We start from the raw sequence: 57,671 nt of genomic DNA, 5'->3' as shown, positions 1-57,671 counted from the left end.
CTAACTGTAACGGCGTTACCATTAGCCCGTAGCCGAAAGAGAAGGTGGCCCTCTCTATGTCAGACCACCGTTGTTTTTGAGGGTATAAGCCACTACTTTCCCCGACCAGCCCCAAATTGGTCGGTTTACCCAGTCCAAAGCGCGCGTAAGTGTCTACGAGTGCTGAGGAGGGCATCGCTAACGCCAAACGTGAAACCCCGACGTTACTCGACTTCTGTAAAACCCCGGTAAGGGTCAATTCGTTGTAGCGCGCCACGTCCTTGATCTCATGACCATTGACGCGGTACGGCACGGTATTCAGTACGCTGTTCTCTTTCACCACACCACGCTGCAGCGCGGTCATCACCACCATCGGTTTCACGGTCGAGCCGGGCTCGAAGATGTCGGTAATGGCACGGTTGCGCATCACATCTTTCGGCGTGTTGGAGAGATTGTTCGGGTTGTAAGCCGGGCTGTTCGCCATCGCCAGCACTTCGCCGGTGTTCACATCCACCAGAACGGCAGTGCCTGACTCCGCCTTGTTGAAGGCTACGGCATTGTTCAATTCGCGGTAAACCAACGCCTGCAAACGCTCGTCGATACTGAGCGTCAGGTTGTGCGCCGCGCGGCTGTCCACGGAGGAGATATCTTCGATCACACGACCATAGCGATCTTTACGCACCGTACGCTCGCCTGGCGCACCGGTCAGCCACTTGTCGAAGCTCTTTTCGATGCCCTCAATGCCCTGGCCATCAATGTTGGTAAAGCCGATCAGATGCGCAGTGACCTGACCCGCTGGATAGTAGCGGCGCGACTCTTCACGCAGATAAATGCCGGGTAACTTGAGCTTTTTGACGTACTCGCCAATGGCCGGATTCACCTGGCGCGCCAGATAGATAAAGCGCCCTTTGGGATTGGCATTCACGCGCGCGGCGAGTTGATCGAGTGGGATAGATAAGGCATCTGAGAGGGCTTTCCAGCGGCTGTCGAGTGACACACCACCATGTTCCATCAGTTCTTTAGGGTCAGCCCAGATGGCATTCACCGGTACACTGACAGCCAATGGACGGCCAGCACGGTCGCTGATCATGCCACGTGCAGTAGGAACAGATTGCACCCGCAGCGAACGCAAATCCCCTTCTTTCACCAGTTTATCCGGGCTGATGACCTGTAACCACGCCACGCGTGACAGCAATCCGCCCAAAGCCAGTAAAATACAGCCGCACAGCAACGCAAAACGCCAGCTTATAAAGCTGGCCTTATCTTCCTGTTTTTTTAACTTCAGCGTTTTGCCTGCGCCGCTCATTGAGGTCTGCGATTCCTTATTTATCTCTGCACCACGATATTTTCCTGTGAAGGATCAACATGCTGCATCTGCAGCTTATCGGTTGCTATTCGCTCAACCCGGCTATGATCCCCGAGCGCATTCTCTTCCAAAATCAGGTTACGCCACTCGATATCGAGCGCATCACGTTCTAAAACCAACTGTTCGCGCTGCGCCGTTAACAGGCGCGTTTTGTGTGTGGTGGTGACCACTAACACCGAGGACACAAGCACCGCAATCAGTAGCAACACCGGGATCTTGCCGAATCGCAGCAGGTCACCGCCGATGACGCCAGGCAGGCTGTGTCGCTCGTTGCCAATCATGTCGCGGTCCTCTCAGCAATTCGCAGTACCGAACTGCGCGCGCGTGGGTTCTCGTTAACTTCCGCTTCGCCCGGAATCAGCTTGCCTAAGGTTTTCAGCTCACGTCCGCCCAGCGCTTTAAGCTGGCTTTCGGTCATTGGAATACCCGCTGGAACTTGCGGGCCACGGCTTTGATCGCGCATAAAGCGTTTGACCAATCGATCTTCCAGCGAGTGGAAGCTGATAACCGATAAACGACCGCCAGGTGCCAGCACCGACATTGCCCCTTTCAGCGCGGTGTCGATCTCTTCCAGTTCGCTGTTGATCCAGATACGAATCGCCTGGAAGGTGCGCGTGGCCGGATGCTTAAACTTGTCTTTCACTGGCATCGCAGCAGCGATCACAGTGGCTAATTCCTTGGTGCGCGTCATTGGCTGTTCACGATTGCGCTCGACGATGGCGCGTGCGATACGTTTACCAAACTTCTCTTCACCGTAGGTCTTGATGACGAAGGCGATATCGGCTTCCTCGGCGTTCATCAGCCACTCGGCCGCAGACTGGCCCCGTGTCGGGTCCATACGCATATCCAGTGGCCCATCACGCATAAACGAGAAACCGCGCTCTGCGTCATCCAACTGCGGTGATGACACGCCAAGATCGAGCAGTACGCCATCGATCTTGCCGGTGAGACCACGCGCTTCGACATACTCTGCCAGCGCCGAAAAGGGTCCGTGCACAATCGAAAAACGTGGATCCTGAATTTCAGCTGCGGCGGCTATGGCTTGCGGATCGCGATCGATCGCCAGTAACTGCCCTTTTTCGCCCAGTTGCGAAAGGATCAGACGTGAGTGACCGCCGCGCCCAAAAGTGCCGTCAATGTAAATGCCGTCTTCCCTGATATTGAGGCCGTTAACCGCCTCATCCAGCAGCACTGTGGTGTGTTTAAAATTATCCTGCATAGCTATAGCGACAAGTCCTGCAACCGCTCAGATAAAGGCTCCTGAGCCGACTGTTCTGCGTCAATATCGTCCTTAACTTGTTGATACCAGGTCTGTTCATCCCACAGCTCAAACTTATTGAACTGTCCAACCAGCATCACTTCTTTGGTCAGGCTCGCATGTTGCCGTAGCGTATTCGCCAGCAACAAACGACCTGCATTATCCATCTGGCATTCACTGGCATGTCCTAACAGCAGTCGCTGCACGCGACGTTCATTCGGATTCATGCTGGATAAGCGCGCCAGTTTTTTCTCGATGATTTCCCATTCGGGCAGGGTATAAAGCAACAGACATGGCTGGTGGAGGTCAATGGTGCACACCATTTGCCCCTGAGACTCCGCGACAAGCAATTCACGATAGCGTGTTGGTACCGCCAATCGGCCTTTGCCGTCGAGATTGACTAACGTTGCTCCTCGGAACATGTCAGTCCTACCCCCCAATCACCCGTTTTCACCACTTTATCCCACTTTTTACCACGAAACGAGTTTACGGAGCCTATGAAATCCTTGTCAAGCCGCAACGACAAGTGAATATCACTCTTTACAAGGGTGAGAATTATTTAATGGAGGGCAATTAAGGGGAATGATTGGCAAAATAAGAAATTAACCTGATGAATAATGGAATAAAAATTTTCACGATTTGAAAAATGGTGAAAAATAAAGCGTTTTAATCGCAAAAGATAATTATCCCGGGATATGCGACAGCGGCTGCATTTTAGGGGATTTCTGAAAGGAAGCCCAGCACCATCGCGCCGGCTCTGCTACGCGTCACTGCTGAAGATGTAAACAAATAAGAAAATTCAGCGCAGTTAATTCGTTAGGGAAAGTGGTGACTATTTACGCTTTTTTACCCCAGTCCTATGGCAGAAAAATATCTGGATGATTAATAAGTGCGGGCAGCGATCTGCCCGCGATTTCATTTCATACGTCGGCTTAATTGGCCACGACGGAATAAATTGCGGCGAATACGGGTTAATCCCGGCTTCGGTTTACGCGGTTCATCCAGCGAGGCCAAAACTAATTCCAGCACGCGCTCGGCGACATCGCGATGACGCTGCCCCACCGCCAGTACCGGGCACTCTAAAAAGTCCAGTAATTCGTGGTCGCCAAAGGTGGCGATAGCCAGATCAGTGGGCAGGCGACCATCACGCTTCAGGGTGATATCCATCACGCCCTGAAGCAGACCGAATGAAGTGGTAAACAACGCATCCGGCATCGGATGATCTTCGAGGTATTTCTCGAACAGAGTGGCAGCCGCAGCGCGATCAAAGCTGTTGCAGTAGAGGTAATCCACCGTACGTTCATCGTCTTTCCACGCATCGCGGAAGCCCATTTCACGCAGGAAACTGACTGAAAGCTCAGGCAAGGCCCCAAGGAACAGCACGTTTTTCACCGGAAGTTGACGCAATTCAGCCGCCAGTGCATGCGCATCGTCCTGATCGGCACCGACCACACTGGTGAAGTGTTCACGATCCAGCGCGCGGTCCAACGCGATAATCGGCAGCGGATCGTTGATCCAGCGCTGATAAAACGGGTGTTCTGGCGGCAGTGAGGTGGAAACGATGATCGCATCCACCTGGCGCTGTAGCAGATGTTCAATACAGCGCATTTCATTGTCAGGCTGATCTTCCGAGCAGGCAATCAGCAGCTGATAGCCACGTTGACGTGCCTGGCGCTCCAGATAATTGGCAATGCGCGTGTAACTGGTGTTCTCAAGATCCGGGATCACCAGACCAATTGAACGCGTACGCCCGGCGCGAAGGCCTGCCGCAACAGCATTGGGGTGATAATTATGTTCACGCACCACCGCCATCACTTTTTCGACGGTTTTGTCGCTGACACGATACTGCCGCGCTTTGCCATTAATAACGTAGCTGGCCGTGGTGCGCGACACGCCCGCCAGGCGCGCAATTTCATCCAGTTTCACGATGACACCTTAATTCTGATAAGCCAGGGCTGGGCAAATGTCCGCAGAGTAGCTATGGGTAAAACATTTGTAACATCTAACCGCAGAACACTACGCTGAGCAACCGCTTTTATCGGGCAGCACTCACAAGCGCATTAAATAAAAAAACCCGGCATTACGCCGGGTTAGCTTTGAAGCAGGATGATAACTCTGCGGAATTAACGCATCACACGATCGCCACGTGACACGCCCACAATCCCTGATCGCGCCACTTCAACGATCTCAGCAACATCGCGCACCGTGTTAAGGAAGGCGTCGAGTTTATCGCTGGTGCCTGCCAGCTGAACCGTGTACAGCGTTGGCGTCACATCGATAATCTGGCCACGGAAAATTTCCGCGCTGCGCTTCACTTCTTCACGGCCATACCCGCTTGCCTGAATCTTCACCAGCATGATTTCACGTTCAACGTAAGCACCCTGCCCTAACTCGCTGACACGTAACACGTCCACCAGCTTGTGCAGTTGCTTCTCAATCTGCTCCAGCACTTTTTCATCGCCGACCGTCTGAATGGTCATGCGTGACAGCGTTGGATCGTCGGTTGGCGCAACGGTCAGGCTTTCGATGTTGTAGCCGCGCTGTGAGAACAAGCCCACCACGCGAGACAATGCGCCGGATTCATTTTCCAGCAATACCGATAACACACGACGCATAATTAAGTCCTCTCCGTTTTGCTCAGCCACATCTCATCCATCGAACCACCGCGAATCTGCATCGGGTAAACGTGCTCGCTGCCGTCGATATTCACATCAACAAACACCAGACGCCCTTTCGCCAGGGTATCCAATGCCAGCTGCAGCTTCTCTTCCAGCTCAGCGGGGTGCGCGATGGAAATACCCACGTGTCCGTAGGCTTCGGCTAAACGCACAAAGTCAGGCAGAGATTGCATGTAGGATTGCGAGTGGCGGCCGGAATAAATCATATCCTGCCACTGTTTCACCATACCGAGGAAACCGTTGTTGAGGTTCAGTACCAGCACCGGCAAATCGTACTGCAGCGCAGTCGACAGTTCCTGGATGTTCATCTGAATACTGCCATCACCGGTCACGCAGATGACGGTTTCATCCGGCAGCGCCATTTTCACGCCCAGCGCAGCCGGTAAGCCGAAGCCCATGGTGCCAAGGCCACCGGAGTTGATCCAGCGACGCGGCTTATCAAACTGATAATAGAGCGCGGCGAACATCTGATGCTGACCGACGTCAGAGGTAACGTACGCATCCCCCTTAGTCAGACGCCAAATGGTTTCGATAACCGCCTGCGGTTTGATCTTGTCGCTGGTGCGATCAAATTCCAGACACTTACGGCTACGCCAGCCATCAATGGTCTGCCACCAGTCGCGAAGGCTATCCAGCTCTTGCTTCGCATCGCTTTGCGCCAGCAGTTCCAGCATCTGCGACAGCGTCTGCTTCGCATCACCCACAATGGGGATATCGGCGCTGACGGTTTTGGAAATCGAGGTCGGATCGACGTCGATATGCATGATGGTGGCGTTCGGGCAATATTTTGCCAGGTTGTTGGTGGTACGATCATCGAAGCGCACACCAATGCCGAAAATCAAATCAGCATTGTGCATGGTCATGTTGGCTTCGTAAGTACCGTGCATGCCCAGCATGCCTACGCTCTGGCGATGCGTGCCAGGGAACACGCCGAGTCCCATCAGTGACATGGTGACCGGAATATTCAGCTGTTCAGCTAACTGCAGCAGCTCCGCCTCACAGCCTGACATAATCGCACCGCCACCGGCATAAATCACCGGCTTATGCGCGGCCAGCAGCGTTTGCAGTGCACGCTTAATCTGTCCTTTATGTCCCTGAATCGTCGGGTTATAAGAGCGCATGCTGACCGACTCAGGATAGACGTACGGCAGTTTGTTCGCTGGGTTAAGAATGTCTTTTGGCAGGTCGATCACCACCGGGCCTGGGCGGCCGCTTGCTGCCAGCCAGAAGGCTTTTTTCAGCACGGTTGGGATCTCTTCGGCGTTTCTCACCAGGAAGCTGTGTTTGACCACCGGACGGGAAATCCCGACCATGTCGCACTCCTGGAACGCATCGTAGCCGATCAGTGAAGACGGCACCTGACCCGACAGAATCACCATCGGAATCGAATCCATGTAGGCCGTCGCAATACCGGTAATGGCATTGGTTGCGCCTGGACCTGAGGTGACCAGCACCACGCCGACTTCGCCGGTCGCGCGTGCCAGACCATCAGCCATATGCACTGCGCCTTGCTCGTGACGCACTAATACGTGGTCAATACCACCGACCGTTTGCAGCGCATCGTAAATGTCGAGCACTGCTCCGCCCGGATAGCCGAATACCTGCTTAACGCCCTGATCGATTAACGAACGGACGACCATTTCGGCTCCTGACAACATCTCCATTTTCTGCCTCCAGGCTTGAGGAACCGGATCCCGTGACGCGCATTGCCCCTGCGCCACTGGCACCCAGCCCCGTATTCGCCAGTTAAGATCAAAACCTTATGTTTATGCTCAGATGACAGAATTCATTTCTGCCTTCCAGGTACAGGGAATCTACTTGAGTTGATTCTTTTAAGAGTAGGTCGATTACCATAACCGCAGAAAACCCGGCCTGCAAACGACAGGACGCTGCGACAGGCTTATTTCGGCACAAAAGGCACTGACACGTGATAATCGCTCGCGAGGATTAAACTAATGCCATCCCACAACCACAGATGAAAATGCTGGTTTCATGATTATTTGCAGCGTGTTCTAAGAAATATGATTTTCATATTGCCTGGCCGGTTAGCCCACAATTTTTCCTGAATATTACTTTCTGGCGTGATTAACTTCAAAATCCGCTTCTTGCATGACATTGTGCTAAGCAACCCGCCAAATCTTGTTTTTATGATTGTACCGAAAACCCAGATAAACCCATTAAATTCAATGCATTAAAATTAATTCGCTTTTTTGAAAAATTTTTTAGGCTGTTTAAGCCATTATGCATGCCGCTAATTAATGCCAAAGCTCTGTATAGCGGGATATTCGCAGCAGATCACCCTTAACCGACAAAAGAAATACCCTTTCACTTAGGGTTGACTTCCCGCAGCAATCCCAGTATCAATATGTGCAGCACAAAATTTACGAGGTTTGATTCATGTTTCATTCTTTCCGCCTACTCGGTCTACTACTAAACGCATTCAGTTTGCGCGGTAGACTTGTGGGTGGAATCAATCACTGATTCGAACCTGAAGAAGTTTAAAGAACCCGCGCCGATGCGCGGGTTTTTTTATGCTCGTTACACCGGCGAAGTTGAGTTAAAGCAAAAGGAAGATGACCATGAGCCAGCAAGTTATTATTTTCGATACCACTCTGCGCGACGGCGAGCAGGCATTACAGGCCAGCCTGAGTGTTAAAGAAAAACTGCAGATCGCCCTGGCGCTGGAGCGTATGGGCGTGGATGTAATGGAAGTCGGTTTCCCTATCTCTTCGCCTGGCGATTTCGAATCGGTGCAGACCATCGCGCGCTCGGTGAAAAACAGCCGCGTTGCCGCCCTGGCTCGTTGTGTGGATAAGGATATTGATGCCGCCTACGAGGCCTTGCGTGTGGCTGAAGCATTCCGCATTCATACTTTCCTCGCCACTTCGCCAATGCATATCGCCACCAAATTGCGCAGTACGTTGCCTGATGTGATTGACCGCGCGGTAGCCTCGATTAAACGTGCCCGCAACTACACCGATGACGTTGAGTTCTCTTGCGAAGACGGCGGTCGTACACCGATTGACGATCTGTGCCGCGTGGTAGAAGCCGCGATTAACGCCGGCGCGACCACCATCAACATCCCGGATACGGTCGGCTACACCTTACCGCACGAGTACGCCAACATCTTCAGCCAGTTGCGCGAACGCGTACCGAATATCGATAAAGCCATTTTGTCCGTTCACACCCATGATGATTTAGGCATGGCAACCGGCAATGCCGTAGCAGCGGTGTTAGCGGGTGCGCGTCAGGTTGAAGGCACCATCAATGGCCTGGGTGAACGTGCCGGTAACTGTGCACTGGAAGAAATGATCATGACGATTAAAACCCGTCAGCAGATCATGAACCTGCACACCAATATTCATCATCAGGAAATCTACCGCACCAGCCAGTTGATCAGCCAAATCTGCAACATGCCGATTCCGGCCAACAAAGCGATCGTCGGCACCGGTGCTTTCGCCCACTCTTCCGGTATCCATCAGGATGGCGTGTTGAAGAACCGCGAGAACTACGAAATCCTGACCCCGGAATCCATCGGCCTGCATAAAATCCAGTTAAACCTGACCTCACGTTCAGGCCGCGCTGCGGTAAAACATCGCATGGAAGAGATGGGCTACAAAGACTCCGACTACAACGTTGATGCTTTGTACGATGCCTTCCTGAAACTGGCCGATAAGAAAGGCCAGGTATTTGATTACGACCTGGAAGCGCTGGCCTTCATCAACAAACAGAATGAAGAGCCAGAGTATTTCCAACTGAACGAATTCAATGTGCAGACCGGTTCCAGCGTGACTGCTACCGCGTCTGTGCAGTTGGGCTGTGGCGAAGAGACCAAAGCCGATGCCGCGACCGGTAACGGCCCGGTGGATGCCGTGTATCAGGCCATCAACCGCATCACCGGCTTTGAAGCCGAGCTGGTGAACTACAAGTTGACGGCGAAAGGCCACGGCGAGAATGCGCTGGGCCAGGTTGATATCGTGGTGAACTACAACGGTCGTAAATTCCATGGCGTTGGCCTGGCGACCGATATCGTCGAATCTTCTGCCAAGGCTATGGTGAACGCCCTGAACAACATCTGGCGCGCCAAACAGGTAGAAAAAGAATTGCAGCGTAAATTTAAAGATCAGAAGGAAACGGTGTAACTATGACTCAGTCTTATCATATTGCGGTAATGCCAGGCGACGGAATCGGCCCGGAAGTGATGGCGCAGGCCATCAAAGTTCTCGATGCAATTCGCGCACGCTTCGACATGCGTATCACCACCAGCGAATATGATGTTGGCGGTATCGCCATCGATCGTCACGGTGAACCGCTGCCGCCTGCTACTGTGGCCGGTGCTGAGCAAGCCAATGCGATTCTGTTCGGCTCTGTTGGTGGTCCAAAATGGGAACACCTGCCGCCGGCGGGTCAGCCTGAGCGTGGTGCACTGTTGCCGCTGCGTAAACACTTTAAGCTGTTCAGCAATCTGCGCCCCGCTTCCTTATATAAAGGTCTGGAAGCGTTTTGCCCACTGCGCAGCGACATCGCCGCACGCGGTTTCGACATCCTGTGCGTGCGTGAATTAACCGGCGGTATCTATTTCGGTCAGCCAAAAGGTCGCGAAGGTAGCGGTCCGCATGAGCGTGCATTTGATACCGAGGTGTATCACCGTTTCGAGATCGAGCGTATTGCGCGCAACGCCTTTGAAGCCGCACGCAAGCGTCGTAACAAAGTGACGTCAGTGGATAAAGCTAACGTGCTGGCAACCTCTGTGATGTGGCGTGAGATCGTCAACGAAGTGGCAAAAGATTATCCGGATGTGCAACTGAGCCACATGTACATCGATAACGCCACCATGCAGCTGATTAAAGATCCATCACAGTTTGACGTGCTGCTCTGTTCTAACCTGTTCGGTGACATCCTGTCAGACGAATGTGCAATGATCACCGGTTCCATGGGCATGCTGCCTTCTGCCAGCATTAACGAAGAGGGTTTCGGTTTGTATGAGCCTGCGGGCGGTTCTGCGCCAGATATCGCCGGTCAGAACATTGCCAACCCGATTGCACAGATTCTCTCGTTGTCTCTGCTGTTGCGCTTTAGCCTGAATGCAGGTGAAGCCGCAGACAGTATCGAGCGTGCGGTCAGCCGTGCGCTCGAAGCGGGCCATCGTACCCGCGATTTAGCCGGTAACGGCCCAGCTGTGAGCACAGATGAAATGGGCAGCATCATTGCCGGTTTTATCGCTGAGGAAAAATAATAAAATGAAAAGCTTATACCAGAAGTTATTTGATGCACATGTCGTCCACGAAGCACCTAACGAAACCCCGTTACTGTACATCGATCGCCATCTGATCCATGAAGTGACGTCACCGCAGGCCTTCGATGGCCTGCGCGCGCACGGCCGCAAAGTACGCCAGCCGTCGAAGACGTTCGCCACCATGGATCACAACGTTTCTACCCAGACCAAAGACATTAACGCGTCGGGTGAGATGGCGCGTATTCAGATGCAGGAGCTGATCAAGAACTGTGCTGAGTTCGGCATTCAGCTGTATGACCTGAATCACCCGTTCCAGGGCATCGTGCACGTTATCGGACCTGAACAAGGGATGACACTGCCGGGCATGACCATCGTCTGCGGCGATTCCCATACCGCCACCCACGGCGCATTCGGCTCGCTGGCATTCGGTATCGGTACCTCCGAAGTTGAACACGTGTTTGCTACCCAGACCCTGAAGCAGGGCCGTGCCAAAACCATGAAGATTGAAGTGCTGGGTGAAGCGGCACCAGGCATTACGGCCAAAGATATCGTGTTGGCGATTATCGGTAAAACCGGCAGCGCCGGCGGTACCGGTCACGTTGTCGAATTCTGTGGCCCAGCGATTGAAGCGCTGAGCATGGAAGGCCGTATGACGCTGTGTAACATGGCGATTGAAATGGGTGCCAAAGCGGGTCTGGTCGCACCGGATGACACCACTTTCGCTTACCTGAAAGACAAACAGTTCGCACCGAAAGGCGAGCAGTGGGATGAAGCCGTCGCTTACTGGCGTACAATGAAGTCCGACAGCGATGCCAAATTTGACACCATTGTCACCCTGAACGCGGCCGATATTGCTCCGCAGGTGACCTGGGGCACCAACCCAGGCCAGGTGATGGCGGTTGATCAGGCGATCCCAAATCCTCAGTCATTTGCCGATCCGGTTGAACGTGCTTCTGCCGAGAAAGCCTTGGCTTACATGGATTTGCAGCCGGGTATCAAACTGACTGAAGTCGCTATCGACAAAGTCTTTATCGGCTCCTGCACCAACTCACGAATTGAAGATTTGCGCGCAGCGGCAGCCATCGCTAAAGGCCGTAAAGTCGCACCTGGCGTTGTTGCCATGGTCGTCCCTGGCTCAGGCCCAGTGAAGGCACAAGCCGAAGCCGAAGGTCTGGACAAAATCTTCCTGGAAGCGGGTTTTGAATGGCGTCTGCCGGGTTGCTCCATGTGTCTGGCGATGAACAATGACCGTCTGAACCCAGGCGAGCGTTGTGCCTCCACCAGTAACCGTAACTTTGAAGGTCGTCAGGGCCGTGGCGGTCGCACTCACTTAGTGAGCCCGGCGATGGCTGCAGCGGCAGCAGTAACCGGTCGTTTTGCCGACATTCGTGAATTGACTCAGGGAGCTTAAGCCATGGCGAACAAATTTACTCAACACACTGGCATTGTAGCGCCACTGGATGCCGCAAACGTCGATACCGATGCCATCATTCCAAAGCAGTTCCTGCAAAAAGTGACGCGCACCGGTTTTGGTGCGCACCTGTTCCACGACTGGCGTTTTGAAGATGATGCGGGCACCGTGCCAACCCCAGGTTTCGTGCTGAACAAGCCGGAATTTAAAGGCACCAGCATTTTGCTGGCGCGTGAAAACTTCGGCTGCGGCTCATCACGTGAGCACGCACCGTGGGCGCTGACCGACTTCGGTTTCCATGTGGTGATTGCACCAAGCTTCGCGGATATTTTCTATGGCAACAGCTTCAACAACCAGTTGCTGCCGGTGAAGTTGAGCGATGAAGAAGTGGATGAGATGTTCAAACTGGTGGCCGCGCAGCCAGGCGTGACCTTTACCGTGAATCTGGAAGCCCAGACCGTCACGGCAGGTGATAAGTCTTACAGCTTTGAAATCGACAGCTTCCGCCGTCACTGCATGATTAACGGACTCGACAGCATTGGTTTGACGCTGCAACACGAAGCGTCCATCTCCAACTACGAGAACACTCAGCCAGCATTCCTGCGTTAATGCCCTTTTCGGTGCGCTTCAATGCGTACCGAAAAGATTCGCCCTGAATGTCTATATAGTCGCCTTTGCTGGCGACTTTTTATTTATTGGGCATCACGCACGCGCGACGCCAGCCCCAGCGCCACAACCGCCATCGCTAATGCCAGCCAATACACCGACTCATGGCCAAAGCGCTCGCTCAGCGTGCCCTGTATCAATCCCGCAATAATCAAACCGGTCGATATCGAGGTGGTAAACATCGTGGTCGCCGCGCCCGCGCGTCCCGGCATGAGATCCTGAAACCACAACATGCCAATCCCGGCGACGATGCCGATAAACGCCGCGTTGAACAGCTGCAGCACCATCAATGCCGTGCGCGACTTGAACAACACCAGTCCGAGATAGAACAGGATCGCCGCCACTAGCGCTAACAGCACCAACTTGCGCTTACCAAAGCGTTTGGCATAGTGCCCAGCCAGCAGCATGATAGGAATCTCCAGCCCTGCCGCCGTCCCCATCAATAATCCCGCCAACTTTTCCGGCAGCCCCAGCGTTGAGCTGATATACAGCGGCATGTCGATGATATACATGGTGTTGCACGCCCACATCACCACGGAGGCGATAAACAGCATCCGCACCTGGCTATCTTTCCACGGGCTGAGCTGGGTCAATACCTGCTCTGGCGTCGCGGCCACGCGCGGTACCGATGGCAGAGTACGCCAAATCAACAGCATACTGAGCAGGAAGATCGCCGCCGCTACGCAGAACAGCGTCACGAAGCCATAATTGAGGGCTAAGGCGAACGACAGCGGCGGGCCAATCACCCACGCCAGCGACAGTTGCGCACGCATCACCGAGCTGAACATCACCACTTCACGCGCCGACTGATCGGCATATTCCCGTGCCAGCGCAAATATCTGCGGTATTGCCACGCTGGCCAGTGCCGATAGCAACACCCCCACGCTGATCAGCGTCAGGTAATGACGATTAAAGGCAAACAGCAGCGCATTCAGTACCGCCATCAGGCAGCAAAATAGAATCAGATTGCGACGATCGCCACGATTGTCCGAACGCTTCGCCATTAGGAGGCTAATCACGATCCCGGCAATCGCGTTAATGGTAAAAAACAGCCCAACCCAAAACGGTCGCACCTGCACTTCGCGCGTCAAAAATAAACTGAGCGTGGGCGCCTGTAGAGCACCGGCGACGCCGGTCATAAACGACACCGCCATAAAAGAGAGATAAACCGGGTTGAGACGACGCTGGCGCGTTAACAGCGATTTCATGCAGAAATCCCTTTGCGGAGAAATGAGGCTAAGACAAAGAGGGTAGAAGATTTCACAGCAAAACGAAAAAAGCCAGCAGAGAAAACGCTGCTGGCGGTGAAATGCACCCTACTCAGAAAAGGCTCCACGTCGGCGGAACCGCTGGCAGAGCGCCATTCATTGCTGAATGCCTCCCGCTCTTCCATTACCTGGCAGTATGCCTCTAATATGGGGCAGGAAAAACTGAGCGATTCTGAGAAGGAGTTCCCCTTTTATGTCCTCTGCGCGACTGCAACAGCAGTTCATCCGCCTATGGCAAAGCTGCCAGGGAATGGACCAGGAAACCACCTTAAGCGATCTGGCTGAACGGCTGCACTGTTCGCGACGCCATATGCGCAATCTGCTAAATGCCATGCAGGATGCGGGCTGGCTGATTTGGCAGGCAGAAGCCGGGCGCGGCAAGCGTTCTAGTCTGAGCTTCAATTACACCGGCTTAGCACTGCAGCAACAGCGCGCGGAAGATTTACTGGAGCAGGACCGCATCGAACAGTTGGTGCAACTGGTGGGCGATAAGAATCAGGTGCGGCAGATGATTGCGGCCCATCTCGGGCGTAGTTTCCGCCAGGGCAAACATATCCTGCGCGTGCTCTATTACCGCCCGCTGCCTAATCTGCTGCCTGGCTCGCCGCTGCGTCGTTCGGAAACCCATCTGGCGCGACAAATCTTTAACGGCCTGACGCGAATAAATGAGGAAAAGGGGGAAATCGAAGCGGATATCGCCCACCACTGGCAACAAACCTCCCCGCTCCACTGGCGTTTCTTTTTACGACCCGCGATTCGCTTCCACCACGGCCGCGAACTGGAGATGGAAGACATCATCGCCTCACTGGAACGGGTACGCAGTCAGCCGCTGTTCTCACATATTGATAAACTGCACTCTCCCGCGCCCTGGACACTGGATATTCATCTGGCGCAGCCTGATGACTGGCTGCCCTGGCTGCTGGCCAGCGTCAGCGCCATGATCCTGCCGCGTGAGTGGCCGACGTTGCGCCATTTTGCCCGTCAACCCATCGGCACCGGCCCCTACAGTGTGGTACGCAATCAGCAGACGCAGCTGAAAATTGCCGCCTTTGATGACTATTTTGGCTATCGCGCGCTGATTGATGACGTGTCGATTTGGGTGCTGCCGGAAATCAGCGACGAGCTGGTGTATGCCGGCGTTAAGCTGCAGGGGGAAACCGCCGATGAGAAGTCCGAAGAGAGCCGTCTGGAAGAAGGCTGCTATTTCCTGTTGTTCGACCAGCGCTCAGAGCGTGGTAAGGATACCCATTTTCGCCGCTGGGTGAGCTATCTACTCAATCCGATTGCCCTGCTCAACCATGCGGGAGTGGGCTATCAGCGCTACTGGTTCCCGGCATACGGTTTCTTACCGCGCTGGCACCATCGCCGCGATCTCACCCCGGCCGAAAAGCCCGATGGGCTAACGCAACTGACCATCAGCTGGTATAGCCATCATGTTGAGCATGAAGGTATCGCTAACGCCCTGCGCCCGCTGCTGGCTGAACAGGGCGTTGAACTGATCACGCGCGAGCTGAGCTACGAAGAGTGGTTCGAAGGTGAAGGAGAGAGTGACATCTGGCTCGGCAGCGTCAACTTCACTCTGCCGCTCGACTACGCACTGTTTGCGCAGCTCTACGAATTGCCGCTCATGCATCACTGCGTTCCGATTGACTGGCACGCAGATGCACAACAGTGGCGACAGAAAGCCTTGCCTCTGGCCGAGTGGAGCAAACAGTTGGTGAACAGCGACTTTGTTCATCCGCTCTTCCATCACTGGTTACTGCTGGAAGGCCAGCGCAGTATGCGCGGTGTGCGGCTCAACACGCTCGGCTGGTTTGACTTTAAATCGGCCTGGTTTGCACCACCGGAGCTGTGACACTTTCGCGCTGTCACAGAAGTGTCTAAAATAAGCCGTTCTCAACGGGGTGCCCTGGTATCGGGCTGAGAGAAACCCGTCGAACCTGATCCGGCTCATACCGGCGTAGGGATTTGAGATGAGCGATAACTCAGATCCTTTGCGACTCAACTTTATCTTCTCCTCAAGGAGCGCAAAGTGTTAAAAAAAGTCTTGCCCGTGTTGCTGTTGGTCTCTGCCCCGGTGTTAGCTGCCAAGCCTGTTCTTACTGTTTACACCTACGACTCGTTCTCTGCAGAGTGGGGCCCCGGCCCTGCCGTCAAAAAAGCCTTTGAAGCCGAGTGCGGCTGCGAACTGAACTATGTGGCGCTGGAAGATGGCGTGTCACTGCTCAACCGCGTGCGGATGGAAGGCAAAAACAGCAAAGCCGATGTGGTGCTGGGCCTCGATAACAACCTCGTGCAAGCCGCCGAAAAAACCGGCCTGTTTGCGAAAAGCACCGTCGACACCAGTAAATTGCAACTGCCTGATAGCTGGCATAACGACACCTTCGTTCCGTTCGATTACGGCTACTTCGCCTTCGTCTACGATAAAAACAAGCTGAAGAACCCACCGAAAAGCCTGAAAGAACTGGTCGAAAGCCCGGAAAAGTGGCGCGTGATCTATGAAGATCCACGCACCAGCACACCGGGATTAGGCCTGCTGCTGTGGATGCAAAAAGTGTATGGCGATAAAGCACCTGACGCCTGGCAGAAGCTGGCACAGAAAACGGTCACCGTCACTAAGGGCTGGAGCGAAGCCTATGGCCTGTTCCTGAAAGGCGAAGGCGATCTGGTACTGAGTTACACCACCTCTCCCGCTTATCACATCATTGAAGAGAAGAAAGATAACTACGCCGCTGCGCCGTTTAGCGAAGGCCATTATCTACAAGTGGAAGTGGCTGCACAGCTCGCCAGCAGCAAACAGCCGAAACTGGCGCAGCAGTTTATGCAATTTATGGTGTCGCCAGCCTTCCAGCAGACCATTCCGACTGGCAACTGGATGTATCCGGTGATCAAAAGCGATCTGCCTGCGGGTTATCAGTCGCTGACCGTTCCGGCGAATGCGCTGCAATATCGCTCAGCCGAAGTGGCCGATCATCGCGCTGACTGGATTCGCACCTGGCAACAAGCCGTTAGCCGTTAATGCCAGCCTTGTTAATTCCTGGAAGTGCCGTTGCGCTGCTATTGTGCACAGTGGCACTGCTGGCGTTTGGTGCCTTAACGCTGGCCGCGCCCGTCACTGACTGGCGCGCCTTGCTCACTGACAGCTATCTGCATCACGTGCTGGCGTTTTCGTTTGAGCAGGCGCTGCTGTCCGCATTGTTCTCGGTGCTGCCATCAATTCTTCTGGCACGCGCGCTGTATCGCCGTCGCTTTCCAGGGCGCACGCTGCTGCTGCGTCTGTGCGCCATGACGCTGGTCTTGCCGGTTTTGGTTGCGGTATTTGGCTTGCTCAGTGTCTACGGTCGCAGCGGCTGGCTGGCTCAACTCTGCGCCTTAGCAGGACTCGACTACCACTTCTCACCCTATGGTCTGCAGGGCATTCTGCTGGCACACGTGTTCTTCAATCTGCCGCTCGCCACCCGCATGCTGTTGCAGGCGCTGGAAAGTATTCCCGGTGAGCAGCGTCAGTTAGCCGCCCAGCTTGGCTTGCGCGGGTGGAACCAGTTTCGTTTCGTCGAGTGGCCATGGCTGCGACGCCAGATTCTGCCCACCGCCGCACTGATTTTTATGCTGTGCTTCGCCAGCTTTGCCACCGTGCTGGCACTGGGCGGTGGACCGCGCGCCACCACGTTGGAACTGGCTATCTACCAGGCGCTGAGTTTTGATTACGATCCCAGCCGTGCAGCCCTGCTGGCACTGTTACAGCTTGGCTGTTGTCTGCTGCTGGTGCTGTTAAGCCAGCGCTTCAGCAAAGCCATCCCCACCGGCAGCCAAAATATTCGAGGCTGGCGTGATCCCCAGGATTGCTGGCATGCCCGGATCGGCGACACGCTACTGATTGTCTGTGCGCTACTGCTGTTACTGCCGCCGCTCGCTGCGGTGATCGTTGATGGCTTGCGCGGTGGTGTTGGAGGAGCGCTGCAACAACCCGCGTTATGGCAAGCGACCTTCACCTCACTGCGCATCGCCATCGGCGCCGGATTGCTGTGCGTGGTACTGACGATGATGTTGCTATGGAGCAGCCGTGAGCTACGGCAGCGTCAGCGCAACATGGCGGCACAGGCGATGGAACTGAGCGGCATGCTGATTCTGGCGATGCCAGGCATCGTGCTGGCCAGCGGTTTTTTCCTGCTGTTCAACGCCACCATCGGCCTGCCGCAGCGTGCCGATGGCTTAGTGATCTTCACCAATGCGCTGATTGCCATCCCCTATGCGATGAAAGTGCTGGAAAACCCGATGCGCGATATCAGCGCCCGTTACAGCCCGCTCTGCGCCTCACTGGGCATTGATGGTCTTCATCGCCTGAAACTGATTGAACTGCGCGCGCTGAAGCGGCCCATTGCGCAAGCGCTGGCGTTTGCCTGCGTACTGTCGATTGGTGATTTCGGCGTGGTGGCACTGTTTGGCAGCGCCGATTTCCGTACGCTGCCATTCTATCTGTTCCAGCAAATTGGCGCTTACCGCGGCGCGGACGGTGCCGTGACGGCACTGCTGCTGTTACTGCTGTGCCTGTTACTCTTTACCCTGATGGAAAAACTGCCGGGTCGCCATGCTGACACTGAATAACCTCACTTACCTTTACCAGCATCTGCCAATGCGCTTCCGTTTTGAAGCCCAGGCGGGTGAACGTCTGGCAATCCTTGGTCCCAGCGGCGCAGGCAAAAGCACCTTGCTCAGTCTGATCGGTGGTTTTTTGCCAGTGAGCCAGGGAACCCTGATGATGAATGGCGTCGATCACACGCGCAGCGTGCCCTCTGCACGGCCAGTGTCGATGCTGTTCCAGGAGAACAATCTCTTCCCGCACCTGACAGTGCAGCAAAATATGGGGTTAGGTTTGCATCCGGGCTTGAAACTGACGCGGGAACAGCAACAACAACTGGCCACCATCGCTGAGCAGACCGGATTAGCGGAGATGCTGAACCGCTTGCCCGCGGAGCTTTCTGGTGGTCAACGCCAGCGTGTAGCCTTAGCACGCTGCCTGTTGCGCGATCGGCCAATCCTGCTACTGGATGAACCCTTCTCTGCGCTCGATCCGGCGCTGCGCGGTGAGATGCTGCAACTGGTGCGTTCGGTGTGCGAAAGCCGCAACATTACTTTGCTGATGGTGTCGCATAGCCTGGAAGACGCTCAGCAAATTGCGCCGCGCAGTCTGGTGGTGGTTGATGGTCGGATTTACTGGGATGGCAGCACGGCGAGCTTGATCAGTGGAGAGAGTGAAGCGGCTGCCATCCTTGGCGTGAAAAGGCCTTAAGCGAAGAACACCTTCCACAACAGATGGCGGAAGATGGGCATCATCGGGTGATACTGAATGGCGATAAACGCGGCCACGCCGATAACAGCGGCCAGCGGTGCCAGCCAGCGCAAGCGCGCCTGCGGCAGATATTTCGTTGCCCAGTCAGTGGTATTGCCACTGCGCCACCAGCGCCACATCAGCCAGCAGCCCATCCACACCAGCAACGCCACCAGCAACAGCAGCCACTTAAAATTTCCGCCTTGCGCGGCCTGTGGCACATCAATCGCCACACCGGCGAGGATACCCGGCATCAGATAAGCCGGCGGCCAGAGAATACAGCCAATCAAATTGGGCGGCAGGAATTTGCGCACCGGCAGCTCCAGCATGCCCGCGGCCAATGGAATCAACGGACGCGTCGGGCCGACGAAGCGCCCCACCAGGATGGTAAACATGCTGTGTTCATGCAGCGCGTGCTCGGTTTTATCCAGCAGGCCCTGATACTTTTTCAGATATTTCCAGCGGTGTAATGGCCCCTGGAACTTCCAGCCGATGCCATACGAGACCCAGTCGCCAATCAGACAACCGGCAAAACCCGCCGCCCAGGCAGGATAAAGGCCAATCTGTCCGCTGCCCACCAGTGCCCCAAGGCTGGCCATTAATACGGTTCCTGGCAACAGCAATCCCACGAACGCCAGCGACTCAAGGAAGGTCACCAGCGCCACGGCCATCAGCGCGTACTCCAGCGATTGCGAAAACAGATGTTGAATCCAGGCTTCCATAACTATCCTCTGCGGAATATAGAGGCTGGATTGTCCGGAGCCAGCGCCGAACCGTCAAGGCAAGAATTGTAGAACGATGTTGACAGAGTGCTGACACTATCGCCACACGCAGGCACTGTATAAACATCCATGATATACTTCAGGCAATTCATTTCCCGGAGTTAACGTGACCGAACCGCGTGCAGGTTTTCTGCTTACCCGCCACTGGCGAGATACCCCAACCGGCAGCGAAGTGGTGCTGTGGCTGGCGACTGATGAGGGTCCACAGCGGCTGGTGCTACCGGCACAGGAGTCCGTGGCTTTCATTCCAGAAGAATTCCGCCAGCAAACCGAAACGTTGATCCGAGGCGAGCGGCATACCCGTGTGCAATCGCTCAAACTGAAAGATTTCCGCCGTCGTCCGGTGTTTGGTCTTTATTGCCGCAGCCACCGCCAGCTGCAAAACCTGGAAAAGCGGCTGCGGGAAAATGGCATCGCGCTGTATGAAGCCGATATCCGCCCGCCAGAGCGTTATTTGATGGAGCGTTTCATCACGGCACCGGTGTGGTTTAGCGGCGAGGTGCGCGGCGAAAGCGTGGTCAATGCTCGTCTGAAACCGCATCCAGATTATCGCCCGCAGCTAAGATGGGTTTCGCTGGATATTGAAACCACGGAACACGGTGAGCTGTATTGCATCGGGCTGGAGGGCTGCGGTCAGCGCCAGGTTTACATGCTGGGTCCGCCCAATGGCGATGCCAGCACGCTCGATTTCGATCTCATCTATGTGGATAGCCGCCCGCAGCTGCTGGAGCAGCTCAATGCCTGGTTCGCTCGCCACGATCCTGACGTGATCATCGGCTGGAGCGTGGTGCAGTTCGATCTGCGCGTCCTGCAAAAACACGCCGACCGCTACGGCATCCCGCTGCGACTGGGCCGCCAGAACCAGGCGCTGGAGTGGCGTGAGCACGGTTTTAAACCTGGGGTATTCTTCGCACAAGCCACAGGACGATTAGTGATTGATGGCATTGAAGCGCTGAAATCGGCGTTCTGGGATTTTCCCTCTTTCAGTCTTGAGGCGGTGTCACGCCAGCTCCTCGGCGAAGGAAAAGACATCGACAACCCGTGGCAGCGCATGGAAGAGATCAACTGGCGCTTTGCCCATGACAAACCCGCGCTGGCGAAGTACAACCTAAAAGACTGCGAGCTGGTGACGCGCATTTTCCAGCACACCGCCATCATGCCATTTTTGCTGGAGCGCGCCACGGTGAACGGCCTGGCGGTCGATCGTCACGGCGGTTCGGTGGCGGCTTTTGGTCATCTTTATATTCCGCGCATGCATCGTGCAGGATTCGTGGCACCTAACCTCGGTGAAGTCGCCCCCGAAGCCAGCCCCGGCGGTTATGTGATGGACTCACGGCCCGGACTGTATGATTCGGTGCTGGTGCTCGATTACAAAAGCCTTTATCCCTCCATTATTCGCACCTTCCTGATCGATCCCGTCGGTCTGGTGGAGGGGCTGGCGCATCCAGACGATGCCGATTCCGTGCCCGGCTTCCGTCATGCGCGCTTCTCACGCCAAACCCATTGCCTGCCAGCGATTGTGGAGCAGATTTGGCAAGGGCGTGAAGCAGCGAAACGCGACGGCAATCAACCTTTGTCACAGGCACTGAAAATCATCATGAATGCCTTTTACGGCGTGCTGGGCACCAGCGCCTGTCGCTTCTTTGATCCACGTCTTGCGTCTTCTATTACCCTGCGTGGCCACGCCATCATGCAGCAAACACGCGAGCTGATTGAAGCCGAAGGGTTTGATGTGATTTATGGCGACACCGACTCGACCTTTGTCTGGCTCAAAGGCGCGCACAGCGAGGCAGAAGCCGCCGCCATTGGTCATCGTCTGGCTAAACAGGTCAATGCGTGGTGGCAGCAACATCTGCAGCAGACTTACGGGCTAGAGAGCGCACTGGAATTAGAGTACGAAACCCATTTCAGTCGCTTCCTGATGCCGACCATTCGCGGTGCCGAGCAGGGCAGTAAAAAGCGTTACGCCGGGATGATTCGCAGCGACGGAACAGAGCGGTTGGTGTTTAAAGGGCTGGAGTCGGTGCGCACCGACTGGACGCCACTGGCGCAGCAGTTCCAGCAAAATCTGTATGGCCGAATTTTCCGTGGCGAACCGTGGCAGGATTATATCCGCGAGACCGTGGCCCAGTTGCTGGCAGGCGAACTGGACGAATTACTGGTCTATAAAAAGCGTCTGCGCCGCCCGTTAAAAGATTACGAAAAAAACGTGCCACCCCATGTGCGCGCCGCGCGCCTCGCTGATGAGCAAAATCGGAAATTACAGCGTCCGCTGCAGCACCAAAATGGCGGGTCCATACGCTATGTGATGGCGACCGCTGGCCCGGAACCGCTGGAAGCGCGCACCACGCCGCTCGACTACGATCACTACGTCACCAGGCAGTTACAACCGGTGGCAGATGGAATTTTACCTTTCGTTGGCGATGACTTTGCTACACTTATCACCGGGCAGCTGGGGCTTTTTTGACAGGTGACGAATGCCCTGCCATCCAGTACCATAGCGCCCTTCCTGTTTCTCACCGCATAGACACCCTGACCAAACTCATGTTTGGCGGTGTTGTATTGCCTGAGTGCAGGTGAACTTCTTTATGGCATGTCAGAGAGTCGAGCTAAAAATATATGGTTTTTACACTGGGTCAGCGCTGGATTAGTGATACGGAAAGTGAACTGGGATTAGGAACGGTGGTGGCGATTGATACCCGCATGATCACCATGATGTTCCCGGCAACCGGCGAAAACCGCCTGTATGCCCGTAATGATGCTCCCGTCACCCGTGTGATTTTCAATCCGGGCGACACCATCACCAACCACGAAGGTTGGCAGATGAGCGTCGATGAAGTCCGCAACGATAACGAATTAATGACTTACATCGGCACGCGTCTCGACACCGAAGAAAGCGGCGTGGTGATGCGCGAAGTGATGCTGGACAGCAAACTGGTATTCAGTAAGCCTCAGGATCGCCTGTTCGCCGGTCAGCTCGACCGTATGGACCGTTTCTCCCTGCGCTTCCGTGCGCGTAAATACCAGAGCGAGCAGTATCGCCTGCCGATCAGCGGTCTGCGTGGCATGCGCACCAACCTGATTCCGCATCAGCTGCATATCGCCCATGATGTTGGCCGTCGTCATGCGCCCCGCGTGTTGCTGGCGGATGAAGTGGGCCTGGGTAAAACCATTGAAGCCGGGATGATCATTCAGCAACAGCTGCTGGCTGGTCGTGCCGATCGCGTACTGATCGTGGTGCCGGAAACGCTGCAGCACCAGTGGCTGGTAGAGATGTTGCGCCGCTTCAACCTGCGCTTTGCCCTGTTTGATGACGACCGCTACACCGAAGCCCAGCATGACAGCGATAACGCCTTTGAAACCGAGCAGTTAATTATCTGCTCGCTAGACTTCGTGCGTCGCAATAAGCAGCGTTTGGAATTACTGGCTGAAGCCGACTGGGATTTACTGGTGGTCGACGAAGCTCACCATCTGGCCTGGAGCGAAGAGGCACCCAGCCGTGAATATCAGGTAATCGAACAGCTGGCGGAAAAAACGCCTGGCGTATTGCTGCTGACGGCAACGCCGGAACAGCTGGGCCTGGAAAGTCACTTTGCCCGTTTACGTCTGCTCGATCCAAACCGCTTCCACGACTTCAGCCAGTTTGTGGCTGAGCAGCAGAATTATCGCCCGGTGGCTGATGCCGTCAGCTCATTGCTGGCCGATCAGGCGATCACCAAAGAAGAGATGAACCTGATCAATGACCTGATCGGCGAGCAGGACATCGAGCCGCTGCTGCAGGTGGCGAACAGCGATCGTGAAGGCAAAGAAGATGCGCGCAAAGAGCTGGTCTCGATGTTGATGGATCGCCACGGCACCAGCCGCGTGCTGTTCCGTAACACCCGTAACGGCGTGAAGGGCTTCCCGAAACGCGAACTGCACCAGATTCGTTTGCCACTGCCCGCGCAGTATCAAACCGCGATTAAAGTTTCCGGCATTATGGGCACGCGTAAGAGCGCAGAAGAACGCGCACGTGACATGCTGTATCCGGAAAAGATTTATCAGGAATTTGAAGGCGATAGCGGTACCTGGTGGAACTTCGACCCACGCGTAGAGTGGCTGATGGGCTACCTGACCAGCAACCGTAAAGAGAAAGTGCTGGTGATTTGCGCTCAGGCCGCCACTGCGCTGCAACTGGAACAGGTGCTGCGTGAGCGTGAAGGTATTCGTGCCGCGGTGTTCCACGAAGGATTATCCATTCTGGAGCGTGACCGTGCTGCGGCATTTTTCGCTTCAGAAGAAGAAGGTGCGCAGGTGCTGCTGTGCTCGGAAATCGGTTCTGAAGGCCGTAACTTCCAGTTCGCCAGCCGCCTGGTGATGTTCGACCTGCCGTTTAACCCGGACCTGCTGGAACAGCGTATTGGTCGTCTTGACCGTATTGGCCAGATGCACGACATCCAGATTCTGGTGCCGTGGCTGGAAAAAACTGCCCAGGCGGTGCTGCTGCGCTGGTATCACGAAGGCCTGGATGCGTTTGAACATACCTGCCCGACTGGCCGCACCATCTATGACAGCGAATACAGCAAGCTGATTGAATACCTCGCCGCGCCAGAGAATCCGCAAGGGCTGGATGAGTTCATTGCAGAGAGTCGCAAACAGCACGACACGCTGAAATCGCAGTTGGAACAGGGTCGTGACCGTTTGCTTGAGCTGAACTCCAACGGCGGCGAAGCGGCGCAAGCGCTGGCGAATGCGATTGGTGAACAGGATAACGACACTGATCTGGTCAACTTCGCACTGAATCTGTTCGATATCGTCGGTATCAATCAGGAAGATCGCAGTGACAGCCTGATCGTGCTGACGCCATCCGATCATATGCTGGTGCCGGATTTCCCAGGTTTGCCGGAAGACGGTTGCACCGTGACTTTCAACCGCAACCAGGCGCTATCGCGTGAAGATACCCAATTCATCACCTGGGAACATCCGCTGATCAGTAATGGTCTCGATTTGATCCTGTCCGGCGATACCGGCAGCTGTGCATTATCACTGTTGAAAAACAAAGCGCTGCCGGTGGGTACGCTGCTGGTTGAGATGGTCTATGTGGTTGAAGCGCAGGCACCGAAAAGCCTGCAACTCACCCGCTTCCTGCCGCCAACGCCGGTGCGTTTGCTGATGGATCGTGCGGGCAACAACCTGGCAGGCAAAGTGGAGTTTGAAAGCTTTAACCGCCAGTTAAATGCCGTGAATCGCCATACCGGTAGCAAACTGGTTAACGCAGTGCAGCAGGAAGTGCACGAGATTCTGACGCAGGCCGAAAAAGTGGTGATTCCGGAAGCACAGGCGATCATCGCAGCGGCGAAAGTCGAGGCGGATGAGAAGCTGAGTGCCGAGTTGTCACGTCTTGAAGCGCTGCGAGCGGTCAACCCGAACATCCGCGATGATGAAGTTGAAGCGCTGGAAAGCAATCGCGAACAGGTGCTGGCAAGCCTCGGTGATGCGGGCTGGCGTCTGGACGCGCTGCGTCTGATTGTTGTCACGCACCAATAATTGCTGAAGGCCACTACGACATGTTGATGGAAGCCTACAATCCGCCGCTCGAACCCTGGCTACATATTCTGTATCAGGACGAGCACATTATGGTGGTCAACAAGCCAAGCGGGTTGTTGTCGGTGCCGGGCCGGCTGGAGGAGCACAAAGATAGCGTGATGACGCGTATTCAACGTGATTTCCCCCAGGCGGAATCGGTGCATCGACTGGATATGGCGACCAGCGGGGTGATCGTGGTAGCACTGAATAAAGCCGCAGAGCGCGAGTTGAAGCGGCAGTTCCGCGAGCGTGAGCCGTCAAAGTACTATGTGGCGCGCGTTTGGGGTCATCCAGCCGCGGAAGAAGGATTGATCGATCTGCCGCTGATTTGCGACTGGCCCAATCGCCCGAAACAAATGGTGTGCTTCGAGAACGGCAAAGCGGCGCAGACGGAATATCAGGTGCTGGAGTACGAGGCCAGCCACAGTGCGCGAGTGCTGCTCAAGCCGATTACCGGGCGCTCGCATCAGCTGCGCGTGCATCTGCTGGCGCTGGGTCACCCGATTTTGGGCGACCGCTTTTATGCTCATGAAGAAGCACTGGCAATGGCGCCGCGTCTGCAACTGCACGCGGAGTCATTAACCATTACCCATCCGGCGTTTGGCAATAGCATGACGTTTAAGCAGCCAGCAGATTTTTAATCTGCAGGTCATAAAAAAGGGCCGTCATTAATGACGACCCTTTCAATTTACGCTCAATGTCTCAGACTATTTAAATCCCTTCTCTTTACGAATCAGATCGTAAGCGGCCTGAATTTCCTGAGCCTTCTGCTTCGCCATCTCCATCATTTCTGGCGGTAACCCTTTCGCCACCAGTTTGTCCGGATGGTGCTCACTCATCAGCTTGCGGTAGGCTCGTTTAATCGTGGTGCTGTCGTCACTGCTTTTTACACCCAGCACACTACAGGCATCATCCAGCGTCGGTCCGCGTTTCGCCTGTTGATAAGCACCGCCATATGAGGAGCCACCGCCACCAAATTGTTGCCCACCTTCCATCATGCGCAGGAACTGATCGAACTGTGCCCGCGAGATGCCCAGCTCTTCCGCAATCACATACAGCACCTGGCGTTCATTGGGATGCAGCGAACCATCAGCAAATGCCGCCTGAATCTGAATTTCCAGAAACATCCGAATCAGATCAAAACGGCCAAAGCAGGCACTGCGCAGTTCACGCAACTTATTTCGCAGCGGATAGTCACTTTGCTTCCCTTCGCGGAAAGCGCGCTGCGCTGCCGTGCGGGCATCGCCATGTAATTGCATACGATCCATAAATAAGGAAGCAATCTGGATATCTGCCTCGGTGACGCGCCCTTTTGACTTGGTCAAATGGCCCATCACCTGAAAAGTGGTACTGAAAAACAGCGTCTGTCGCGCCTGATTATTGGCGAAATAGCCCTGTCCTTTTACGCTGCGCACTTTGTCAAACATATGACCAATGATCAGACCCAGTACAATGCCCCAGAAGCCTGCTCCGGAAAGTAAGCCGAGAGCCAGACCAATAACTTTTCCCCAGTAGCGCATAAACTCCTCAATTCGCCATGCTTGCGGCTGAAAATTGCATTATCATACCTTTCATTTACTTCAGTGCCTAACAGCAACGCGATCAGACAAGGATTAACACTGGCACAACGCCGGGCAGTAAGTTAGTCTCTGAGCCGATTGTCGGCATGATGCCCGTTCTCATGGAAATCCCGAACCGCGTATGAAAAAACAGATACCTACCCTGCTGGCAACCATGATTGGTGCAGCGCTCTACAGTCAGCAGTCATTCGCCGACGATCTGATGTCGCAATGTATGCTGGGCGTGCCGAGCTACAACCGTCCGCTGGTCAGCGGCGACACCAATTCGTTGCCTGTCACCATCAACTCTGACTCGGCCAAGGGTAACTACCCGAATGACGCGGTATTCACGGGCAATGTTGATGTGCAGCAGGGCAACAGCCGCTTACGTGCCGATGAAATGCAACTGCATCAGCGTCAGCAGGATGGACAGACAACGCCAGTGCGCACCGTGGATGCGCTGGGTAATGTGCACTATGACGACAACCAGGTCATCCTGAAAGGTCCGAAAGCGTGGTCCAATCTGAACACCAAAGACACCAACGTGTGGAACGGTGATTACCAGATGGTGGGCCGTCAGGGCCGTGGCGTGGCCGATCAGATGAAACTGCGCGGCAATAACCGTTATACCATTCTGGAAAACGGCAGCTTTACCTCCTGTTTGCCGGGTTCCAACAGCTGGAGCGTCGTCGGTTCCGAAGTGATCCAGGACCGCCAGGAAGAAGTGGCGGAGATATGGAACGCCCGCTTTAAACTCGGCAATGTGCCGGTGTTCTACAGCCCCTATTTGCAGCTACCGATCGGCGATCGCCGCCGCTCTGGTTTCCTGATCCCGAATGCCAAGTACGGTAGTAATAACGGCTTCGAATTTATGCTGCCGTATTACTGGAACATCGCGCCGCAGGCCGATGCCACGATTACGCCGCATTACATGAGCAAACGTGGTCTGCAATTGCAGAACGAATTCCGCTATCTGACCGTGTTTGGTTCCGGTTTAATGGAACTGGATTATCTGCCTTCCGATAAGCAGTACGACAACGACAAAGCGGTGCGTGGCATCGCCGAAAATGATAACTCTGACCGTTGGCTGTTCTACTGGCAGCATGCTGGCGTTTACGAGCAACACTGGCGCTTCAACGCCAACTACACCAAGGTCAGCGACCCGTATTACTTCAACGATCTCGACTCGAAGTACTACAACTCCACTGATGGTTATGCGACGCAGAAATTCAGTTTTGGCTACGCGGATACCAACTGGGACGCCACGCTGTCGACGAAAGATTTCCAGGTATTTGGTAACACAGATTCGACTAACGTCTATCGTGCCATGCCACAGCTCGACCTGAACGCCTATCAGAACGATATTGGACCATTTGATGGCCACATCTACGCGCAGGCAGTGAAATTCACTAACGTGAATAGCAAAATGCCTGAAGCAACGCGTCTTCACATTGAGCCAACATTAAACTTACCGCTGTCTAATGGCTGGGCCAGCCTGGATACCGAAGCAAAATTCCTCGCTACGCACTATCAGCAGGACAATATTGATCGTTATAACAATAACGAAATCTCTAATATTTCCAGCAACGGTAACCAATTAGATAGCTCCGTCAACCGCACTCTGCCACAGTTCAAAGTGGATGGCCGTCTGATATTTGACCGCGATATGGATTGGGAGCCGGGTTACACGCAAACGCTGGAACCGCGTGTGCAGTACCTGTATGTCCCGTACCGTAACCAGAGCAATATCTATCCTTACGACTCGACTCTGCTGCAAACCGACTACACCGGTCTGTTCCGCGATCGTACTTATAGCGGCCTGGATCGCATCGCATCGGCTAACGAAGTCTCAACCGGCGTGACCACGCGAATTTATGATAACGATCTGGTTGAACGTTTTAACGTTTCTGTAGGTCAAATCTACTCGTTTACCCCGTCTCGTACCGGTGTAAACCAGACCAGTGATGATGATGACACCGGCAGCCTGGTGTGGGCGGGTGACACCTACTGGAAAATCAGCGATCGCTGGGGCGCTCGCGGCGGACTGCAGTATGACACCCGCCTTGATAACGTCGCCCAGGGCAACGCTATCCTGGAATACCGTCAGGATGCGGATCGGATGGTGCAGTTGAGCTACCGTTACAGCAGCCCGGAATATGTGGCACAAGCGTTGAACAACGCCAGCTTGCTGACGAACCCGATCTACAAAAACGGGATTTCACAAGTCGGTGCGACCGCGAGCTGGCCAATTGCTGATGCCTGGTCACTGGTCGGCGGTTATTACTACGATACCCGCAACAGTCGTCCGGCTGAACAACTGGTAGGCCTGCAGTACAGCTCGTGCTGCTACGCCATTCGTCTGGGTTACGAGCGCAAGATCAACGGCTGGGAAAACAACGACAGTAAGTACGACAACCAAATCTCATTCAACATTGAGCTACGTGGTCTGAGTTCTAACTATGGCTTAGGCACCAATGAAATGCTGCGTCAGGGCATCATCCCTTACCAGCGCGCTTTCTGATGTTGTGATGTTTGACAGGCTATCCCGCAGTGCGGAAACAACAATGGATAAAGTATGAAGAACTGGAGAATGCTGATTCTTGGTGTAGCGATCACCGCTAACACTGCGTTCGCAGCCCCACAAGAGGTTGATAAAGTTGCTGCCGTCGTGAATAACGGCGTGGTACTGGAAAGTGACGTTGATAACATGATGCGCACCGTGAAATCACAGGCGCAGCAGGCTCATCAACAGTTACCTGATGACAAAACCTTGCGTCATCAGATCCTTGAGCGTCAGGTCATGGATGCCATCATTCTTCAGATGGGCGAGAAAGCCGGCTTGCAGGTCAGCGATCAGCAGTTAGATCAGGCCATTCAAAATATCGCCGCACAAAATAAGATGAGCATGGACCAGTTGCGTAGCCGCCTGGCCTATGACGGAATGAACTACAACGCTTACCGTGCGCAGATCCGTCAGGAAATGCTGATCTCTGAAGTGCGTAATAACGAAGTGCGCCGCCGTGTCACCATCCTGCCGCAGGAAGTGGATGCGCTGGCAACGCAGATTGGTTCTCAGAACACTCAGGGTACCGAACTGAACGTGAGCCAGATCTTGCTGCCGCTGTCAGAAAATCCAACGCAACAGCAGGTTGACGATCAGGAAGCGCTGGCGCGTCAATTAGTTGGTCAACTGAAAAGCGGTGCCGATTTCGGCAAAATGGCAGTGACTTACTCTGCCGATCCGCAAGCGCTGAAAGGCGGCAACATGGGTTGGGCAAAGATTGAAGAGCTGCCTACCCTGTTCTCGCAAGCGTTGAGCACCGCGAAGAAGGGTGACATTGTCGGCCCAATCCGCTCTGGCGTTGGCTTCCACATTCTGAAAGTGAACGACCTGCGCGGTGAGAGCAAAAACATCTCTGTCACCGAAGTGCATGCGCGTCACATTCTGCTGAAGCCTTCTCCGATCCTCACTGACGCGCAGGCGCAAGCGAAGATCGAGCAAATTGCTGCAGATATCAAAAGTGGTAAAACCACCTTTGCCGCCGCAGCAAAACAGTTCTCTGAGGATCCGGGTTCAGCCAATCAGGGCGGCGATCTCGGCTGGGCAACCCCGGAAATCTACGATCCGGCCTTCCGTGATGCGCTGCTGAAGCTGCAAAAAGGCCAGGTCAGCGAGCCGGTACACTCATCTTTCGGCTGGCATTTGATTCAGTTACTGGATACCCGCCAGGTTGATAAAACCGATGCGGCGCAGAAAGAGCGTGCTTATCGTGTGCTGTTCAACCGTAAATTTGCCGAAGAAGCACAAACCTGGATGCAGGAACAACGCGCCAGTGCTTACGTGAAGATTCTGGACAGCAATGGTCAGTAATTATCGTGTGGTGATCACCCCCGGCGAACCCGCCGGGATTGGTCCTGATATTACCGTTCAACTGGCTCAGCTCGACTGGCCAGTTGAACTGGTGGTCTGTGCCGATGGCCATGTGCTGCGTCAGCGCGCCCAGCAACTGGGCTTACCGCTGACGCTGCGCGATTACCAACCGGGTGTTGCGGCACAAGCACAGCAGGCCGGTACGTTAACGCTGCTGCAGGTTGATACTGCTCAGCCGGTCACGCCTGGTGAATTAACCGTCGCGAATGGGCATTACGTATTGGAAACGCTGGCGCGTGTCTGCGATGGTTGCCTCAACGGTGAATTTGCCGCATTGATTACCGGACCGGTACACAAAGGCGTTATCAATGACGCCGGCATTCCGTTTACCGGTCATACCGAATTTTTCGCCGAACGCGCGGGTGGCGATCGCGTCGTGATGATGCTGGCCACCGAAGAGCTGCGTGTCGCCCTCGCGACCACGCATTTGCCGTTGAAAGATGTCGCTGACGCCATTACTCGCGACTGTCTGCATGAGGTCATTACGATTCTGCATCAGGATTTACAGCAGAAATTTGGTTTACCGCATCCCCATATCTTCGTCTGCGGCCTGAACCCGCATGCGGGCGAAAGCGGCCATATGGGCCGTGAAGAAATTGATACTATTATTCCGGCACTCGACGAACTGCGTCAGCAAGGTATTCAGCTCACCGGCCCATTACCGGCTGATACGCTTTTCCAGCCGAAGTACCTACAGCATGCTGATGCGGTCCTGGCGATGTATCACGATCAGGGCTTACCAGTGCTAAAATTTCAGGGGTTTGGTCGCGCGGTGAATATCACCCTTGGCCTGCCCTTTATCCGGACTTCTGTCGACCATGGTACCGCGCTGGAATTAGCCGGTCAGGGCAAGGCGGAACCGGGCAGCTTTATCACGGCGCTTAATCTCGCCATCACTATGATCAAGAGCAGTAATGAATAATCGCGTCCATCAGGGGCATTTTGCCCGTAAACGTTTCGGGCAGAACTTCCTGAACGATCAGTACATTATCGACAGCATTGTCTCCGCTATTCACCCGCAGAAGGGAGAAGCGATTGTGGAGATTGGTCCCGGCCTTGGTGCCTTAACTGAACCGGTGGGCGAACGCCTCGATGAACTGACCGTTGTAGAGCTGGACCGCGATCTGGCTGCACGTTTGCAGACCCATCCGTTCCTCGGACCAAAGCTGACCATTTATCAGCAAGATGCCATGACTTTCGATTTCTCGGCGCTGGCGCAGGAGAAAGGTCAGCCACTGCGTGTCTTTGGCAACCTGCCGTACAATATTTCGACCCCGCTGATGTTCCACCTTTTCAGCTATACTGGTTCGATTAAAGACATGCACTTCATGCTGCAGAAAGAAGTGGTAAACCGTTTGGTTGCCGGACCAGGCAGTAAAGCCTATGGCCGCCTGAGCGTGATGGCGCAGTACTATTGCCAGGTGATTCCGGTGCTGGAAGTTCCACCCGAATCCTTTACGCCTGCGCCAAAAGTTGATTCCGCCGTGGTGCGTTTGATGCCTTACCCTGAGCCGCCTTATCCGGTGAGCGATATTCGCCTGCTGAGCCGCATCACCACTGAAGCCTTTGGTCAACGCCGTAAAACCCTGCGTAACAGCCTTGCACATATGTTTACTGCGGGTGCGTTGGATGAACTGAACATTGATGCCTCGCTGCGTGCTGAGAATGTCACCGTGGCGCAGTATTGCCAATTGGCGAACTGGCTGGGTAATCATCAGGCTGAAACCCCGGAGAAATAAGCGTATGAGTGAACTGGCCCGCGTCTGTATTCATGTATTGAGTCAATATGTGGAATCACAATCCTTGCCCGACGAGGATCGTTACGTGTTTGCCTACACCATCACCATACGTAATCTGGGACGAAATAGCGTTCAACTGCATAGCCGCTACTGGCTTATCACCAATGGCAACGGTCGTGAGACTGAAGTTCAGGGGGAAGGTGTGGTTGGCGAGCAACCGCACATTGCCGCTGGCGGTGAGTATCAGTACACCAGCGGTGCGATTCTGGAAACCCCAATGGGCACCATGCAAGGTCACTATGTGATGATCGACGATGAAGGTGAAGAATTTCACGTCGACATTCCGGTGTTCCGACTCGCCGTGCAAACCCACATACATTAATCCCCCTCCGCCCGGCCTGTCCGGGCGGCGCGTTTTGATCGGACTGACGTAATGAGTACATACCTGATTGGCGATATTCACGGCTGTTATGACGAGCTACGTGCGCTGCTGGCGCAGGTTGATTTCGATCCGCAGCAAGACGAGCTTTGGCTCACCGGCGACTTAGTGGCGCGTGGCCCGGGTTCGCTGGATGTGCTGCGCTATGTGAAATCGCTGGGAGATTGCGTGCGACTGGTGCTCGGCAATCACGATCTGCATCTGCTGGCGGTTTATGCGGGCATCAGCCGTAACAAACCTAAAGATCGTCTGACGCCATTGTTAGAGGCGCACGACGCTGATGAACTGATCAACTGGTTACGTCGCCAGCCGCTGTTACAGGTAGATGAAGAGAAAAAGCTGTTGATGGCTCATGCGGGTATCACACCGCAGTGGGATCTCGACACGGCAAAACTCTGTGCGCGTGAAGTTGAAGCCGTGCTGGCCAGCGACACCTACCCGCTGTTCCTGGATGCAATGTACGGCGACATGCCGAACAACTGGACGCCGGAATTGAGCGGTTTGGCACGCCTGCGCTTCAGCACCAATGCTCTGACGCGTATGCGCTTCTGCTTCCCCAACGGTCAGCTGGATATGATCTGCAAAGAAGCCCCCAACTCTGCGCCACCGCCATTAAAACCCTGGTTCCTCGTTCCGGCCAAAATCGGCCTCGACTATACGCAGGTGTTTGGCCACTGGGCTTCGCTGGAAGGCAAAGGGACACCTGAACACATAATCGGACTGGATACCGGTTGCTGCTGGGGCGGAACGCTAACGCTGCTGCACTGGGAATCACAACGCTATTATGTGCAGGCCTCCAACCGCGAAAAGGCGATGGCAGAGAGTGCCGCCAGCGCACATCCGCCATTGAGCGACATGCATTAATAAATGCCCCGGCCAATTAACCATTGCCGCAGATCATAAACAAAAAGCCCCGCAAATTGAGCGGGGCTTTTTTTCTTTCGCCATAATCGATGGTGCTGAGATTTCCCGGTCGCCGAAATGGCGACACTACGACGATATGGCACAGTCTTCGTCAGGGGCACATTGACGCGCACCGGGATAAACATCAACGGCGATCTAAAATCTCAAAGCAGTAGCTGTGCGAGTTTTGTGCATCGGCGTCATGAAACTCGCTAAAGGTCGATTGCCACTCATCCGGCTCGTAATCCGGGAATTGGGTGTCACCTTCGACTTCGGCATCAATGTGTGTGAGATACAAACGATCGGCACGCGCCAGCATCTGTTCGTAAATGCGACCGCCACCGATCACCATGACCTCTTCCACGTCTCCCGCCGCTTTCACTGCTTCGTCCAGTGAAGTCACCCAGGTCACGCCGTCATGGGTGCCAGGCTGGCTGCTCACCACAATATTTAAACGTCCCGGTAGCGGGCGGCCGATTGATTCAAAGGTCAGACGCCCCATAATCACCGGCTTATTCAGCGTATTACGTTTGAACCACGCCAAATCAGCAGGCAGGTTCCATGGCATGGCGTTTTCCATACCAATAATGCGATCGGCTGCCAGTGCTGCGATCAGACTAATCATGTTAAAAGACCTACAGGAAAAAAATTGGCGCCATCATACGTAAAGGCGAAAGTTTCGTCGATAGGCCGCCCCCGCTATTTGCGTAAAGCTCCTATGCGACCGCATTTTTGTTATTGGACAGAGTTTTACACCGACTTTCCCACCATACATGGAAATAGACGCCAGATTAGTCCAGCTGAACGCTACAACTCAGGGCGAAATGAGGCTTTGACGTGATGGAGTGTAAAGAAAACCGCACTGTCTGCGACAAAGAAAAACGGCTCCCGCAGGAGCCGTTGTCACTTTGATTAGAAATCGTAGCGCAGACGCACCAGGTTCATGTTACCCAGTGATTTGTCGGTGCTTGAGGTGATCACGTATTCGTAGTCCACCTGGAAGCCGTAATCCAGTTTAGTGCTGATACCGACACCATTGTCGATACGTTTGTAGTTACGTCCATTGACGAACTCCAGACGGTCGCCCATGAAGTATGGCTGGATCGATTTAACCGCATACTGATCGATAGCGAATTTGTAGCCCGCGAAGTATTCAACGCCCCACGCATCATCTGCGAAGTAGTTGTTGACGTTCTTCACTGTAGTTGGGGAGAAGTTCTGATACCAACCCGCACCGGCAGACAACGTCCAGTTATCAGGTTTCCAGCTCAGCGCGGTACCGTAGATGTTCTGGTCGTAGTCTTTGCTTTCACCGTTGCCTGGATTATGGATATCTGCACGGGTGTAGTTCCATGCCGTGCCCCATGCCAGATCTTTGGTGATGTGATAGTTCACGCCCAGTGAGCCGCCGCCTTTACGCTTGTAACGCAGGCCATTACCCGGCAGGTAGTCGTTATCTTCAAACAGGTATGAAGCATAAACATCGACGTCGCCGAAGGTGTTTTTGTACTTCAGCATCTTACGTGAACGGTATGAACCGTCGTAATCGCCGTTGATACCATTGCCCGGTGCCTGAGCCAGCATGTCGTAGTCCCAGATATCGGTCTTCGCGCCAACCACATCATAGTAAACGCTGTTCTGCTGACCAAAGGTCAACTGACCCCAGGTTTTGCTTTTCAGACCGGTATACAGCTGGCGGCGCGTGGTGTTGTTCTGGCCATCGGCATAGTGGTGATCCCAACCCCACCAGGCCGGGAAGTTCACGCCCAGCTCGTAGTAGCTGACCCAGCTGATGTCATCAAACAGGTAGTAATCAGCGGAGAAACGGAAACGTGAACCGCCATCGTAGCCGTTACGTTTATACGATTGGTCACTGACACCAGCCTGATGCTGGAACTGAGGACGAATACTGCCGCCGACTTTGAAATCAAGACGACTAAGTGGATCGCCCGCCTGCGGATCCTGCTTCAGCAGGGTAATTTCCGCCTGGCTGGCGAGAGGCGCAGCAACTAATAACGCAGCCACTGCGCTGAGGGTGAAAGCACGCATTTTCATTTTTATATCCCAGTTAAGGTGAGCGCTCTATTGATGAGCGCTCAAGATAGTACGGTGCGCTTACCGGGATCGTATTTATAAATTTGTGCGGATAATCCGAGGTGTAACCGTTACCGCATCAACTGATAAAAACTATGTCAAATCAATAGATTTTTCACACATAACCTTATTCAACTAATGATAAACAGGCGAAAAAAACGGCTCCCGCAGGAGCCGTTTTCAGTCGGTCAACTTATTGATTAACCTTTGATTTGCGCATGCATTTCCTGCACTGAAATCACTTTCTCAGTCGGGTCGGCATTCAACGCCATCGCCGTAGCAAATCCACCGTTCAGCGTGGTGTCATAATGCACTTTATATTGCAGCGCACTGCGGCGAATCAGTTTGGAATCTTCAATCGCCTGACGACCCGCGGTGGTATTGACGATGTAGGTGTACTCACCATTCTTCAGACGGTCCTGAATGTGTGGACGACCTTCATGCACCTTGTTAACCAGACGCGGGTTGATACCGGCTTCACCCAGCACCACAGCGGTACCGTGTGTGGCATCTAACTCGAAGCCAAACTTCTGCAGCTTCGCCGCCAGGTCGACGATACGTTTCTTATCGCCTTCGCGCACTGACAGTAACGCACGACCGGTTTTCTTCATGTTGCTCTGCGCACCCAGCATCGCTTTGGCAAATGCCTCAGCGAAGGTACGGCCGACACCCATCACTTCACCGGTAGAACGCATCTCTGGGCCAAGAATCGGGTCAACACCCGGGAACTTGTTGAACGGCAGCACCACTTCTTTCACCGAATAATACGGTGGAATGATTTCTTTCGTGACGCCCTGCTCAGCCAGGGTTTTCCCGGCCATCACGCGCGCAGCCACTTTCGCTAAAGGTACGCCGGTCGCTTTAGACACGAATGGCACGGTACGCGCCGCACGTGGGTTCACCTCAATCAGGTAAACCTCGTTGTCCTTCACTGCGAACTGCACGTTCATCAAACCGCGTACGTTCAGCTCGAAAGCCAGTTTCTCGACCTGTTGACGCATCACGTTCTGGATTTCAGTGCTCAGCGTATAAGCCGGCAGTGAACAGGCGGAGTCACCGGAGTGAACACCGGCTTGCTCGATGTGCTCCATGATGCCACCAATCAGCACACGTTCACCGTCGCAAATCGCATCCACGTCGACTTCCACTGCATCATCCAGGAAGCGGTCCAGCAGTACCGGTGCATCGTTGGAAACAGAAACCGCGGTCTGGAAGTAACGCTTCAGGTCGATTTCATCATAAACGATTTCCATCGCACGGCCGCCCAGCACATAAGAAGGACGCACCACCAACGGATAACCGATACCTGCGGCTTTCTCGACGGCTTGCTCCAGCGTAGCCACGGTGGCGTTAGCCGGCTGCTTCAGGCTCAGGCGATCAACCGCCTGCTGGAAGCGCTCACGATCTTCAGCGCGGTCAATCGCATCTGGGCTGGTCCCAATCACGGGCACGCCTGCCGCTTCCAGCGCACGAGCCAGCTTCAGCGGGGTCTGGCCGCCGTACTGCACGATGACGCCTTTAGGCTTCTCGATGCGCACGATTTCCAGCACGTCTTCCAACGTCACCGGTTCGAAGTACAAGCGGTCAGAGGTGTCGTAGTCGGTTGAAACGGTTTCTGGGTTACAGTTCACCATAATGGTTTCGTAACCGTCTTCGCGCAGCGCCAGCGCCGCATGCACGCAGCAGTAATCGAACTCGATACCCTGACCGATACGGTTTGGACCACCGCCCAAAATCATGATTTTGTCACGATCCTGGTTTGGATTCGCTTCGCACTCTTCTTCATAAGTGGAGTACATATAAGCGGTATCGGTGGAGAATTCAGCCGCACAGGTGTCTACGCGTTTGTAGACTGGGTGCAGGTTGAACTGCTGACGCAGTTTGCGAATTTCGCTCTCCGCCACGCCCGCCAGGTTTGCCAGACGCACGTCAGCAAAGCCTTTGCGCTTCAGTGCACGCAGGAAATCGGCGTTCAGTGAGTTAACACCTTCACGCGCAACCTGCTCTTCCAGGCGCACCAGCTCTTCGATTTGCACCAGGAACCAGCGGTCAATGTTGGTCAGGTTGAACACGCCATCCACCGACATACCGGCACGGAACGCATCGGCGATGTACCAGATACGGTCAGAACCGGCATCTTTCAGCTCACGGCGGATGCGAGTCAGCGCTTCGGCATCATCCAGATCCACTTTCGGGTCGAAGCCGTTTGCACCGACTTCCAGACCGCGCAGCGCTTTCTGCATTGATTCCTGGAAGGTGCGGCCAATTGCCATCACTTCACCCACAGATTTCATCTGCGTGGTCAGGCGGTCATTGGCGCCAGCGAACTTCTCGAAGTTGAAGCGAGGAATCTTGGTCACAACGTAGTCGATTGACGGCTCAAACGACGCCGGAGTACGACCGCCGGTGATGTCATTCATCAGCTCATCAAGGGTGAAGCCCACCGCCAGTTTCGCGGCGACTTTTGCAATCGGGAAACCGGTGGCTTTGGAGGCCAGCGCTGACGAGCGCGACACACGCGGGTTCATCTCGATAACAACCAGACGACCATCTTTCGGGTTGACTGAGAACTGGACGTTAGAACCGCCGGTTTCAACACCGATTTCACGCAGTACCGCCAGCGAGGCGTTACGCATGATTTGGTATTCTTTATCCGTCAGGGTTTGCGCCGGTGCCACGGTGATCGAGTCACCGGTGTGGATACCCATCGCATCGAAGTTTTCGATTGAACAGACGATGATGCAGTTGTCGTTTTTATCACGCACCACTTCCATCTCGTACTCTTTCCAGCCAATCAGCGACTCATCAATCAGCAGCTCATTGGTAGGGGACAGATCCAGGCCACGCTCGCAAATCTCTTCGAACTCTTCGCGGTTGTAAGCGATACCGCCACCCGTCCCGCCCATGGTGAAGGAAGGACGAATGATGCACGGGAAGCCCACATCTTCAGCCACGGCCAGTGCTTCTTCCATGGTATGCGCGATACCAGAGCGAGCAGTACCCAGACCGATACTTTTCATCGCTACATCAAAGCGGCGGCGGTCTTCGGCTTTATCGATGGCGTCTGCGGTCGCACCAATCATGGTGACACCAAACTCTGCCAGTACACCCTGACGTTCCAGTTCCAGCGCGCAGTTCAGCGCTGTCTGGCCGCCCATGGTCGGCAGAACCGCATCCGGGCGCTCTTTTTCGATGATCTTACGCACCACTTCCCAGTGAATCGGCTCGATATAGGTCGCATCGGCCATTTCCGGGTCGGTCATAATGGTAGCCGGGTTGGAGTTCACCAGAATGACGCGGTAACCCTCTTCACGCAGCGCTTTACACGCCTGTGCACCGGAGTAGTCAAATTCACATGCCTGGCCGATAACGATCGGGCCAGCGCCAAGGATCAGGATGGATTTTATGTCTGTACGTTTTGGCATCGTGGGCTCCTGATTACTTCGCGTTAGAACGGTAAGCTTCGATCAGTTCGATAAAGTGATCGAACAGCGGCGCCGCATCGTGCGGGCCTGGGCTCGCTTCAGGGTGTCCCTGGAAGCTGAAGGCCGGTTTATCTGTGCGGTGAATACCTTGTACCGTCTGGTCGAACAGCGACACATGCGTGACACGCAGATTCTCTGGCAACTGGCTGTCATCAACCGCAAAACCGTGGTTCTGCGCGGTAATCATCACCACATTGTTGTCGAGATCTTTGACCGGATGGTTGCCGCCGTGGTGGCCGAGTTTCATCTTGATGGTTTTCGCACCGCTTGCCAGTGCCAGCAGCTGATGGCCAAGGCAGATACCGAACACCGGAATATCGGTTTTCAGGAACGCCTGAATTGCATTAATGGCGTAGTCACACGGCTCCGGGTCACCAGGACCGTTCGACAGGAAGATGCCATCTGGATTCAGTGCCAGCACCTCTTCTGCGCTGGTTTTGGCCGGGACAACCGTCAAGCGGCAGCCACGATCCACCAGCATACGGAGGATGTTGCGCTTAGCGCCGAAGTCGTAGGCGACAACGTGGAACGGCAGCTCTGCAGCCGTTTTCTGCTCAGGCAAATCCCCTTCCAGGGTCCAGCTCCCCTGCTGCCACGCGTAAGTTTCTGCGGTGGTCACTTCTTTTGCCAGATCCATTCCTTTCAAGCCCGGGAACGCCTGCGCCTTTTGCAGCGCCAGTGCCGCATCTGGATTATCACCCGCAATAATGCAGCCACTCTGTGCGCCCTTCTCACGCAGCAAACGCGTCAGTTTGCGCGTATCAATGTCGGCGATACCGACAATGTTATTGCGCTGCAAGTAAGCTGACAGGCTTTCTTCACTGCGGAAGTTGCTGGTGATCAGCGGCAGGTCGCGAATAACGAGGCCTTGAGCATGGATTTGGCTGGATTCTTCATCGGCGGCATTAACGCCAACATTGCCGATATGGGGATAAGTGAGGGTAACGATTTGGCGGGAATAGGAAGGATCAGTGAGGATTTCTTGATAACCAGTCATTGACGTGTTGAAAACGACTTCCCCCACTGCCGACCCCGTTGCCCCGATGGCCCGACCGTGGAATTGGGTTCCGTCTTCCAGAACCAAGAGCGCTGACTTAATCAAAACATCCTCCAGGGAATAAACAGTCACAATATTTGCATATTAATTCAAAATGCATGCCCGAATCAATGCAAAATCCGCCTGAATACTCGAATTTTGGCAAATTGCGCGCATTCTAATGATCGACCTTCAGCTTGTCTACCCTGAGTGGCTATTTTTTTGTATTTTTAAGGCTGTTGAATGTTAAAAAGCGAGAAAGGCGATAAAAGAGTGAGATAAGTGAGGAAAATAAACGGTTACTAAGCGGCAATAATCGCAAATACGTGCTACCACGCATAAATTTTTGACCAAATGGTCAAAAATCGCATCTTACTGACTTCTTAATAGACATAAAGCTTGTAAAATGGCCATCACAAGACAAAACAACAACCAAGCCATCATTTTAATAAGTAAAATAAAGGGCAATGATCACATTGCCCTATTCAATCATTATCTTACCGATTGAAATAACCACATCACGATGGTTCACAACACTCACAACATCGATAAATCCAGCACATCTCGCATATCATAGAGGCCAGATTTCTTGTTCTTCAACCAACTTGCCGCCTTAACTGCGCCATTAGCAAAGGTCATGCGGCTGGAAGCCTTATGGGTAATCTCTACACGCTCGCCAATATCAGCAAACATCGCGGTATGCTCACCGACGATATCGCCCGCACGCACGGTCGCGAAACCGATGGTCTGTGCTTTACGCTCGCCGGTATGGCCTTCGCGGGCGTAGACCGCGTGCTCGTCTAAATTCCAGTTCATCGCATCGGCAATGGCTTCGCCCATCGCTAACGCTGTACCTGATGGTGCATCAACTTTATGACGGTGATGCGCTTCCACGATTTCAATATCAGCATAGTCACCCATCACTTTGGCCGCTTGCTGCAGCAGATTCAGCACCAGGTTCACTCCAACACTAAAGTTAGCGGCAAACACAATGCCAATTTCTTCCGCAGCAGCGCGAATCGCTTCTTTGCCCGCTTCATCGAAACCCGTGGTGCCGATCACCATCGCTTTTTGATGCTCACGGCAGAACGCCAGATATTCCAGCGTGCCTTCCGGGCGAGTAAAGTCGATTAGCACATCAAAATCATGGACGACTTTCAGCAAATCATCGGTAACGGTAATACCGGTTTTACCGATACCAGCCAGTTCACCTGCGTCAGCGCCCAGCAGTGAAGAACCGCTGCGTGCCAGTGCTGCGCCTAACGCGACACCTTCCGCTTGCTGCACGGCCTGAATTAAATTGCGTCCCATGCGGCCCGGCGCACCAACGATAGCAATGCGGATATCACTCATAATTATTCATTCCTGATACAAATCTATGCATGCAAAGCGTAAACAGGTTAACGGTCAGATAACAGTCACGCCACAATAAAAAAGGGATAATAAGAATTTTATGCCAGCCGCCAAACATTATCAGTAAAAGCAATCCCACCTGCTGGAAGTGGTCTTTTTGGCGACGACAGATAAAGAAAAGGCCGAACGATGTCGGCCTGATTCTGTTTCGGTAGCAAACGCTTACTGGACGTTGCGCACTTCGACACGCAACTCTTTCGGCACTTCAAACACAATGTTCTCTTCGCGGCCAATCAGCTCAATCGCGGCTTCGCCGCCATACTCTTTCAAGCGCTGAATCACCTGCTGCACCAGAATATCCGGTGCCGAGGCGCCCGCCGTCACACCGATGATCTGCTTGCCTTTAACCCACTCTTCCTGAATGTCATCCGCTGAATCGATCAGCTTCGCCAGTTTCCCCGCACGCTGTGCCAGTTCGGCCAGACGGTTGGAGTTAGAGGAGTTTTTCGAGCCAACCACCAGCACCACTTCCGCATCACGCGCCAGAACACGCACGGCTTCCTGGCGGTTAGTGGTGGCGTAACAGATATCATCTTTGCGTGGGCCAATAATTGCCGGGAAGCGCTGACGCAGTGCATCAATCACATCTGACGTATCATCAACCGATAAGGTTGTCTGCGTCATGAAGCACAGATTGCCTTCGTCCTTAACGCTCAGCTTGAACACATCCTCCGGTGACTCCACCAAATACATGCCACCGTTGGGGTTGTTATACTGCCCCATGGTGCCTTCCACTTCAGGGTGTCCGGCATGACCAATCAGAATGGCTTCCACACCTTTACGGCTGGCGCGCGCCACTTCCATATGTACCTTGGTCACCAGCGGACAAGTGGCGTCAAACAGCATAGTGAGATTGCGCGCCTTCGCTTCCGCCCGCACCGCCTGAGAAACGCCGTGAGCGGAGAAGATCAGGATGGCATCGTCCGGCACTTCGCTGATCTCTTCAATGAAGATCGCTCCCCGATCGCGCAAGCTACTTACCACGTAGCGGTTATGTACCACTTCGTGACGCACGTAGATCGGTGCACCGTACATCTCCAGCGCGCGCTCCACAATACTGATGGCGCGATCCACGCCTGCACAGAAACCGCGAGGGTTAGCTAACAGGATTTGCATCGCTGGCCTCCAGCACCGGATCAATCTCCAGCACTTCAATTTCAAACTGAATGCGCTGGCCGGCCAACGGATGGTTAAAATCAACGGTGATAGAGTCACCGGAAATTTCACGGATCACACCCGGCATCTCGCTGCCACCTCTGCCGCTGAACAGCATGATGGAACCGACTTCAGGTTCGCCAGCATCTTTAAAGTCACGGCGCGAAAAGTACTGAACCAGGTCCGGACTGGTGCCACCAAAGGCATCTTCCGGTGCCAGCGTAAAGGCATGCTTATCGCCGACTTTACGTCCTAACAGTTCCTGTTCCAATGCACCCGACAAGCTGCCATCTCCCAGACGGAACAGCGCTGGTTTGCCGTTGGCGCGTGTGGATTCCGCTGTTGAGCCATCTTCCAGCTTCAGCGTGAAATGCACCAGCAACGCGCTATCGCGCTGTACGGACTCAGTCATTTGTTACCCTTTCTCTTTGACCTGTTTGTCTTTCGGCGTGAGGAATCCTTCCAGCACCACCAAGGCCGCACCAATACAGATGCCGCAGTCAGCGATGTTGAAGGTGGCAAAATGCCAGTCACCAACGTAGAAGTCGATGAAATCCACCACGAAGCCGTGATATGCACGGTCAAACAGGTTACCCAACGCCCCGCCGATAATCAGCGCGTAGGCAATATTGGTTAATTTGTTACTTGCACGGTTGCGATACATCATCACCACCAGCGCGACCACAATCGCAATCGCGATGCCGGCAAAGAACCAACGCTGCCAGCCACCTTTATCCGCCAGGAAGCTGAACGCCGCGCCATAGTTGTGCGCGTAGAACAGATTCAGGAACGGTATCAGCGGCTGTGTTTCATGCAGCATCATGTTGTTCATGATCCACTGCTTGCTGGCGAAATCGACCACGATCACCACCAGCACCAGCCACAACCAGCGCAATCCGGTAGAGCAGAGTTTACTCATCAGGCAAATTTCCGCACTTCACCGTTGCCGGCTACGTTGGTGTAACAACGTCCACAGACCGCAGCATGCTCCGGATTCTGGCCAACGTCAGTAGTGTAATGCCAGCAACGCGGACATTTCTCGCCTTCTGCTTTATGCAGGGCGATTTTCAGACCTTTCAGTACTTCGCTCTGCTGCGCTTCATCGCTGGCAGTGGCGTAGTCCGCCACCGTTGCGCCGGAAGTCAGCAAGACAAAACGCAACTCATCGCCCAGCGCCTGCAGTTTAGCGGCCAGTTCAGCATCCGCGTAAAGCGTTACTGTGGCTTCCAGTGCGCCACCGATACGTTTATCGCTGCGCGCTTGCTCGATCACTTTGTTGACTTCGCCGCGCACTTTCAGCAGCTCATCCCAGTAGGCGTCGTTCAGTGCTTCGTTATCCGCCAGACCAAACAGGCCTTCATACCACTCTTCAGTGAATACGTATTTAGCACGTTCACCCGGCAGGTAGCCCCAGATTTCATCAGCAGTGAAGGACATGATTGGCGCCATCCAGCGCACCAGCGCTTCAACGATGTGCCACAGCGCGGTCTGGCAACTGCGACGCGCGAGGCTGTCACCTTTCGCGGTGTACTGACGATCTTTGATCACATCAAGATAGAACGAGCCCATTTCGATGGAGCAGAAGTGCATCAGACGCTGCACCACTTCATGGAAATCGTAGTTCTCGTATGACTGGACGATGTCTTGCTGTGCAGCCAGCGCACGGCCAACCGCCCAGCGATCGACCACCACCATCTCTTCGGGTTTCACGCAATCGGTCGCCGGGTTGAAGCCCGCGAGGTTTGCCAGCAGGAAGCGCGCGGTGTTACGGATACGGCGATAACTGTCAGCGGCACGCTTCAGGATCTCATCGGACACCGCCATTTCACCGGAGTAATCGGTTGAGGCGACCCACAGACGCAAGATATCCGCGCCCAGTTTGTCCATCACATCCTGCGGAGCCACGGTATTGCCGATGGATTTCGACATCTTGCGGCCCTGACCGTCCACGGTGAAACCGTGCGTCAGTACCTGACGATAAGGCGCTTTGCCTTTCATCGCCGTCGAGATCATCAGCGAAGACATGAACCAGCCACGATGCTGATCTGAACCTTCCAGATACATATCCGGCGCATGGCCGCCAAATTCTGGGCGCGCATCGACCACGGAGTAGCTGGTTGAGCCTGAATCGAACCACACATCCAGCGTATCCGGTACTTTGACATAGTGATCAGCGTCGTCGCCCATCAGATCGCGCGGATCGAGATCCCACCATGCCTGAATGCCATCCTGCTCTACGCACTTCGCGACTTTTTCCATCAGCTCCAGCGTATCCGGATGCAGCTGCTCGGTCTCTTTGTGCACGAACAGCGCCATCGGCACGCCCCAGGTACGCTGACGTGAGATACACCAGTCTGGACGGTTCGCCACCATCGCTTCGATACGCGCCTGGCCCCAATCCGGGATCCATTGCACGCCTTTAATCTCTTTCAGCGACTGCGCACGCAGGCCTTTCTGATCCATGCTGATGAACCACTGAGGGGTAGCACGGAAGATGATCGGGGTTTTGTGGCGCCAGCAGTGCGGATAGCTATGCAGCAGTTTTTCAACGTGCAGCAGTGCGCCTTTCTCTTTCAGCAGCTCAACGATCATGTCGTTGGCTTTAAACACGTTTACGCCGTCCAGCGTTGGATAGGTGCCTGGCAGGTACGCGCCATCTGGACCGACAGGGTTAGCGGTTTCCAGACCGTATTTCTGGCCGATCACATAGTCATCCGGGCCGTGTCCAGGTGCGGTATGCACTGCACCGGTACCCGCTTCCAGCGTAACGTGCTCGCCCAATACGACTTTCGACTGGATCTGCTCAAGGAACGGGTGCTGGAACAGTTGCAACTCAAGTGCTGAACCGTTGCATTCGCCCAGGACCGTCCACTCAGCGATGCCCGCGCGCTTCATCACGCTCTCAACCATCTCTTTGGCGAGGATCAAGCTGCGGCCTTCAATCTGCAGCAACTGGTATTCGAACTCAGGATGCAGGGAGATACCGCGGTTAGCAGGCATGGTCCACGGGGTGGTAGTCCAGATCACCAGAGAAACCGGGCCTTCAGAGGCTGCAACGCCAAACTTAGCGCGTACCGCATCAGCATCAACGGCGTTAAACATCACGTCGATAGAAGGGGAGGTTTTGTCGTAGTACTCCACTTCCGCTTCAGCCAGTGCTGAACGGCAATCCATGCACCAGTGCACCGGTTTGGCGCCTTTGTGCAGGTGGCCGTTGCCAATAATTTTACTCAGCGCACGAATGATGTTGGCTTCAGTTTTGAAGTCCATAGTCAGGTACGGACGATCCCAGTCACCCAGTACGCCCAAACGGATAAAGTCTTTCTTCTGGCCTTCAACCTGCTCAGCAGCATAGTTACGGCAGGCGGCACGGAATTCCGCAGCGGAGACTTTCTCGCCCGGTTTACCGATCATCTGCTCAACTTTGTGCTCAATCGGCAAGCCGTGGCAGTCCCAACCGGGTACATATGGCGAGTCGTATCCCGCCATGCCTTTCGACTTAACGATAATGTCTTTCAGAATCTTGTTAACGGAGTGACCAATATGAATGCTGCCGTTCGCGTACGGAGGGCCATCATGCAAAATAAAGGTTTTTTTCCCTTTTTTGGCTTCGCGGATGATGCCGTACAGGTTGTCATCAGTCCAACGTTGCAGCATTCCCGGTTCGCGTTTGGCCAGATCGCCACGCATCGGGAACCCCGTTTCCGGCAAATTCAGGGTAGATTTATAGTCACTCATCAGATTCTCGGTTCCGTATTTCGGTCATTAAGCCGGTGCGTTAAGCCCAAAAAATTGGCGGGCCGTCACCACATCTTTCGCAATTTGTTCTTTCAACGCGTCCAGCGAAGCGAAACGCTGTTCGTCGCGAATCTTTTGTTTCAGCACCACCTCAATGTGGTGGCCATAAAGATTCATATGTGTGTCAAGCAGGTGAACTTCAAGCTGCTGACGCAGACCTTTTACCGTCGGACGTGTGCCAATGTTGGCCACGCCAGCGATAGGCTTGTCGCCCAGGCCTAACACTTCTACCGCAAACACCCCTTTCACCGGCGTTACTGTGCGGCGTAATGGAATGTTAGCGGTGGGGAAACCAATGGTGCGCCCCAGTGCATCACCGTGCACGACGCGCCCTGAAATGCTGAATGGATGGCCCAGCAGCGCTTCCGCCTGCGCAAAATCATCCTGTGCCAGTGCCTGACGTACCGCCGTGCTGCTGATACGCGCACCGCCATCACAATAGGTCTGGGTGCTGATGACGTCGAAGTCATACTCGACACCGGCTTTCTGTAATAACAGGAAATCCCCCTGGCGACCAGCGCCAAAGCGGAAATCATCACCCACTGCGAGAAACTTCACGTTGAGTTTATCGACCAGCAGTTCAGCGATAAAACTTTGTGCGGAGTGTGCCGCAAAACGGCGATCAAAGCGGACGCAGAGCACCGCATCAACACCCGCCTGTTCGAGATACTTCAGCTTCTCGCGCAAACGCGTCAGGCGTGCCGGGGCTTTGTCACCGGCAAACAATTCAAGTGGTTGCGGTTCAAACAGCATCACCACCACCGGCAGATTGCGTTGACGTCCTTCAGCAATCAACTCCGCCATCAATGCCTGGTGGCCGCGATGTACGCCGTCAAAATTGCCAATGGTCAGGACGCAGCCGCGATGCTGCTCTTTCAGATTATAAATACCGCGGATAAACTTCATGGCTGACTCAAACCGGTGGAAATCGGCGGATTATACCCTTGAATGGCCTTCAGGTTAACCCGTCTGCGTGCCTTTCCTGCGTATGGTGCAGCTTAATGCGCACGCAACCCATTGCTCAGGCAGGTAATGAAGATTTTTAATGCGAAATACTGTATTCAGCGACGTGTTGCTGGTAGAATCCTGCGCCATCAATTACGTAATCAAGCGCCGTTGCTAAAACGACGCTTATTTGCACAAATCCATTGACAAAAGAAGGCGCAAAAGGCATAGTCCTCGGCCTTTGATTTGTCCATATAGATCACATTTGGGAGTTGGACCTTGGCTAATATCAAATCAGCTAAGAAACGCGCCGTAACATCTGAGAAACGTCGCAAGCATAACGCAAGCAACCGTTCAATGATGCGTACTTTCATCAAGAAAGTATACGCGGCTATCGCAACAGGCGACAAAGCTGCTGCGCAGAACGCATTCAACGAAATGCAACCAATCGTGGACCGTCAGGCTGCTAAAGGTCTGATCCACAAAAACAAAGCTGCACGCCATAAAGCAAACCTGGCTGCACAGATCACCAAACTGGCTTAATCGCCTGTTAGGTTATCGCTTTGTCGAAAGAACCGGCGCTTAGCCGGTTTTTTTATGCCTGCGATTTATGCTCTTCCCGTAAAGCCTTTTCCAGATGCGCATGAATGCGCACCCGACGACACCTTGTAAGGTCACCATTTATGGCGACCACAAGTTACCGTTTCTTAACGCAACTTCACTCGCAACAGTGTATAGCCAATCACTGCTGACAGTAGCGATCCACTCAGAATTCCCAGTTTCGAGAATGTCACCAGCTGCTCATGCGCGGCATCGAAGGCCAGCGAGCTGATAAATATCGACATGGTGAAGCCAATACCACAAAGCACACCTATCGCCATGATATCGCGAATGGTGGTACCGCCTGGCAACACTGCCAGCCGCCATTTCACCGCCAGCCAGCAGAACAGCGTGATGCCCAACGGCTTCCCAATCAGCAGCCCCAGAATGATGCCCAGCGGCTCTGGTGACAGCACATCGCCGAAGGTAATGCCACTCAGTGAAATCCCGGCATTAGCGAAGGCAAACAGCGGCAGGATCAGCCAGTTCACCCAAGGCATCAGACCGTGTGCCAGGTGCTCCGCAGGTGAATGCCCTTCTTTCTCTTCTAATGGCACAAAGAAACCGACCACTACGCCTGCCAACGTGGCATGCACGCCTGATTTCAGCACCGCCGTCCACAATACGATGCCCACTAACATATACACCGCGATGTTGCGTACACCACAGCGATTAAGGATAGCCAGCACAACAATTGCGCCTGCTGCCACGCTGAGCGACAGCACGGAAAGATCGCTGGTGTAGAACAGCGCAATAATCACGATAGCGCCGAGATCATCGATGATCGCCAGTGCCATCAAAAATACTTTCAACGCCGTTGGCACTCGGCTGCCCAGCAGTGCCAGCACGCCAAGCGCAAAGGCAATGTCGGTGGCGGTGGGGATCGCCCAACCGTTGCGTGCAATCGGATCGCCATGGTTAAAGAACAGGAAGATCAGTGCGGGCGCGACCATACCGCCCAGCGCCGCAATCACCGGGAAGATAGCCCGGTCACGGCTTGCCAGTTCGCCAGTAATCAACTCACGCTTCACTTCCAGGCCTATTACCAGGAAAAACAGCGCCATCATGGCATCGTTAATCCACAGCAACAGGTTTTTGCTGATATCCAGCGCACCAAAGCGAATCTGTACCGGTTCGGCGAGGAAAGATTGATAGCCACCGGCGGTAGACGGATTGTTGGCGAGAATCATCGCAGCGACCGCTGCCAGAATTAGCACGATACCGGTACTGGCATCGCTCTCAATGAAGCTCTTCAGTAAGCTTCGAAGACTACGGGGTTTGTTCACAACTCCTCCTGAGTAGGGACATGTCGCCCGGTAGTTTAGCGGCGGAATCATCTGGTTAAAAGCAGCTTATGGCTCGTTCATCGCAGGATAAAGCCCTACAAGTTAGCCTAGACCCTAGCCGGACCTTTCACTGCGCTTATTTTGATGACACCACAGGCGAACATAGCACAGAGATGAGGTGCACAATTAAAATCCTGCCTTGTGGCATTACAGCCATAAAAAAAGCGGAGAGTCGCCTCTCCGCTTTAGGGTGAACCACTGACCCGATTAGCGGGTCAGATCGTCAAAGAACTTTTTCACACCGTCGAAGAAGCTTTTGGAGCGCGGGCTGTTTTTCTCACCCGTTGGGCCACCAAAGCTCTCTTCCAGCTCACGCAACAGCGCTTTCTGTTTGTCATTGAGGCTAACTGGGGTTTCCACCACCACACGACACAGCAGATCGCCCACCGCGCCACCGCGCACTGACTTCACGCCTTTACCGCGCATGCGGAACAGCTTGCCGGTTTGCGTTTCAGACGGCACTTTCAACTTCACGCGACCATCAAGGGTAGGCACTTCGATCTCGCCACCCAATGCCGCCATCGCGAAGTTGATCGGCACTTCACAGTACAGGTTGTTATCTTCACGCTCGAAGATCGGGTGTTTTTTCACCGAGACCTGAACGTACAGATCGCCCGCTGGCGCACCGTGTTCACCCGCTTCACCTTCGCCGCTCAGACGAATGCGATCGCCGGTATCCACGCCTGCCGGGATTTTCACCGACAAGGTTTTCTGGCGTTCAACGCGGCCATGACCATGACAGGCATTGCACGGATCTTTGATCACCGAGCCACGACCGTGACAGGTCGGACACGCCTGCTGTACGGTAAAGAAGCCCTGACGCATCTGCACCTGGCCTGCACCGTGACAGGTCGAACAGGTTTGCGGCTGAGTACCCGCTTTCGCCCCGCTACCGTGGCAGACATCACACTCTTCCAGGGTTGGAATGCGGATCTCTTTGGTCACGCCGCGTACCGCTTCTTCCAGCGACAGCTCCATGTTGTAGCGTAAATCGGCGCCACGGGCAGCACGCTGACGGCGTCCACCACCAAAAATATCGCCAAATACGTCGCCAAAGATATCGCTGAAGTCAGCACCGCCGCCGCCAAAGCCGCCGCCACCGAATCCACCACCGCCCATGCCACCCTGTTCGAAGGCTGCATGGCCGTACTGGTCATAGGCCGCACGCTTTTGCGCATCGGTCAGGACTTCGTAGGCTTCTTTAATCTCTTTAAACTTAGCTTCGGCTTCTTTATTGTCCGGGTTACGGTCCGGATGGTATTTCATCGCCAGGCGCTTGTAAGCCTTTTTGATTTCACGCTCATCTGCGGATTTAGAGACGCCTAAGATCTCGTAAAAATCACTCTTAGCCATTTTGTTCTGCCCTTAACATGATCGCACGGGCGTGGAGAGATCTCCTACGCCCGTGCTGGTTTCAACGGCTGTCAGGCCAGCCGTCGCGCCCGGTCAGGGGCAATTATTTTTTATCTTTAACTTCTTCGAATTCAGCGTCGACAACATCGTCATCTTTCTTCGCTGAAGCGTCGCCAGCATCTGCTGCGCCCGCCTGGCCTTGCTGCTGCGCCAGTTCCATCAGTTTGCCAGACACTTCCATCAGAGCCTGCATTTTGGCTTCGATTTCTGCTTTATCTTCGCCTTTCAGCGCGGTGTTCAGCTCGGTCAGCGCAGACTCAATCGGTGCTTTGTCTTCAGCAGACAGTTTGTCACCGGCTTCATCCAACTGCTTACGGGTGCTGTGCGCAATCTGGTCACCCTGGTTACGTGTCTGTACCAGTTCTTCGAACTTACGGTCAGACTCGGCATTCGCTTCTGCGTCACGCACCATTTTTTCAATCTCTTCTTCGTTCAGACCTGAAGAAGCTTTGATGGTGATCTTCTGCTCTTTACCGCTGTTCTTGTCCTTCGCAGACACGTGCAGGATACCATCGGCATCGATATCGAAGGTCACTTCGATCTGCGGCATACCGCGCGGTGCAGCCTGGATACCGTCGAGGTTGAACTGGCCCAGAGATTTGTTATCACCTGAACGCTTACGCTCACCCTGCAGCACGTGAATGGTCACGGCAGACTGGTTATCTTCAGCGGTTGAGAACACCTGGCTGTGCTTGGTTGGGATGGTGGTGTTCTTGCTGATCAGCGCAGTCATCACGCCACCCATGGTTTCGATACCCAGCGACAGCGGGGTTACGTCCAGCAGCAGAACGTCCTTCACTTCACCAGCCAGCACACCGCCCTGAACCGCAGCACCTACAGCAACCGCTTCATCCGGGTTCACGTCTTTACGTGGCTCTTTACCAAAGAACTCAGTGACTTTGGCCTGAACCATTGGCATACGGGTCTGACCACCAACGAGGATAACGTCGTTGATATCAGAAACAGACAGACCTGCATCTTGCAGCGCAACTTTCAGTGGCTCGATAGAACGGGTCACCAGATCTTCCACCAGTGATTCCAGCTTCGCACGGGTCACTTTGATGTTCAGGTGCTTAGGACCGGTTGCATCTGCAGTGATATACGGCAGGTTAACGTCGGTCTGCTGCGCTGAAGACAGTTCAATCTTCGCTTTTTCAGCCGCTTCTTTCAGACGCTGCATCGCCAGCGGATCGTTATGCAGATCGATACCCTGGTCTTTCTTGAATTCAGCAACTAAGTAGTTGATCAGACGGCTGTCGAAGTCTTCACCACCGAGGTGAGTATCACCGTTGGTCGCCAGCACTTCGAAGGTTTTCTCGCCATCAACTTCATCGATCTCGATGATAGAGATATCGAAAGTACCGCCGCCCAGGTCATATACCGCGATAGTGCGGTTGCCCTGACCTTTGTCCAGACCGTAAGCCAGTGCAGCTGCGGTAGGTTCGTTGATGATACGTTTTACGTCCAGACCCGCGATACGGCCGGCATCTTTGGTTGCCTGACGCTGTGCATCGTTGAAGTAAGCTGGAACAGTGATAACCGCTTCGGTTACCGCTTCACCGAGGAAATCTTCCGCGGTTTTCTTCATCTTTTTCAGCACTTCAGCAGAGATCTGCGGTGGTGCCATTTTCTGGTCTTTCACGTTCAACCATGCGTCACCGTTATCAGAACCGATGATTTTGTACGGCATGATTTTGATATCACGCTGCACTTCTTCGTCCTGGAAACGACGGCCAATCAGGCGCTTGATCGCGAACAGGGTGTTCTGCGGGTTAGTCACCGCCTGACGTTTAGCCGGCTGACCGACCAGAGTTTCGCCATCTTGTGTATATGCAATGATTGACGGTGTGGTGCGATCGCCTTCGGCGTTTTCAAGCACACGTGCTTTACCACCATCCATAACCGCAACACATGAGTTGGTTGTACCCAAGTCAATACCAATAATCTTACCCATCTAAACGTCTCCCACTTAAATTCTTTGTCAATTAGCGTTGTTAGCAGATGTGCGGTCAAACTGACCCTTTTCAACTGCTGTGACAGGCTTTTTTTGCTGCCTGCCATCACTCGATGACAACTAAATGGGGCCGCTTCAGAGCGCATCAAGGGTTAAAACTAAAATATTTTTAAAAAAATGCGGAAAAGAAAAAGGCGCTTACGCGCCTTGAGTTAAACATTTACCTGATTGAGCAGCGTCGATCGCTGTTTTTCGCTCTGAAGCCAGAGGCCGACCAGCAAACCAATCAACGCCAGCGCCAACACATACCAGGCAGGTGCCATCGGCGTGAGTTGCATCATTAGCGTCACGCTAATGGGTGTCAGACCGCCGAAAATCGCATAGGCCACATTGTATGAGAAGGAGATGCCGGTGAAACGCACCGCCGCCGGGAACGCTTTAACCATCACAAAAGGCACCACACCCACCACGCCAACGCTCAATCCCGCCAGTCCATACCAGACAAACAGCATCTCCGGCGCACCTCCCAGTTGGTGGAAGAAGTTCCAGCTGAAGATGGCCAGCAGTATGGAGCCACCAATCAACGTACGGGCCGCACCGAAGCGATCCACAACCCAGCCCGCGATGACGCAGCCGATCAGCAACATAACGGTGGCGACGCTGTTGGCCTGCAGACTCAATGCTGCGGGGATGCCATGCTGTTTCTGCATCAGCGTGGGCGCCATCAGAATCACCACCACGATGCAGGCCGAGAGCAACCAGGTCAGCAGCATCGAAATCACAATGCCGCGCTTATGGCTGGCAAGGATGGTTTGCAGCGGCAGCTTGTCAGACAGCGCTTTACGCTGCTGCATCTGCTTAAACACCGGCGTTTCATGCAGCCAGCGGCGCAGATACATCGCCAGCAAGCCGAATAAGCCACCGAGGAAGAACGGAATGCGCCAGCCGTGATCGCGAATCGCTGCCGGTGAAAGCGTGGTGTTCAGCACCGTCGCCACCAGCGAACCCAGCAAAATGCCCGCGGTTAAACCCGCTGTCAGCGTGCCACAGGCAAAACCGATGCGTTTTTCCGGCACATGTTCAGCCACGAAGACCCACGCACCCGGCACCTCGCCACCAATCGCGGCGCCCTGCAGCACGCGCATCAGCAGCATCAAAATCGGCGCTGCGATGCCAATGCTGGCATAAGTCGGCAGTGCGCCCATTGCCAGCGTGGGTAACGCCATTAACAGAATGCTCAGACTAAACATTTTCTTGCGCCCAACTTTGTCACCAAAGTGCGCCATGATGATGCCGCCCAGCGGACGTGCCAGATAACCTGCGGCGAAAATCGCGAAGGTCTGTACCTGACGCAACCACTCTGGGATATCCGGTGGGAAAAATAGCTCGCCAATTACGGCGGCGAAGAAAACGAAGATGATGAAGTCGTAGAATTCCAGCGCCCCGCCGAGGGCGGCCAGCGACAGGGTTTTATAATCCTGGCCGTTAAGACGGCGCGTTGTATGTGCTTCCATAGTCGTGCGGTATCCAGAGACAAAGTCAGTGTGGTTGTAAAGCTGGAGTTACTATACCGTCAATATTTCGCCACACCAGTATCGCTGAATTTTATGCCTGAAAACGGCGATTTTCAGACGTTTGTCTCACGCCTTGCACTTTTAGGACGAAATGCTGCTACCACTTCGGGATCGGTTTCCACGTAGGGCCCTTCCAGCAACTGTAAACAATAAGGTACAGCAGCAAAAATACCCGGCACTTTCACTGCACCATCTTCTGCTTTCAGCCCTTCCAGCGTTTCTTTGATGGATTTGGGCTGACCCGGCAGATTGAGGATCAGCGACTGTTTGCGGATCACCCCCACCTGACGCGAAAGGATCGCAGTCGGCACAAACTGCAGGCTGATTTGACGCATTTGTTCGCCAAAACCCGGCATCTCACGATCGGCGACTGCCAGGGTAGCATCGGGCGTAACATCGCGGCGCGCAGGGCCGGTTCCGCCGGTGGTCAGTACCAGATTGCAGAACAGTTCATCGACCAGTTCACAGATCGCCTGTTCAATCATCGGCTGCTCATCGGGTACTAAACGGGTTTCGATTTCAAACGGGGTAGTCAGCGCGGCGGCGAGCCAGCTTTCCAGCGCCGGAATGCCTTGATCCTGATAAATGCCATTAGCAGCACGATCGGAAACGGAAATTAATCCAATACGCAAAGTATCCATTGAGTTATCGCTGTGGTTGACCGCAAGGCGGCAAATAAAGAGGGATGCAAAGAGGATAATACAAAGCGGAGTCGAGGGAAAAGCGTAAAACCGTGGCGACAGCTGCCGCCACGGTAAATCACCTTACAGCAGTTCGGCGATCATCTTCTCAAGTTTGCCCTGATCGATGGCAAAGTTGCGGATACCTTCAGCCAGTTTGGTCACGGCCATTGGATCCTGGTTGTGCTGCCAGAAGAACTCAGCTTCGGTCATCTTCGCAGGGCGCGCTTTGACTTCACCGGTATAGCTCAGCTTGCGCTCAACCGCACCTTCGCTCTCTGCCAGCTCTTTCAGCAGGCCCGGAGAGATGGTCAGACGGTCACAGCCGGCCAGTTCGATGATTTCACCGATGTTACGGAAGCTGGCACCCATTACCACAGTTTCATAACCGTGCTGTTTGTAATAGTTGTAGATTTCCGCCACCGACACCACGCCTGGATCTTCATGCGCAGCGTACTCTTTCTTATCGGTGTTCTGCTTGTACCAGTCGAGGATACGGCCTACGAATGGCGAGATCAGGAACACGCCTGCTTCCGCACATGCACGCGCCTGCGCGAAGGAGAACAGCAGAGTCAGGTTACAGTTGATGCTTTCTTTTTCCAGCTGCTCAGCAGCACGGATGCCCTGCCAGGTTGAAGCCAGTTTGATCAGGATACGGTCGTTGCTGATGCCCGCATCGTTGTACAGCTTGATCAGGCTACGTGCCTTCGCGATGCTCGCTTCGGTGTCGTAGGAGAGACGTGCGTCAACTTCGGTAGAGATACGGCCTGGGATCAGTTTCAGAATTTCCAGACCAATGTTGACGGCCAGCTTGTCAGAAACCAGTGCCAGCTGCTCTTCTTTGTTGCTGCTCTGCTGACGTGCCCAGGTAATGGCTTCGTCAATCAGTTTGCGGTATTCAGGGATTTGAGCGGCGTTGAGGATCAAAGAAGGGTTGGTGGTCGCATCTTGCGGCTGATAAAGCTTCATCGCCGCGATATCACCGGTGTCGGCGACCACAGTAGTCAGCTGACGCAAGGAAGTAAGTTTGTCCGTCATGGTTCTCTTTCTCTTAGGTTGACTGTCAGGGTGTAAAAGGCTGTTGGGATAATATCACGCACAATTCAGTGCGCAACATCACGAAGTGCCTCATTACGATAGCGCTAACAAATGGGAGCGATTTGCCGATCCGTGCAGCTTTTTTGCTACACTCGTCGCAACTTAATTCCGATCAATCCCCTGTTAACAGGCGGGTCAACAAGGACAAACACGATGCTGATGGTTATCTCGCCAGCGAAGACACTGGATTTTGAAAGCCCGCTGGCGACACAGCGCTTTACGCAGTCAACACTGTTAGAAAAATCACAACAGCTGATCGATGTTGCGCGCGATCTTTCACCGGCGCAGATCAGTTCACTGATGGGCATCAGCGATAAACTGGCACATCTGAATGCCGAACGCTTCAACCAGTGGCAGCCGCCCTTCACGCTCGACAATGCCCGACAGGCAATTCTGGCGTTTAAAGGCGACGTGTACACCGGTTTGCAGGCTGAGACGTTCAGTGATGCAGATTTCGATTTTGCCCAGCAGCACCTGCGCATGCTGTCCGGTTTATACGGCGTGCTGCGTCCGCTGGATTTGATGCAGCCTTACCGCCTGGAAATGGGCATCAAGCTGGCCAACCCGGCGGCAAAAGATCTCTACGGTTTCTGGGGCGATTTACTGACGCAGAAGCTGAATGACGCGATGGCCGAGCAAGGCGATGAGGTGCTGATTAACCTGGCGTCCGATGAGTACTTCAAAGCGGTGAAACCGAAGCAACTGAACGGTGAGTTGATCAAGCCGGTGTTCCTCGATGAGAAGAACGGCAAGTTTAAAGTGATCAGTTTTTACGCCAAGAAAGCGCGTGGCCTGATGAGCCGCTATGTGATTCAGAACCGCCTGAGCAAGCCCGAGCAGCTGAAACAGTTTGATGTCGATGGCTACTTCTTTGCGGCTGACGAGAGTAAGGGTAACGAGCTGGTGTTTAAGCGCCGCGAGCAGAAATAAAAAAAGGTCGCCAACAGGGCGTAATGCCGATCAGTTAAGAC

Annotated in this window: 46 protein-coding genes and 1 riboswitch (1 of these 47 running past the window's edge); of the genes, 20 read left to right on the top strand and 26 right to left on the bottom strand. The window is 54.2% G+C overall.

Annotation, left to right across the window (positions count from 1 at the left end):
* From ftsI to ilvI, 7 genes are all read right to left on the bottom strand, one after another.
* On the bottom strand, positions 1–1,285 hold part of the coding region annotated (ftsI, locus tag VI01_RS22820) for a peptidoglycan glycosyltransferase FtsI (protein WP_034825983.1) (this coding region is incomplete at its 3' end). Its footprint begins 79 nt before the window's first position; 1,285 of 1,364 annotated nt are visible.
* 20 nt (positions 1,286–1,305) lie between these two features.
* On the bottom strand, positions 1,306–1,626 hold the full coding sequence (ftsL, locus tag VI01_RS22815) for a cell division protein FtsL (RefSeq protein ID WP_034825986.1): 321 nt from the start codon (positions 1,624–1,626) through the stop codon (positions 1,306–1,308).
* Positions 1,623–2,564: a 16S rRNA (cytosine(1402)-N(4))-methyltransferase RsmH gene (rsmH, locus tag VI01_RS22810; protein WP_034825988.1), complete on the bottom strand. Its 942-nt coding sequence runs from the start codon at positions 2,562–2,564 to the stop codon at positions 1,623–1,625. The genes ftsL and rsmH overlap by 4 nt, the downstream gene beginning before the upstream one ends.
* Positions 2,565–2,566: 2 nt before the next feature.
* On the bottom strand, positions 2,567–3,025 hold the full coding sequence (mraZ, locus tag VI01_RS22805; RefSeq protein ID WP_038649082.1) for a division/cell wall cluster transcriptional repressor MraZ: 459 nt from the start codon (positions 3,023–3,025) through the stop codon (positions 2,567–2,569).
* A 493-nt stretch (positions 3,026–3,518) separates the two neighbouring features.
* The gene (cra, locus tag VI01_RS22800; protein WP_045816745.1) at positions 3,519–4,529 is read right to left on the bottom strand and encodes a catabolite repressor/activator; all 1,011 of its coding nucleotides are present in this window, start codon (positions 4,527–4,529) and stop codon (positions 3,519–3,521) included.
* A 197-nt stretch (positions 4,530–4,726) separates the two neighbouring features.
* Positions 4,727–5,218, bottom strand: coding sequence for an acetolactate synthase small subunit (gene ilvN / locus VI01_RS22795; RefSeq protein ID WP_034825997.1), 492 nt, complete (start codon positions 5,216–5,218; stop codon positions 4,727–4,729).
* Between the two features lie 2 nt (positions 5,219–5,220).
* A complete protein-coding gene (gene ilvI / locus VI01_RS22790; protein WP_045816744.1) occupies positions 5,221–6,945 on the bottom strand; it encodes an acetolactate synthase 3 large subunit in 1,725 nt (574 codons plus the stop codon).
* A gap of 733 nt (positions 6,946–7,678) precedes the next feature.
* Here ilvI and leuL point away from each other — a divergent pair.
* The 5 genes from leuL to leuD all read left to right on the top strand — a co-directional run bounded on the left by leuL (position 7,679) and on the right by leuD (position 12,537).
* A complete protein-coding gene (gene leuL / locus VI01_RS25975; RefSeq protein ID WP_101749442.1) occupies positions 7,679–7,762 on the top strand; it encodes a leu operon leader peptide in 84 nt (27 codons plus the stop codon).
* Between the two features lie 98 nt (positions 7,763–7,860).
* Positions 7,861–9,423: a 2-isopropylmalate synthase gene (gene leuA / locus VI01_RS22785; RefSeq protein ID WP_045816743.1), complete on the top strand. Its 1,563-nt coding sequence runs from the start codon at positions 7,861–7,863 to the stop codon at positions 9,421–9,423.
* Positions 9,424–9,425: 2 nt separating this feature from the next.
* Positions 9,426–10,517 (top strand): 3-isopropylmalate dehydrogenase, encoded by a 1,092-nt coding sequence (gene leuB, locus VI01_RS22780; protein ID WP_045816742.1) that lies wholly within the window; start codon positions 9,426–9,428, stop codon positions 10,515–10,517.
* A 4-nt stretch (positions 10,518–10,521) separates the two neighbouring features.
* Complete coding sequence (gene leuC / locus VI01_RS22775) at positions 10,522–11,928, top strand: 3-isopropylmalate dehydratase large subunit (protein ID WP_034826009.1); 1,407 nt, start codon at positions 10,522–10,524, stop codon at positions 11,926–11,928.
* 3 nt (positions 11,929–11,931) lie between these two features.
* Entirely contained in the window at positions 11,932–12,537 is a 606-nt protein-coding gene (gene leuD / locus VI01_RS22770; RefSeq protein ID WP_045816741.1) for a 3-isopropylmalate dehydratase small subunit, read from the top strand.
* Positions 12,538–12,620: 83 nt separating this feature from the next.
* Here the strand turns inward: leuD and VI01_RS22765 are convergent, their stop codons facing one another.
* Complete coding sequence (locus VI01_RS22765; RefSeq protein ID WP_045816740.1) at positions 12,621–13,802, bottom strand: MFS transporter; 1,182 nt, start codon at positions 13,800–13,802, stop codon at positions 12,621–12,623.
* Between the two features lie 253 nt (positions 13,803–14,055).
* On the opposite strand from VI01_RS22765, the gene sgrR reads away from it, so the two are divergent.
* The 4 genes from sgrR to thiQ all read left to right on the top strand — a co-directional run bounded on the left by sgrR (position 14,056) and on the right by thiQ (position 19,152).
* A complete protein-coding gene (gene sgrR, locus VI01_RS22755; RefSeq protein ID WP_045816739.1) occupies positions 14,056–15,717 on the top strand; it encodes an HTH-type transcriptional regulator SgrR in 1,662 nt (553 codons plus the stop codon).
* Positions 15,718–15,752: 35 nt separating this feature from the next.
* Positions 15,753–15,847: riboswitch (TPP riboswitch) on the top strand.
* Between the two features lie 47 nt (positions 15,848–15,894).
* Entirely contained in the window at positions 15,895–16,881 is a 987-nt protein-coding gene (thiB, locus tag VI01_RS22750; RefSeq protein WP_045816738.1) for a thiamine ABC transporter substrate binding subunit, read from the top strand.
* On the top strand, positions 16,881–18,467 hold the full coding sequence (gene thiP / locus VI01_RS22745; RefSeq protein WP_045816737.1) for a thiamine/thiamine pyrophosphate ABC transporter permease ThiP: 1,587 nt from the start codon (positions 16,881–16,883) through the stop codon (positions 18,465–18,467). The genes thiB and thiP overlap by 1 nt, the downstream gene beginning before the upstream one ends.
* A complete protein-coding gene (gene thiQ / locus VI01_RS22740; protein ID WP_045816736.1) occupies positions 18,451–19,152 on the top strand; it encodes a thiamine ABC transporter ATP-binding protein ThiQ in 702 nt (233 codons plus the stop codon). Before thiP ends, thiQ begins: the two co-directional genes overlap by 17 nt.
* Here the strand turns inward: thiQ and VI01_RS22735 are convergent.
* A complete protein-coding gene (locus tag VI01_RS22735) occupies positions 19,149–19,913 on the bottom strand; it encodes a DedA family protein (protein ID WP_045816735.1) in 765 nt (254 codons plus the stop codon). The genes thiQ and VI01_RS22735 overlap by 4 nt on opposite strands.
* Positions 19,914–20,079: 166 nt before the next feature.
* On the opposite strand from VI01_RS22735, the gene polB reads away from it, so the two are divergent.
* From polB to rluA, 3 genes are all read left to right on the top strand, one after another.
* On the top strand, positions 20,080–22,440 hold the full coding sequence (gene polB, locus VI01_RS22730; RefSeq protein WP_045816734.1) for a DNA polymerase II: 2,361 nt from the start codon (positions 20,080–20,082) through the stop codon (positions 22,438–22,440).
* A gap of 152 nt (positions 22,441–22,592) precedes the next feature.
* Complete coding sequence (rapA, locus tag VI01_RS22725; protein WP_045816733.1) at positions 22,593–25,499, top strand: RNA polymerase-associated protein RapA; 2,907 nt, start codon at positions 22,593–22,595, stop codon at positions 25,497–25,499.
* A 20-nt stretch (positions 25,500–25,519) separates the two neighbouring features.
* Positions 25,520–26,179 (top strand): bifunctional tRNA pseudouridine(32) synthase/23S rRNA pseudouridine(746) synthase RluA, encoded by a 660-nt coding sequence (rluA, locus tag VI01_RS22720; protein ID WP_045816732.1) that lies wholly within the window; start codon positions 25,520–25,522, stop codon positions 26,177–26,179.
* Between the two features lie 66 nt (positions 26,180–26,245).
* On the opposite strand, the gene djlA is transcribed toward rluA, so the two are convergent.
* Positions 26,246–27,058, bottom strand: a complete 813-nt coding sequence (djlA, locus tag VI01_RS22715; protein ID WP_034826068.1) for a co-chaperone DjlA — start codon at positions 27,056–27,058, stop codon at positions 26,246–26,248.
* 181 nt (positions 27,059–27,239) lie between these two features.
* Between djlA and lptD the strand changes: the two genes are divergently transcribed.
* Genes lptD through apaH form a run of 6 tightly spaced genes read left to right on the top strand, consistent with a single transcriptional unit; the run spans position 27,240 to position 34,070 of the window.
* Complete coding sequence (gene lptD / locus VI01_RS22710; RefSeq protein ID WP_045816731.1) at positions 27,240–29,618, top strand: LPS assembly protein LptD; 2,379 nt, start codon at positions 27,240–27,242, stop codon at positions 29,616–29,618.
* Positions 29,619–29,672: 54 nt separating this feature from the next.
* Positions 29,673–30,968, top strand: coding sequence for a peptidylprolyl isomerase SurA (surA, locus tag VI01_RS22705; protein ID WP_045816730.1), 1,296 nt, complete (start codon positions 29,673–29,675; stop codon positions 30,966–30,968).
* Positions 30,958–31,950 (top strand): 4-hydroxythreonine-4-phosphate dehydrogenase PdxA, encoded by a 993-nt coding sequence (pdxA, locus tag VI01_RS22700; protein ID WP_045816729.1) that lies wholly within the window; start codon positions 30,958–30,960, stop codon positions 31,948–31,950. The genes surA and pdxA overlap by 11 nt, the downstream gene beginning before the upstream one ends.
* Positions 31,943–32,767 carry a 16S rRNA (adenine(1518)-N(6)/adenine(1519)-N(6))-dimethyltransferase RsmA gene (gene rsmA / locus VI01_RS22695; RefSeq protein WP_034826076.1) on the top strand — a complete coding sequence of 275 codons (825 nt, stop codon included), beginning with the start codon at positions 31,943–31,945 and terminating at the stop codon, positions 32,765–32,767. Before pdxA ends, rsmA begins: the two co-directional genes overlap by 8 nt.
* A gap of 4 nt (positions 32,768–32,771) precedes the next feature.
* Entirely contained in the window at positions 32,772–33,149 is a 378-nt protein-coding gene (gene apaG, locus VI01_RS22690; protein ID WP_034826077.1) for a Co2+/Mg2+ efflux protein ApaG, read from the top strand.
* Positions 33,150–33,200: 51 nt separating this feature from the next.
* Complete coding sequence (gene apaH, locus VI01_RS22685) at positions 33,201–34,070, top strand: bis(5'-nucleosyl)-tetraphosphatase (symmetrical) ApaH (protein ID WP_045816728.1); 870 nt, start codon at positions 33,201–33,203, stop codon at positions 34,068–34,070.
* 184 nt (positions 34,071–34,254) lie between these two features.
* Here apaH and folA read toward each other — a convergent pair whose 3' ends face one another.
* The 10 genes from folA to ribF form a co-directional block, all read right to left on the bottom strand.
* Positions 34,255–34,734, bottom strand: coding sequence for a type 3 dihydrofolate reductase (gene folA / locus VI01_RS22680; RefSeq protein WP_038649129.1), 480 nt, complete (start codon positions 34,732–34,734; stop codon positions 34,255–34,257).
* Positions 34,735–35,021: 287 nt separating this feature from the next.
* A complete protein-coding gene (locus VI01_RS22675) occupies positions 35,022–36,164 on the bottom strand; it encodes a porin (RefSeq protein WP_045816727.1) in 1,143 nt (380 codons plus the stop codon).
* Positions 36,165–36,403: 239 nt separating this feature from the next.
* A complete protein-coding gene (carB, locus tag VI01_RS22670; RefSeq protein WP_038649136.1) occupies positions 36,404–39,628 on the bottom strand; it encodes a carbamoyl-phosphate synthase large subunit in 3,225 nt (1,074 codons plus the stop codon).
* Between the two features lie 13 nt (positions 39,629–39,641).
* Positions 39,642–40,790, bottom strand: a complete 1,149-nt coding sequence (gene carA, locus VI01_RS22665) for a glutamine-hydrolyzing carbamoyl-phosphate synthase small subunit (RefSeq protein ID WP_045816726.1) — start codon at positions 40,788–40,790, stop codon at positions 39,642–39,644.
* A 471-nt stretch (positions 40,791–41,261) separates the two neighbouring features.
* Positions 41,262–42,077 (bottom strand): 4-hydroxy-tetrahydrodipicolinate reductase, encoded by an 816-nt coding sequence (dapB, locus tag VI01_RS22660; protein WP_045816725.1) that lies wholly within the window; start codon positions 42,075–42,077, stop codon positions 41,262–41,264.
* Between the two features lie 222 nt (positions 42,078–42,299).
* Positions 42,300–43,253: a 4-hydroxy-3-methylbut-2-enyl diphosphate reductase gene (gene ispH, locus VI01_RS22655; RefSeq protein ID WP_034826097.1), complete on the bottom strand. Its 954-nt coding sequence runs from the start codon at positions 43,251–43,253 to the stop codon at positions 42,300–42,302.
* Positions 43,234–43,704: an FKBP-type peptidyl-prolyl cis-trans isomerase gene (gene fkpB, locus VI01_RS22650; RefSeq protein ID WP_034826099.1), complete on the bottom strand. Its 471-nt coding sequence runs from the start codon at positions 43,702–43,704 to the stop codon at positions 43,234–43,236. The genes ispH and fkpB overlap by 20 nt, the downstream gene beginning before the upstream one ends.
* 3 nt (positions 43,705–43,707) lie before the next feature.
* Positions 43,708–44,211, bottom strand: a complete 504-nt coding sequence (gene lspA / locus VI01_RS22645; protein ID WP_038649144.1) for a signal peptidase II — start codon at positions 44,209–44,211, stop codon at positions 43,708–43,710.
* Positions 44,211–47,030, bottom strand: a complete 2,820-nt coding sequence (ileS, locus tag VI01_RS22640) for an isoleucine--tRNA ligase (protein WP_045816724.1) — start codon at positions 47,028–47,030, stop codon at positions 44,211–44,213. The genes lspA and ileS overlap by 1 nt, the downstream gene beginning before the upstream one ends.
* A 27-nt stretch (positions 47,031–47,057) precedes the next feature.
* Entirely contained in the window at positions 47,058–47,996 is a 939-nt protein-coding gene (gene ribF, locus VI01_RS22635; RefSeq protein WP_045816723.1) for a bifunctional riboflavin kinase/FAD synthetase, read from the bottom strand.
* A gap of 318 nt (positions 47,997–48,314) precedes the next feature.
* Between ribF and rpsT the strand changes: the two genes are divergently transcribed.
* Positions 48,315–48,578: a 30S ribosomal protein S20 gene (rpsT, locus tag VI01_RS22630; RefSeq protein ID WP_034826107.1), complete on the top strand. Its 264-nt coding sequence runs from the start codon at positions 48,315–48,317 to the stop codon at positions 48,576–48,578.
* A gap of 164 nt (positions 48,579–48,742) precedes the next feature.
* Here the strand turns inward: rpsT and nhaA are convergent, their stop codons facing one another.
* The 6 genes from nhaA to tal form a co-directional block, all read right to left on the bottom strand.
* The gene (gene nhaA / locus VI01_RS22625) at positions 48,743–49,921 is read right to left on the bottom strand and encodes a Na+/H+ antiporter NhaA (RefSeq protein WP_038649150.1); all 1,179 of its coding nucleotides are present in this window, start codon (positions 49,919–49,921) and stop codon (positions 48,743–48,745) included.
* A 267-nt stretch (positions 49,922–50,188) separates the two neighbouring features.
* Entirely contained in the window at positions 50,189–51,334 is a 1,146-nt protein-coding gene (gene dnaJ / locus VI01_RS22620) for a molecular chaperone DnaJ (RefSeq protein WP_034826114.1), read from the bottom strand.
* 103 nt (positions 51,335–51,437) lie between these two features.
* Positions 51,438–53,348 (bottom strand): molecular chaperone DnaK, encoded by a 1,911-nt coding sequence (dnaK, locus tag VI01_RS22615; protein WP_045816722.1) that lies wholly within the window; start codon positions 53,346–53,348, stop codon positions 51,438–51,440.
* A 212-nt stretch (positions 53,349–53,560) separates the two neighbouring features.
* The gene (locus tag VI01_RS22610) at positions 53,561–54,862 is read right to left on the bottom strand and encodes an MFS transporter (protein WP_045816721.1); all 1,302 of its coding nucleotides are present in this window, start codon (positions 54,860–54,862) and stop codon (positions 53,561–53,563) included.
* A 113-nt stretch (positions 54,863–54,975) separates the two neighbouring features.
* Positions 54,976–55,563 (bottom strand): molybdopterin adenylyltransferase, encoded by a 588-nt coding sequence (gene mog / locus VI01_RS22605; RefSeq protein ID WP_038649159.1) that lies wholly within the window; start codon positions 55,561–55,563, stop codon positions 54,976–54,978.
* Between the two features lie 123 nt (positions 55,564–55,686).
* On the bottom strand, positions 55,687–56,640 hold the full coding sequence (gene tal / locus VI01_RS22600; protein WP_045816720.1) for a transaldolase: 954 nt from the start codon (positions 56,638–56,640) through the stop codon (positions 55,687–55,689).
* 213 nt (positions 56,641–56,853) lie between these two features.
* Between tal and yaaA the strand changes: the two genes are divergently transcribed.
* A complete protein-coding gene (gene yaaA, locus VI01_RS22595; RefSeq protein WP_045816719.1) occupies positions 56,854–57,630 on the top strand; it encodes a peroxide stress protein YaaA in 777 nt (258 codons plus the stop codon).
* The last annotated feature ends 41 nt before the right edge of the window (positions 57,631–57,671 follow it).

The sequence above is a fragment of the Pantoea sp. SM3 genome, assembly GCF_000963995.1.
GTDB classification, from domain to species: Bacteria; Pseudomonadota; Gammaproteobacteria; order Enterobacterales; family Enterobacteriaceae; genus Pantoea; species Pantoea rwandensis_B.
This window is presented reverse-complemented; position numbering and strand designations above follow the sequence as displayed.

What these genes read in the sequence shown, in the direction of transcription:
- ftsL (WP_034825986.1), bottom strand. Translation starts at nt 1,626, where the DNA reads ATGATTGGCAACGAGCGACACAGCCTGCCTGGCGTCATCGGCGGTGAC.
- rsmH (WP_034825988.1), bottom strand. Translation starts at nt 2,564, where the DNA reads ATGCAGGATAATTTTAAACACACCACAGTGCTGCTGGATGAGGCGGTT.
- mraZ (WP_038649082.1), bottom strand. Translation starts at nt 3,025, where the DNA reads ATGTTCCGAGGAGCAACGTTAGTCAATCTCGACGGCAAAGGCCGATTG.
- ilvN (WP_034825997.1), bottom strand. Translation starts at nt 5,218, where the DNA reads ATGCGTCGTGTGTTATCGGTATTGCTGGAAAATGAATCCGGCGCATTG.
- ilvI (WP_045816744.1), bottom strand. Translation starts at nt 6,945, where the DNA reads ATGGAGATGTTGTCAGGAGCCGAAATGGTCGTCCGTTCGTTAATCGAT.
- leuL (WP_101749442.1), top strand. Translation starts at nt 7,679, where the DNA reads ATGTTTCATTCTTTCCGCCTACTCGGTCTACTACTAAACGCATTCAGT.
- leuA (WP_045816743.1), top strand. Translation starts at nt 7,861, where the DNA reads ATGAGCCAGCAAGTTATTATTTTCGATACCACTCTGCGCGACGGCGAG.
- leuB (WP_045816742.1), top strand. Translation starts at nt 9,426, where the DNA reads ATGACTCAGTCTTATCATATTGCGGTAATGCCAGGCGACGGAATCGGC.
- leuC (WP_034826009.1), top strand. Translation starts at nt 10,522, where the DNA reads ATGAAAAGCTTATACCAGAAGTTATTTGATGCACATGTCGTCCACGAA.
- leuD (WP_045816741.1), top strand. Translation starts at nt 11,932, where the DNA reads ATGGCGAACAAATTTACTCAACACACTGGCATTGTAGCGCCACTGGAT.
- VI01_RS22765 (WP_045816740.1), bottom strand. Translation starts at nt 13,802, where the DNA reads ATGAAATCGCTGTTAACGCGCCAGCGTCGTCTCAACCCGGTTTATCTC.
- sgrR (WP_045816739.1), top strand. Translation starts at nt 14,056, where the DNA reads ATGTCCTCTGCGCGACTGCAACAGCAGTTCATCCGCCTATGGCAAAGC.
- thiP (WP_045816737.1), top strand. Translation starts at nt 16,881, where the DNA reads ATGCCAGCCTTGTTAATTCCTGGAAGTGCCGTTGCGCTGCTATTGTGC.
- thiQ (WP_045816736.1), top strand. Translation starts at nt 18,451, where the DNA reads ATGCTGACACTGAATAACCTCACTTACCTTTACCAGCATCTGCCAATG.
- VI01_RS22735 (WP_045816735.1), bottom strand. Translation starts at nt 19,913, where the DNA reads ATGGAAGCCTGGATTCAACATCTGTTTTCGCAATCGCTGGAGTACGCG.
- rapA (WP_045816733.1), top strand. Translation starts at nt 22,593, where the DNA reads ATGGTTTTTACACTGGGTCAGCGCTGGATTAGTGATACGGAAAGTGAA.
- rluA (WP_045816732.1), top strand. Translation starts at nt 25,520, where the DNA reads ATGTTGATGGAAGCCTACAATCCGCCGCTCGAACCCTGGCTACATATT.
- djlA (WP_034826068.1), bottom strand. Translation starts at nt 27,058, where the DNA reads ATGCGCTACTGGGGAAAAGTTATTGGTCTGGCTCTCGGCTTACTTTCC.
- lptD (WP_045816731.1), top strand. Translation starts at nt 27,240, where the DNA reads ATGAAAAAACAGATACCTACCCTGCTGGCAACCATGATTGGTGCAGCG.
- surA (WP_045816730.1), top strand. Translation starts at nt 29,673, where the DNA reads ATGAAGAACTGGAGAATGCTGATTCTTGGTGTAGCGATCACCGCTAAC.
- pdxA (WP_045816729.1), top strand. Translation starts at nt 30,958, where the DNA reads ATGGTCAGTAATTATCGTGTGGTGATCACCCCCGGCGAACCCGCCGGG.
- rsmA (WP_034826076.1), top strand. Translation starts at nt 31,943, where the DNA reads ATGAATAATCGCGTCCATCAGGGGCATTTTGCCCGTAAACGTTTCGGG.
- apaG (WP_034826077.1), top strand. Translation starts at nt 32,772, where the DNA reads ATGAGTGAACTGGCCCGCGTCTGTATTCATGTATTGAGTCAATATGTG.
- apaH (WP_045816728.1), top strand. Translation starts at nt 33,201, where the DNA reads ATGAGTACATACCTGATTGGCGATATTCACGGCTGTTATGACGAGCTA.
- folA (WP_038649129.1), bottom strand. Translation starts at nt 34,734, where the DNA reads ATGATTAGTCTGATCGCAGCACTGGCAGCCGATCGCATTATTGGTATG.
- VI01_RS22675 (WP_045816727.1), bottom strand. Translation starts at nt 36,164, where the DNA reads ATGAAAATGCGTGCTTTCACCCTCAGCGCAGTGGCTGCGTTATTAGTT.
- carB (WP_038649136.1), bottom strand. Translation starts at nt 39,628, where the DNA reads ATGCCAAAACGTACAGACATAAAATCCATCCTGATCCTTGGCGCTGGC.
- dapB (WP_045816725.1), bottom strand. Translation starts at nt 42,077, where the DNA reads ATGAGTGATATCCGCATTGCTATCGTTGGTGCGCCGGGCCGCATGGGA.
- ispH (WP_034826097.1), bottom strand. Translation starts at nt 43,253, where the DNA reads ATGCAAATCCTGTTAGCTAACCCTCGCGGTTTCTGTGCAGGCGTGGAT.
- fkpB (WP_034826099.1), bottom strand. Translation starts at nt 43,704, where the DNA reads ATGACTGAGTCCGTACAGCGCGATAGCGCGTTGCTGGTGCATTTCACG.
- lspA (WP_038649144.1), bottom strand. Translation starts at nt 44,211, where the DNA reads ATGAGTAAACTCTGCTCTACCGGATTGCGCTGGTTGTGGCTGGTGCTG.
- ileS (WP_045816724.1), bottom strand. Translation starts at nt 47,030, where the DNA reads ATGAGTGACTATAAATCTACCCTGAATTTGCCGGAAACGGGGTTCCCG.
- ribF (WP_045816723.1), bottom strand. Translation starts at nt 47,996, where the DNA reads ATGAAGTTTATCCGCGGTATTTATAATCTGAAAGAGCAGCATCGCGGC.
- dnaJ (WP_034826114.1), bottom strand. Translation starts at nt 51,334, where the DNA reads ATGGCTAAGAGTGATTTTTACGAGATCTTAGGCGTCTCTAAATCCGCA.
- dnaK (WP_045816722.1), bottom strand. Translation starts at nt 53,348, where the DNA reads ATGGGTAAGATTATTGGTATTGACTTGGGTACAACCAACTCATGTGTT.
- VI01_RS22610 (WP_045816721.1), bottom strand. Translation starts at nt 54,862, where the DNA reads ATGGAAGCACATACAACGCGCCGTCTTAACGGCCAGGATTATAAAACC.
- mog (WP_038649159.1), bottom strand. Translation starts at nt 55,563, where the DNA reads ATGGATACTTTGCGTATTGGATTAATTTCCGTTTCCGATCGTGCTGCT.
- tal (WP_045816720.1), bottom strand. Translation starts at nt 56,640, where the DNA reads ATGACGGACAAACTTACTTCCTTGCGTCAGCTGACTACTGTGGTCGCC.
- yaaA (WP_045816719.1), top strand. Translation starts at nt 56,854, where the DNA reads ATGCTGATGGTTATCTCGCCAGCGAAGACACTGGATTTTGAAAGCCCG.